The 50,956-nt window shown below is 46.7% G+C and carries 44 protein-coding genes; 16 read left to right on the top strand and 28 right to left on the bottom strand.

From position 1 onward, the window contains the following. The 3 genes from QUA88_RS06080 to QUA88_RS06070 form a co-directional block, all read left to right on the top strand. Positions 1–666 (top strand): hypothetical protein (locus QUA88_RS06080; protein WP_333270803.1); only part of this gene is annotated, 666 nt, incomplete at its 5' end. Between the two features lie 23 nt (positions 667–689). Beyond that, the gene (locus QUA88_RS06075; protein WP_333270799.1) at positions 690–2,153 is read left to right on the top strand and encodes a class I SAM-dependent methyltransferase; all 1,464 of its coding nucleotides are present in this window, start codon (positions 690–692) and stop codon (positions 2,151–2,153) included. A 50-nt stretch (positions 2,154–2,203) separates the two neighbouring features. Further along, entirely contained in the window at positions 2,204–2,824 is a 621-nt protein-coding gene (locus QUA88_RS06070) for a Uma2 family endonuclease (RefSeq protein ID WP_333052100.1), read from the top strand. A 420-nt stretch (positions 2,825–3,244) separates the two neighbouring features. On the opposite strand, the gene QUA88_RS06065 is transcribed toward QUA88_RS06070, so the two are convergent. The 12 genes from QUA88_RS06065 to QUA88_RS06010 all read right to left on the bottom strand — a co-directional run bounded on the left by QUA88_RS06065 (position 3,245) and on the right by QUA88_RS06010 (position 15,881). Then, on the bottom strand, positions 3,245–3,910 hold the full coding sequence (locus tag QUA88_RS06065) for a Na(+)/H(+) antiporter subunit B (protein WP_333052098.1): 666 nt from the start codon (positions 3,908–3,910) through the stop codon (positions 3,245–3,247). Beyond that, positions 3,910–4,497, bottom strand: coding sequence for a DUF4040 domain-containing protein (locus QUA88_RS06060; protein WP_333052097.1), 588 nt, complete (start codon positions 4,495–4,497; stop codon positions 3,910–3,912). Before QUA88_RS06060 ends, QUA88_RS06065 begins: the two co-directional genes overlap by 1 nt. Continuing rightward, positions 4,487–4,774, bottom strand: a complete 288-nt coding sequence (locus QUA88_RS06055) for a monovalent cation/H(+) antiporter subunit G (RefSeq protein WP_333052095.1) — start codon at positions 4,772–4,774, stop codon at positions 4,487–4,489. Before QUA88_RS06055 ends, QUA88_RS06060 begins: the two co-directional genes overlap by 11 nt. After that, positions 4,771–5,001 (bottom strand): hypothetical protein, encoded by a 231-nt coding sequence (locus tag QUA88_RS06050; RefSeq protein WP_333052300.1) that lies wholly within the window; start codon positions 4,999–5,001, stop codon positions 4,771–4,773. Before QUA88_RS06050 ends, QUA88_RS06055 begins: the two co-directional genes overlap by 4 nt. A 458-nt stretch (positions 5,002–5,459) precedes the next feature. After that, positions 5,460–5,843, bottom strand: coding sequence for a Na+/H+ antiporter subunit E (locus QUA88_RS06045; protein ID WP_333052092.1), 384 nt, complete (start codon positions 5,841–5,843; stop codon positions 5,460–5,462). Further along, complete coding sequence (locus tag QUA88_RS06040) at positions 5,840–7,270, bottom strand: cation:proton antiporter (RefSeq protein WP_333052089.1); 1,431 nt, start codon at positions 7,268–7,270, stop codon at positions 5,840–5,842. The genes QUA88_RS06045 and QUA88_RS06040 overlap by 4 nt, the downstream gene beginning before the upstream one ends. Further along, positions 7,267–7,605 (bottom strand): NADH-quinone oxidoreductase subunit K, encoded by a 339-nt coding sequence (locus tag QUA88_RS06035; RefSeq protein WP_333052085.1) that lies wholly within the window; start codon positions 7,603–7,605, stop codon positions 7,267–7,269. The genes QUA88_RS06040 and QUA88_RS06035 overlap by 4 nt, the downstream gene beginning before the upstream one ends. Positions 7,606–8,105: 500 nt before the next feature. After that, a complete protein-coding gene (locus QUA88_RS06030; protein WP_333052082.1) occupies positions 8,106–9,371 on the bottom strand; it encodes an ABC transporter permease in 1,266 nt (421 codons plus the stop codon). Positions 9,372–9,797: 426 nt separating this feature from the next. Then, on the bottom strand, positions 9,798–11,618 hold the full coding sequence (locus tag QUA88_RS06025) for an efflux RND transporter periplasmic adaptor subunit (RefSeq protein WP_333270794.1): 1,821 nt from the start codon (positions 11,616–11,618) through the stop codon (positions 9,798–9,800). Between the two features lie 479 nt (positions 11,619–12,097). Further along, a complete protein-coding gene (locus QUA88_RS06020) occupies positions 12,098–12,724 on the bottom strand; it encodes a Uma2 family endonuclease (RefSeq protein WP_333052076.1) in 627 nt (208 codons plus the stop codon). Between the two features lie 287 nt (positions 12,725–13,011). Then, complete coding sequence (locus QUA88_RS06015; protein WP_333270790.1) at positions 13,012–14,280, bottom strand: pitrilysin family protein; 1,269 nt, start codon at positions 14,278–14,280, stop codon at positions 13,012–13,014. A gap of 335 nt (positions 14,281–14,615) precedes the next feature. Beyond that, positions 14,616–15,881, bottom strand: a complete 1,266-nt coding sequence (locus QUA88_RS06010) for a pitrilysin family protein (RefSeq protein WP_333270788.1) — start codon at positions 15,879–15,881, stop codon at positions 14,616–14,618. Between the two features lie 332 nt (positions 15,882–16,213). Here QUA88_RS06010 and QUA88_RS06005 point away from each other — a divergent pair, with 332 nt between their 5' ends. Then, a complete protein-coding gene (locus QUA88_RS06005; protein ID WP_333052069.1) occupies positions 16,214–17,242 on the top strand; it encodes a hemerythrin domain-containing protein in 1,029 nt (342 codons plus the stop codon). Positions 17,243–17,698: 456 nt separating this feature from the next. Here the strand turns inward: QUA88_RS06005 and QUA88_RS06000 are convergent, their stop codons facing one another. The 4 genes from QUA88_RS06000 to QUA88_RS05985 all read right to left on the bottom strand — a co-directional run bounded on the left by QUA88_RS06000 (position 17,699) and on the right by QUA88_RS05985 (position 25,148). Next, entirely contained in the window at positions 17,699–18,559 is an 861-nt protein-coding gene (locus tag QUA88_RS06000; RefSeq protein ID WP_333052065.1) for an SDR family oxidoreductase, read from the bottom strand. Between the two features lie 398 nt (positions 18,560–18,957). Beyond that, a complete protein-coding gene (locus tag QUA88_RS05995) occupies positions 18,958–21,369 on the bottom strand; it encodes an SdrD B-like domain-containing protein (protein WP_333270785.1) in 2,412 nt (803 codons plus the stop codon). Between the two features lie 545 nt (positions 21,370–21,914). Beyond that, positions 21,915–23,834, bottom strand: coding sequence for an SdrD B-like domain-containing protein (locus QUA88_RS05990; RefSeq protein ID WP_333270782.1), 1,920 nt, complete (start codon positions 23,832–23,834; stop codon positions 21,915–21,917). 102 nt (positions 23,835–23,936) lie between these two features. Continuing rightward, complete coding sequence (locus QUA88_RS05985) at positions 23,937–25,148, bottom strand: transposase (RefSeq protein WP_333052058.1); 1,212 nt, start codon at positions 25,146–25,148, stop codon at positions 23,937–23,939. 545 nt (positions 25,149–25,693) lie between these two features. On the opposite strand from QUA88_RS05985, the gene QUA88_RS05980 reads away from it, so the two are divergent. Beyond that, complete coding sequence (locus QUA88_RS05980) at positions 25,694–26,371, top strand: peptidoglycan-binding protein (RefSeq protein ID WP_333052055.1); 678 nt, start codon at positions 25,694–25,696, stop codon at positions 26,369–26,371. 776 nt (positions 26,372–27,147) lie between these two features. Here QUA88_RS05980 and QUA88_RS05975 read toward each other — a convergent pair. Continuing rightward, positions 27,148–29,022: a DUF1565 domain-containing protein gene (locus tag QUA88_RS05975; RefSeq protein ID WP_333052052.1), complete on the bottom strand. Its 1,875-nt coding sequence runs from the start codon at positions 29,020–29,022 to the stop codon at positions 27,148–27,150. Positions 29,023–29,387: 365 nt separating this feature from the next. Here QUA88_RS05975 and QUA88_RS05970 point away from each other — a divergent pair, with 365 nt between their 5' ends. Continuing rightward, positions 29,388–30,470, top strand: coding sequence for a thiamine phosphate synthase (locus tag QUA88_RS05970; RefSeq protein WP_333052050.1), 1,083 nt, complete (start codon positions 29,388–29,390; stop codon positions 30,468–30,470). A gap of 100 nt (positions 30,471–30,570) precedes the next feature. Further along, complete coding sequence (gene thiS / locus QUA88_RS05965; protein ID WP_015176890.1) at positions 30,571–30,783, top strand: sulfur carrier protein ThiS; 213 nt, start codon at positions 30,571–30,573, stop codon at positions 30,781–30,783. A gap of 202 nt (positions 30,784–30,985) precedes the next feature. Here the strand turns inward: thiS and rpmA are convergent, their stop codons facing one another. The 5 genes from rpmA to QUA88_RS05940 form a co-directional block, all read right to left on the bottom strand. Then, positions 30,986–31,285, bottom strand: a complete 300-nt coding sequence (gene rpmA / locus QUA88_RS05960; RefSeq protein ID WP_190738131.1) for a 50S ribosomal protein L27 — start codon at positions 31,283–31,285, stop codon at positions 30,986–30,988. 27 nt (positions 31,286–31,312) lie between these two features. Beyond that, positions 31,313–31,705 (bottom strand): 50S ribosomal protein L21, encoded by a 393-nt coding sequence (gene rplU / locus QUA88_RS05955; RefSeq protein ID WP_333036112.1) that lies wholly within the window; start codon positions 31,703–31,705, stop codon positions 31,313–31,315. Positions 31,706–31,968: 263 nt separating this feature from the next. Continuing rightward, positions 31,969–32,184, bottom strand: a complete 216-nt coding sequence (locus tag QUA88_RS05950; RefSeq protein ID WP_333145179.1) for a hypothetical protein — start codon at positions 32,182–32,184, stop codon at positions 31,969–31,971. 328 nt (positions 32,185–32,512) lie between these two features. Continuing rightward, entirely contained in the window at positions 32,513–33,022 is a 510-nt protein-coding gene (locus tag QUA88_RS05945) for a DUF3122 domain-containing protein (protein ID WP_333153673.1), read from the bottom strand. Positions 33,023–33,132: 110 nt separating this feature from the next. Continuing rightward, positions 33,133–34,089: a hypothetical protein gene (locus QUA88_RS05940; protein ID WP_333231577.1), complete on the bottom strand. Its 957-nt coding sequence runs from the start codon at positions 34,087–34,089 to the stop codon at positions 33,133–33,135. A 279-nt stretch (positions 34,090–34,368) separates the two neighbouring features. Between QUA88_RS05940 and QUA88_RS05935 the strand changes: the two genes are divergently transcribed. Beyond that, positions 34,369–35,895, top strand: coding sequence for an NB-ARC domain-containing protein (locus QUA88_RS05935; protein ID WP_333153678.1), 1,527 nt, complete (start codon positions 34,369–34,371; stop codon positions 35,893–35,895). Between the two features lie 16 nt (positions 35,896–35,911). Here QUA88_RS05935 and QUA88_RS05930 read toward each other — a convergent pair whose 3' ends face one another. Together QUA88_RS05930 and glpK are read right to left on the bottom strand one after the other, a co-directional pair. After that, positions 35,912–36,283 carry a c-type cytochrome gene (locus QUA88_RS05930; protein ID WP_333270775.1) on the bottom strand — a complete coding sequence of 124 codons (372 nt, stop codon included), beginning with the start codon at positions 36,281–36,283 and terminating at the stop codon, positions 35,912–35,914. A 78-nt stretch (positions 36,284–36,361) separates the two neighbouring features. Then, a complete protein-coding gene (glpK, locus tag QUA88_RS05925) occupies positions 36,362–37,849 on the bottom strand; it encodes a glycerol kinase GlpK (protein ID WP_333270772.1) in 1,488 nt (495 codons plus the stop codon). A 98-nt stretch (positions 37,850–37,947) separates the two neighbouring features. On the opposite strand from glpK, the gene QUA88_RS05920 reads away from it, so the two are divergent. Both QUA88_RS05920 and QUA88_RS05915 read left to right on the top strand, forming a co-directional pair. Beyond that, the gene (locus QUA88_RS05920; RefSeq protein ID WP_333052036.1) at positions 37,948–38,532 is read left to right on the top strand and encodes an endonuclease dU; all 585 of its coding nucleotides are present in this window, start codon (positions 37,948–37,950) and stop codon (positions 38,530–38,532) included. Positions 38,533–38,554: 22 nt separating this feature from the next. Further along, entirely contained in the window at positions 38,555–38,791 is a 237-nt protein-coding gene (locus QUA88_RS05915; protein ID WP_333207750.1) for a hypothetical protein, read from the top strand. Here QUA88_RS05915 and QUA88_RS05910 read toward each other — a convergent pair whose 3' ends face one another. Beyond that, positions 38,792–39,994, bottom strand: a complete 1,203-nt coding sequence (locus tag QUA88_RS05910; protein WP_333259804.1) for an FHA domain-containing protein — start codon at positions 39,992–39,994, stop codon at positions 38,792–38,794. It abuts the gene before it with no gap. Between the two features lie 1,057 nt (positions 39,995–41,051). Here QUA88_RS05910 and apcA point away from each other — a divergent pair. From apcA to QUA88_RS05895, 3 genes are all read left to right on the top strand, one after another. Continuing rightward, positions 41,052–41,537, top strand: coding sequence for an allophycocyanin subunit alpha (apcA, locus tag QUA88_RS05905; RefSeq protein WP_333036136.1), 486 nt, complete (start codon positions 41,052–41,054; stop codon positions 41,535–41,537). Positions 41,538–41,713: 176 nt separating this feature from the next. Beyond that, a complete protein-coding gene (gene apcB / locus QUA88_RS05900; protein WP_006634930.1) occupies positions 41,714–42,199 on the top strand; it encodes an allophycocyanin subunit beta in 486 nt (161 codons plus the stop codon). A 340-nt stretch (positions 42,200–42,539) separates the two neighbouring features. Continuing rightward, on the top strand, positions 42,540–42,743 hold the full coding sequence (locus QUA88_RS05895; protein WP_006634929.1) for a phycobilisome linker polypeptide: 204 nt from the start codon (positions 42,540–42,542) through the stop codon (positions 42,741–42,743). A 236-nt stretch (positions 42,744–42,979) separates the two neighbouring features. Here QUA88_RS05895 and QUA88_RS05890 read toward each other — a convergent pair whose 3' ends face one another. Continuing rightward, positions 42,980–43,402: an EamA family transporter gene (locus QUA88_RS05890; protein WP_333052031.1), complete on the bottom strand. Its 423-nt coding sequence runs from the start codon at positions 43,400–43,402 to the stop codon at positions 42,980–42,982. A 36-nt stretch (positions 43,403–43,438) separates the two neighbouring features. Here QUA88_RS05890 and QUA88_RS05885 point away from each other — a divergent pair, with 36 nt between their 5' ends. After that, positions 43,439–44,659 carry an FtsW/RodA/SpoVE family cell cycle protein gene (locus QUA88_RS05885; RefSeq protein WP_333270767.1) on the top strand — a complete coding sequence of 407 codons (1,221 nt, stop codon included), beginning with the start codon at positions 43,439–43,441 and terminating at the stop codon, positions 44,657–44,659. Between the two features lie 463 nt (positions 44,660–45,122). On the opposite strand, the gene QUA88_RS05880 is transcribed toward QUA88_RS05885, so the two are convergent. Continuing rightward, positions 45,123–45,776 carry a Crp/Fnr family transcriptional regulator gene (locus tag QUA88_RS05880; protein WP_333270764.1) on the bottom strand — a complete coding sequence of 218 codons (654 nt, stop codon included), beginning with the start codon at positions 45,774–45,776 and terminating at the stop codon, positions 45,123–45,125. 705 nt (positions 45,777–46,481) lie between these two features. Here QUA88_RS05880 and hslO point away from each other — a divergent pair. After that, positions 46,482–47,381: an Hsp33 family molecular chaperone HslO gene (hslO, locus tag QUA88_RS05875; RefSeq protein WP_333270762.1), complete on the top strand. Its 900-nt coding sequence runs from the start codon at positions 46,482–46,484 to the stop codon at positions 47,379–47,381. Positions 47,382–47,627: 246 nt separating this feature from the next. Then, a complete protein-coding gene (locus QUA88_RS05870) occupies positions 47,628–49,706 on the top strand; it encodes a hypothetical protein (RefSeq protein WP_333270759.1) in 2,079 nt (692 codons plus the stop codon). 415 nt (positions 49,707–50,121) lie between these two features. Here QUA88_RS05870 and QUA88_RS05865 read toward each other — a convergent pair whose 3' ends face one another. After that, positions 50,122–50,595: a TspO/MBR family protein gene (locus QUA88_RS05865; protein WP_333207746.1), complete on the bottom strand. Its 474-nt coding sequence runs from the start codon at positions 50,593–50,595 to the stop codon at positions 50,122–50,124. Between the last annotated feature and the right edge of the window lie 361 nt (positions 50,596–50,956).

The raw sequence follows: 50,956 nt of genomic DNA, 5'->3' as shown, positions 1-50,956 counted from the left end.
TTAGAAACAAAAGTTAAGCAACTAGAAGAGAATGCCAGAGAGCTAGAAAAAGCCAAAATAAGTTTAGAGCTACAGCTAGAAAGAAAGGTTTATGAGTTAAATTCCTTAAACTCCAATTCACGTCAATTAGAAACAAAAGTTAAGCAACTAGAAGAGAATGCCAGAGAGCTAGAAAAAGCCAAAATAAGTTTAGAGCTACAGCTTAAGGACGAGAGAAATAAAGTTGCACTTCTTGAGGAAAAAATTAAGATTTTGGAAATTGAAAATGGGGATGAGGAAATTAATCTGCTGCTTGCAAAAATAGATCAACTAAAGGAGATAATAAAAAGACTTCGAGATGGTCATCATGATGAAATAAATTTATTAAAATATTATAATAATTTAGTTTATTTCGTTCAAACATCTTTAGGAACTTCAGATATAGAGGAATTAGATGATTGGGGAAAAACAGAAGAGTTTTACATAGAACTTATCAGTAGACTTTGTTTTATCGATACGATACTCGTAACTAAAATTAGATCCTTGGAATATAAATTACATCCCGTTTATAAGGAATATATTGCTGTGGGTTTAGCTGATAGGTTTAGCTATCCCGGTAAATTTTTGTTTTGGAGTAATGGCGAAATGTGGTCGGAACTAAGTTATTTCTTCAATAGTAAGTTGTAATTAAGAGTTTATAAATCTAACCGATGAGTTCCAACGATCGCAAAACCAAACTAGAATATGGGGATTTTCAGACACCGCTGGAATTAGCCGAGATGGTGTGTCGGAAATTGATAGAACTTGATGTTAACCCCAAAGTCATCATTGAGCCAACTTGCGGGATAGGTAATTTCATTAAAGCTGCTGCAAATTCGTTTCCATCTGCCAGCAAGATTATCGGGGTTGAAATCAATCAAAGTTATTTAAGAGAATTAATAGCTAAGCATGAATTGTTAGAGGATGAAAGATGTGAGGTTAAGCACGGAGATTTTTTTGAGTTTGACTGGACATCATTAATCAACCAATTTAATCATAGCGTGCTGGTACTTGGCAACTTTCCTTGGGTAACCAACTCACAACAAGGAACTATTGGCAGTGAAAACTTGCCGAAAAAAAGTAATTTTCAAAAGCACACTGGCTTAGATGCACTCACAGGTAAGAGTAACTTCGATATCTCAGAATGGATGTTGATCCAGACGGTGCAATGGCTGCAAAATCGCAATGCGGATCTGGCAATGCTTTGCAAAACTTCTACTGCTAGAAAGTTATTGAGTTACATTAATTCAAAAAAACTGAATCTCGCTAGCTGTGCAACTTACACAATAGATGCTAAAAAGTATTTTGGTGCAAATGTGGATGCCTGTTTGTTATACTGCAAGTTTGACTTAAGTTCACAAAACTACTTCTGCGATGTATTTAGCAGTTTAGAAAGTTCAGATTCTCACCGAATCGGATATCACAACAATCTCCTGGTTAAAGATATAGATTCTTTCAATAATTTGAGTAATTTATATGCTGTAAATTCAGGAACGAAATGGCGATCGGGCGTCAAGCATGACTGCTCGAATGTGATGGAGTTTCGGAAAATTGATAATTTGTTTGTCAATGGATTTGGGGAATCTGTCGAGCTTGAGGAAACTTATCTATTTCCGCTACTTAAAGGATCGGATGTTGCTCAAAATCGCATTAATGCTACAGATCGATATATCTTAGTTACTCAAAAATTTATCGGTGAATCAACCGAAAATATCAAAACTATAGCCCCTAAAACCGGACGTTATCTAGAGAAGTGCGGGCAATATCTAGATAATCGCAAAAGCAAAATTTACCAAAATAACCCTCGCTTTTCGATTTTTGGAGTAGGCGATTATAGCTTCCAACCTTGGAAAATTGCGATTTGCGGGCTTTATAAAAAATTGGATTTTAGGTTAATCGGTGAAATAGCTAATAAACCTGCAATTTTCGATGATACTGTTTACTTTCTCAGCTTTGACAGCGAGAGAGTTGCACGTCAAACTTTTGAGCTTTTGAATTCACCGACGGCAATTAACTTTTATTCAGCACTCGTATTTTGGGATGAAAAGCGCCCGATTAAATCCAGCATTTTAAATTGTCTGAATCTAGCAAGGCTGGCAGAGTTGGAATTTGTAACCGCTGATGCACGCAGATAAACGCAGATGGATAGAGATATAATTTCTATTATCGGTAATTCTGAAAACCTATGACTCAAGCTTTACCCAAACTCGTAAACTTCGAGGAATTTGTGGAGTGGCTGCCTGAAAACTCGGCGGTACGCTACGAACTGCATAATGGAGATATTGTTGAGATGGCACAACCAGTAGGCGAACATGAGGAAGTTAAAGGCTTTCTTACAATCAAAGTTTCCGTTGCAATCGATCGTCTGGGATTGCCCTACAGTATCCCCAACCAAGTGATAGTTAGACCTCCTGAAAAAGATTCTGGTTATTTCCCCGATGTGTTGGTGCTGAATCGCGCAAATTTGGCACAAGAAACTTTGTGGCAAAAACAATCTATCCTCAGTTTTGGTGCATCGATACCGTTGGTAATTGAGGTTGTGTCAAGTAATTGGCGCGATGATTACTATTTGAAATATGCTGATTATGAGGAGATGGGTATCCCTGAATATTGGATTGTGGATTATGCTGCGTTGGGTGGACGCAATTTTATTGGCAATCCCAAACAACCGACAATTTCTGTGTGTAACTTGGTTGATGGTGAATATCAAGTCCTCAAGTTTCGAGAGAACGATCGCATTGTGTCGCAAACTTTTCCTGATTTGAACCTCACAGCAAATCAGATTTTTCAAGCTGGTTTAGTGTAAGCGGATCTCTCGTAAATTTGGATTTTTTAACCGCTGATGCACGCAGATAAACGCAGATGAGTACACAGGAATTACTTATCAAAAGCAAAGAAACCGGGTTTTTGATTTCGCAAAGAACCCGGTTTCTGACTACTCGTGCCTCAGCCTTATAAACGTAAAATATCGTTTATAAGGCTGAATGATTAAACGGCAGAGAAGACGGAGGACACAGAGTCAATCGATTTTAGATTTTAGATTTTAGATTTTAGATTTTCGATTGACTTGCGCGAGATAAATGCGGGGGCTTGAGGATTTTCGATTTTCGATTGTGGATTGATTCCACGGATAAATCCGGGGGCTTGTACCCTCAAGAAATTCGTAGTCAGAGATTGAGAGAGATGAATAATTTCGATGCCAATGGATTTGAGATCGGAACATTTTTCATAGCAATCCGCGATAGCGAATAAACACCAAAAGCACCGCCCACGATCCTAATGCGACTTTGACTGCAACCAGGATATTAAGCAAGGGGAGAATGCCACCGCTGAAAAGTGTGCCTAACTCTCCGTGGGGTAACTCATATCCTGACAGAGTGATAACGGACAATACAATGAAAACAAGTACCGAAACCTTCTCCAAAGTCGCGGCGTGCCACTGCTTGTAGATTTCTTGCATCCACTGCGGTGATGAGGTAATCGCCACCAAGCCGATCGCAGTTCCCCCCGCTACACCCGCTGCAAAACCACCGCCTGGACTTAAATGGCCGCGAATTGCTAGTTCGACACCCACCAACGCGGCAATCGTCGCTCCCAATCGCGCCAAAATAATCGATGGTTGATCGGTAAACTGATATATGGCGCAGGACGGCTGTTCATTGGCTAGCATAAAACTTGCACCCAAGATGGCGATCGTAAATACTACGACTTCAAAGATCGTGTCGTACAGCCGATTTCGCAAAATGATACCGGAAACCGCATTGGATACTCCACTATCTTGAACAACCAATTCGACGATCGAACTTTGCTGCGATAACTCCATTGTGGGATTGGCGATTAGCAGCATTTTGATAAACAGCGCTATCCCGGATAAAAAGTAAACCCACTTCATCAATGCTTGTCCTCTGCGTCAGGTGTATTTACATAGGTTAGGGTTGTCCCCGGTGATGAAAGTTCGGTTTGCATGATGTCGTAGACACGCCGAACTCTGGTTGCGGTGTTATAAAGTTGCGCTTCGCCGCTGTGTTCCAATTGGCTTTGTGGCGCACAAGCTGCATGAACTTCTTTTTCCCTCAGCGCCCGCTGCAATGCCTGTGCACTCGCATAGGGAACGAGTTCCAGGCGCATATGGCGTTTCTCAAAAACTGTGCGGATGTCATCTATCAGTTGCTTAAAATCACCTGCGGTTTTGTCGTTTGGTATAGCCTCGCCCTCTGTCCCCTCTTCGATTACACCCAGACGCAGCACGAAGGATGAACGCACCGTCACTGCATAAAGTGTAATCGCGAGTAGAGTACCCATCAAGGCTTCGGTCAAGCCCACATCTCCCGCCCCTAGAATTGTATACACCAAGGCGGCGATCGCTCCCAATACCCCCCGCAGCAGCAATGCGTGGTATGGATTGACCTGAAATACCACCATACCAGCAGCTAAGGGTAGCAGAGCGACGAGGACATAAATGTAGCTATTATCGTTCATAGTTAGTCCCTGTTTTGGAACAATAGGCCAACACATATCCCAGCATTGTGTTCCAGGTTGCTAAGCAAATGATCGCCAGAATCAGCAGGGGCCATTTACTGGGTATTTGCAGCAGCAATCCGACGACTATCGCGATCGAACCCAGCGTATCTGCTACCGAAAGACTGTGCAGTTTATATAAAACCGATCGCTTCCCAAGTAGGTAAGAAGTACCCCAAAACCAGAAAAAAATCCCTATACCGATGCAGGTATAGCTCAATACATCTATTACGATCATGCTTCACTGATACGTTTGATTATTTGTGCCAACAACATCAAGCCAGCATTACCCACACTGAGGATAATCGCCGCCACCACACCGATCATCCAATCATCGCGCCAGACGGATATGACGAGAGCGATGATTGCCGCCTTGGTCGAAATACTGGCAAACGCCAACATTGTCTGCCAGATATCATGATCTTTCCATACCTCATACATGGGTATGAGCAGAGCCAAAATCATCGCAATTAGAATCAAGTTGTTCAAGTTGTTCAATTGTGTGTACTCCTGATTTTTCTTACTTAATATTGGGGCGGGCTCGCGTCCCCAACCCCTTACACCCCACAAGAAACTCTTGAGAATAGTGCAACTTAATAGACCTCTGCCATCATTGTGGAACAGGGTTCCTGCCTGTTCTTGACGGGCTGTTTCGCGGGTCGGGGCGGGTTTATTTAACCTGTCTGCAATCTTTAAAGCTATTGGTGAACCCGCCCCTACAGATTCTTGAGAATTATCCAATATCGAGCGTGTAAATAAACTCGGATATGTCAGAAAATGTAAAGTATCGTAACCCCTGCGATAGAGCACTTTTACTAACTGCGGACATACTTACCTATTTTATCGCCGTTCTACTTATTTATTTCTCCCTTCTCTGCCTTCTCTGAGTTCTCTGCGGTTAAATAATTCCGAAAAAACTTCAGCTAATTACTCGAAGTCCGCCGCACTCGGTGTACTTCGTAAAAACCCTCTTCGTGATATTTCACAACAATCGTCTTGGGAGTAAAAGTGATCACGAAGACATCTAGGAATATCAGCAAGGGCGATCGATGGTTTGGCACTTTTTCCATGATCACATCTTCGTGTCTGTGGGGACGGAAGATGAGTTCAAAAGCTTCTATATAAGCTATCGGAATCGCCATGAAGATTTTACCAAACACCCCCAACCATTCCCTCAAAGGTTCCGGGGGTGTGTAGCTGCGCGGCAACAGGAAAGCAATGATGATGCCGATCGCAATATTTGCCAAACTAAAATCGGCAGTAAGTAGAAACCAGATCGTCAGTCTTAATATTAGCTGTCCAATCATTGTGGTAATGCCATCCAGAATAGTAGGAGCGAAATCAAGCTCATAAAACCGACCAAATGATCGAATTGTTCAAGCATACGTGGCAGTTTGATTGCCGTGCGTTGAAAAATTAGAAAATAGGCTAACCAACCAACACCGATGATGGCTATCGCCTTAAGCATATTTTCCAGCGTATAAGCCTGAACATCAAAAGCATTGGCTGCAATCAGCCCACCTAGCAACAGCAACACTGCAGGCCAAAAACCGGGTTTTGATTTTGCTTCTCCACCACGGGGCAGAAAGATGAATTTAGCAAATAGGATAGCAGTTCCTACTGCTGCCACATTCATGGCGATCGCATAAGGGGGTGTCAAATTCTTCAAAGTCAACATCTTTGCCCCAAAGCCAACCAAAAAAGGAAAGCCTGAGATCGAAAGGCTACCCACGACTAAGGCAATCCAGAGCTTAGTATTAATCTGCTTTTGTCGCAATACCTTAAAGTCGCGGCTGGGTAAAGAGCCCGCAATCAGGAATAGCGCCGATTTGACCAAGCCGTGGGCGAGGGCATAAAAGCCTGCCGCTTCCGGGGCTACGAGAATCCAACCTAACTGCGAAACCGTGCTGAACGCCAGCAGCCGCTTGGTATCCTTTTCAAAGAGGCCATAGAAGACGCCCATCAACGCCGCCCCCACTCCGAAAATTTGGACGATGGGTGCCACCTCCTCCACCATCAGCGCGCACCGCACGAGGGGATATACCCCCGCTTTAACCACAATCCCTGACAGCAAAGCCGACACTGGCGTTTCTGATTCCGAGTGAGTTAGCGGTAGCCATAGCCCCGATACAAACACACCTCCCTTAACCAAGAGTGCCATAAAGATCAGAGCTGTCGCCTCTGGGGGCGCTGCACCCAAGCCGGCAAAACTAAACGAATTACTTGCCTTATAAACCAGCACGGCACCGACTAGATAAAACAGCATTGCCGTGTTGCTAATAAATAGATAGCGCAAAGCTACCCAAATCGAGCGATCGGTGCGAGGATAGGCAATCAAGAGAAACGCCGCAATCCCGCTGACCTCTAACCCCACATATAAACTGATAAAGTCACTAGAGGCAAAGGCCGCATTCAGGCTGCCGTGTACCATCAGAATTTGTGCATAAAAAAATGCCGTCTTCTCTGTGGGCCAACAGTAGATAATCACCGCTGCCGTGACTAAGGCATTGGTTAAGATGAAATAGCCGCTCAAGCGATCGACTAACAACGTGACACTGAAATTATCCAGTAACTGCAGCGTCACCGCTGACGGCATAGCAAAAAGCTGGAACGCATAGGCAGCGGACGCGAGCGCTCCGAATATTGCCAGATACTTGGCAAACTTCGGAATCAAATAAATACTAAACCCGACAAAAAACGGGAGTCCAATCCAGGCTAGCGTCAGGGTATTCATGGGGTATTATTCATCTCGATTTCGTTACTTTCTAATGTCGGATTATCTCGTGCCAGCTTCATCACACTTACCAGCATTAAAGCCTGAATCGAAAAGCCGATCACGATCGCCGTTAAGATCACCGCCTGGGGAACCGGATCGGCGTAAGCGACAACATTTTTCCCCTTTGAAATAATTGGTGTCAGCAAGCCTTCTCGCGATGCCACCACCACGTAATAGGCGATAACCCCTGTACTCATGACATCCATACAGACGATTTTCATGAGCAGGTTCTTTTTAAAGATGATACCAAAAAATCCGCAAAATACTGTTGCCAATACCAATGCTTCTAACATGGAAATTGCGTGTTGGATAAGGGGTTTTTGTTATTATATTTGAATTGGCGTATATTATTTCTAATGGGACTTAGAAATTTTCTATCCCCTAAACTAGCTGAAACGCACTCTAGGTAAGGGAAAGAGTTTTCGGCTCCGTCAATCGATTTTAGATTTTAGATTTTAGATTTTAGATTTACTTGCGCGAGATAAATGCGGGGGCAATAAGTGATTTTCGATTTTCGATTTGGGATTGATTTGCGCGAGATAAATCACGTGGCGGGTACCACATGAAGAAATTTTTGGTCAGATCCCAAACCCTTGCCAGTTCTGGACTGTACCCAATTCAACCTCAAACCCTTTACCTGTCGCTGTTTGCAGCCATTTTGGACGTGACTTTTGTCTAAGTCTCGTTAGCGAATCTGTGGCCGACAACGAAGTCCGATCGTCCATCAAACCCGGTTTCAGAGCACTCGTGCGTCCAAGAGTGTTCAATTTCACTGGAGCGAACCTCACTAAGTTCAATCATTCCGCAAAGCTGCGATCGGATCTAAGCGAGCCGCATTCCGAGCCGGTAACACTCCAGCCAATAAGCCTACAGTAAAGGATAGCCCAAAACCAGCCGCGATCGACCATACAGAAACCACAAACGGAAATTTGAATGCTGTCGAGGCCCCAAAGGCGATCGCAACTCCCAACCCAATACCCGCCGTTCCCCCCACCGTGGAAACTAAAATAGATTCCGCCATAAATTGAATGAGAATTGCTGCATTAGTAGCGCCTACGGCTTTGCGAATCCCGATTTCCTTAGTCCGTTCCACAACAGACACCAACATAATATTAGCAATACCGATGCCGCCAACCACCAAAGAAATTCCGGCGATCGAACCCACCATCACCGTAAATAAACCTATCACATTGCTGAAAGTATTAACTATCTCAGCTTGATTTACAACTCTAAAATCATCCGGTTGTGGCGGATAAATATTGTGGCGCAAGCGCATGATATTTTCCACTTGAAATTGAGCATCCGCCAAATCCGCTTCGTCGGCAGTTTCCAACCAAAAACCCGATATTGCAATCCCCGCTAAAGAATTTCTCCCCACAATCCGCGAAGACATATTTTTGAGGGGAATATACACTCGATCGTCCTGATCGGTTCCCCCTACAGACCCCTTGCTTTCCATCACTCCAATGACCTTGTAGCGGTTTCCCTGAATGCGAATATCAGAGGATAGCGCATTAACTCCGGCTCCAAAAAGTTCGTCCCGCACCTTAGAACCGAGGACAACTACTGGCTCAGCAGCATTCAATTCATCCTCGTTAAAAAACCGTCCTTCTTGGGGTTGAATGTTCTTCACATCTGGATAGTTTAAATCCGTTCCCAAAATCGAAGTAAATGAATTTTGTCCGCCATAAACGACTTGCACTTGGCGCTGCAAATAAGCCGAAATCGCCTTAACAGCAGGAGCTTGTTTGCCGATCGCCCTAGCGTCATCCCAAGTCAGGGTAGTAGCAGAACCGCTTCCCTGACTGACACCGCCCGATCGCGAAGCGCCGGATAAAACCAACAGCACATTTGTACCCAAAGCCTTTAACTGTTCTTCAGTTGATTTTTGTACTCCCTGTCCCACCGAAGTAATAGCAATTACCGAAGATATCCCAATAATTACCCCCAGCATAGTTAAACTGGTACGCAACTTATTATTCCACAGCGCCTCTGTCGCCATCAACGCGATTTGAACATTAGAGATTTTGTTGGTGCGGGGGCGAGTCTGTAATTTCATGTTATTAGTTATTAGTTATTTGTTATTTGGTGGCAACTTCTAAGGATTCTGCCTAAATTGGCCCCTAATTTATCACCTGACGATGCAACCGGAAACCATATGATTTATGGCACAAACCGCCGGGGATTGAAACCCCCGTCTCATAGTTAAAGTCGGTTGAAACCGACTGAAAATTCGTCTGATGATGCAGCCGGAAACGATATGATTTGTGGCACGATCCGCCGGGGGTTGAAACCCCCGTCTCATAGCTAAAGTCGGTTGAAACCGACTGAAAATTCGTCTAAAACCGATCTACATCAACTAACTCTTCAGTCCTCTTTCAGAGGACTTTCGCTATGAGACAGGGATTTCAATCCCTGGCGGACTCTGCGACGAACTAGCGGACTCTGCGACGAACCAACTAGCCCCTACTGCGCGGACTGACTACTAACGCAAGCGCCTTCCCCCACCCGGTTGCAAACCTGGAATTCCACCCGACGATGGATTTTGGGATCGAGGCCGCAATCCGGGGGGTAAACTAAGCAGCACTTTTTCATTTCCTTTCAAACCCGATCGCACTTCCGTCTTGTCATCCACCGTCATACCAGTCTTAATCGGCATAAAAGCAGGTTTACCATCTTCTCCACCGGGAACATAAACCCCCGTTTCCCTTTGTTGGCGGACAATTGCCGCAGTCGGAACTACCAAAACATTTTTGAGTTCACCAGCCTTAAACTCAACATTCACATTCATGCCCGATCGCAGCATTTGTTTATCATCATTAATAATTGCCGCTTTTACCTCAAAACTTGTCACATTTTGCTGCACGATCGACTGAGGCGAAATTTGAGTGATTTTACCTGCAAAAGTCTTTCCCGCAAAAGCATCGGCTTGAATAGACGCAGCCTGGCCGATCTGAATCTGAGCAATATTAGTTTCTGCTACGTTTGCTACTAATTGATTTTTTGAAGCTAAGGACAAAATCGAAGAAGAAGTCGCCGAAGAAACCGCACTACCTGCCGTCGTGGGAGTCACAAAAGCGCCCGGATCTGCGTACTTGCGGGTGACAGTGCCGGTGAAAGGAGCCCGTAGCACAGTGTCGTCGATCAGCGCTTGAACGCTTTGCAGGCTGCCTCTAGCGGCGAGAACTTGGGCGCGGGCTTGGGCGATGTCTTCGGGGCGGGAACCAGCTTCTAGCAGGGCCAAAGCTTGCTGTTTTTGCTCGACGGCGGCTTGCCCCGCAGCGATGTCTTCCGGGCGTGCGCCCGATCGCGCTAGGGCCCAAGCTTGCCGTTTTTGCTCCACAGCGGCCCGCCCCGCAGCGATGTCTTCCGGGCGTGAGCCCGATCGGGCTAGGGTCAAAGCTTGCCGTTTTTGCTCGACAGCAGCCCGCGCTGAAGCGATTTCTTCGGGGCGAGCACCCGCTTGCAGCAAAGCTACAGCTTGTTCGGCTTGTCTGACTTGCGTTTGAGCTCGATCGCGCGCGGTGCGGGAGTTGTTGACAATTTGCAAAGCAATGGCTCCGGCATTGTAGAGTTCCTGATTTCTCTGAAAGTCTTCCTCTGCTTGGTTTTTGGCGTATTCGGCATCTCTGAGTTGGGCGACTGCTTGGGCGATGTCTTCAGGGCGATTGCCCTTAAGCAATTTTTGTAAATTTGCCTGTTGTTCAGCTAACGCTGCCTCAGCTACGGCAATATCCTGGCTTCGATTGCCGTTGAGCAATTTTTCCAGACTTGCTTGTTGTTCAGCTAACGCTGCCTCAGCTACGGCAATATCCTGGCTTCGATTGCCGTTGAGCAATTTTTCCAGACTTGCTTGTTGTTCTGCTAACACTGCCTTAGCCACGGCAATGTCCTGGGTTCGAGTGCCGTTGACCAATTTTTCCAGGTTTGCTTCTGCGGCTGCGAGTTGTCCGCGAGTTTGGGTAAGTTGCCCCTGAAGGTTGGAGTCGTCCATGTAGGCGAGAATCTGCCCTTGTTCAACCCTATCTCCTTCCTTGACAAGCAAACTTTTGAGCATTCCTGAAGTTTTGGGGCTGACGTTAACGGAACGTTCGGGTACAATTGTGCCGTTTGCCGAAATTGTAATCGGCAGGTTCACCCTTTCGACAGCAACGGTTTTTTCCTGGCGTCTGGTTTCGCTGCTGGATTTGACTGTGAGTTGGCTGTAAGCTGTGTAGCCGACTCCTGCCAGCAGGGAAGCGGCGAGGAGTCCGCTAAGCCAGGGAGTCAGCTCTTTTTTTATCTGAAAGTGCTTTACTAAGTACATATAAATTAGACCTGATGGGTCTGTCTTGAATTTAGACCGATCGGGAACACAAAAGGTTCAATTGAAGTCTCACTAGGTTTTTTCGGTTGTAGCGCAGGTATCTTCGGATAATAAGGAATGAGAATTAAATAACTTCCACTCTTGAAAGTGGGATGGGCTCTTATAGCCCGTCTTTTTTGGACGGGCTATAAGAGCCCATCCCACAATAACAATTAAAATTGTAAGTTATTTAATTCGCGATCCTTAGTTCCGCTCGATCCAGATGTGAAGCAGTGGTGTGAGGCTCAAGACTCACAGTATAAAACTTTAATTAATAACGTTTTACGCCAATATATAGAGAATAATAAAACTCAGCACTCAGCATAACCCTACGTTGCAAAGGAATTAGATTGATCGCGAACGGTCTACTGAAACCTTGTGGCTAAACCTATTTTTATCTGAAGAATATATCCTAATATATCCTACGTGTTGTAGTGATTTTACCTGCCAGCCATCAACACCTGTTCAGCAGTCAGTTTTAAATCTGGGAAAGTTAGAGAGACGATGGTCTGATTGCCCCGAATCTGCTGAATTTGATATTCCCCATTCACTAAAGTGCAGATAGAGAGGGTGGGTTGTTTGGGCTTCCCAATGTGTTGAGTACCACCTAATCCTGCGTAGTCTGCAATCCAATATTCAGGAATACCTAAAACTGCGTAGTCTTCGACCTTACGGGAATAATCATTTTGCCAGTTGCTACTAACAACTTCTGCCACAAATTTAATCGAACTACCCAGTGTCAGGATCGACTCGTCAGACCAAAACAGTTCTTTGGTAAGTTCATCTCGATCGACAACTGCAACATCAGGTCGAAATGCTGTCATACCAATATTTGAAGGGCGCAATAGTCCCCGCTGAAGGACAAACCAAGGTAAGCCTGTTCCATCGATCTGGACACAGATTTTTGTGGTAATGAAGGCTGCAACCTCCTCATGAGGGCCTGTTGCTTCCAAGTCGAATACTTCTCCATCGATCAGTTCATAGCGGTTATCGCCACCATAACGGGCGATAAACTCGTCAAAGCTGAGTGGCTTCTGTTGTATTGGTTGGTCGATCGCAATGGTCATAGCTCAACTTAGCCCAATCAATTCTTTTAGTATATCAGACATCTCCTAAAAAGCCTGTTTTGAACAGGCATCCTGCCTGTTCCACAAGAATTATGGGAGATGTCTATCAGATTGAATACGCGATGTGTGACGGATCAAACCGTTACCGATGCCCCATTACCCTATGCCCTATGCCCTATGCCCCATTTTCATCTCTTACGCCCCAACGCGAAACATTCATTTTACATTCCTAGAAATAGCGATCGCATCGATCGAACTTTTGAAAAGTTCGATCGCCAATTTCCTACTTAACAAACAGCCACTACACCCAACTCTGTAATCGCCGCCTCCGGGCCCACCAAAGAAATATACGGTTCTACAAAATATTTCTTAGCAGCATCCCGCGCTTGTGAAGCTGTCACCTGTGCAATTTCTTCTTGAAACTGCTGGTCAAATTTAATTCCCAATCCCAAAATTTCGTACCAACCTAAAACTTGGGCAATTTGCGAATTAGTTTGTTTTCCTAAAGCATATTGACCGAGCATTTTATTCTTGCAAGCTTGCAATTCTTCCTCGCTTAGTTCGATGTTGGCGAGTCGATCGACTTCTGCGCGCAATCCTTCAAAAGCCGTAGTTGTATTTTCCGGCGCCGTACCCATGTACACGACAAACTGAGCCGTGTCCAAGCGCGTCGCGTACAGCGCAGAAACGTCGTAAGCCAAGCCCCGCTTTTCCCGCAATTCCACAAACAATCGGCTCGACAAACCGTTACCCAAATAAGTATTCAGCAATTTAATCGCTGCGTAGTCGGGATTTTTGACAGAGGGTGCGAGGTAGCCCAGCATAATCACTGATTGCTGCGTATCTTGCGCGGTAACGACCGATTGAGGGGAGGGTGACAGGGGGGGGACGCTTAAAGTTGGCAGGGGTGTTAAAGGCGCTTTCCAGTCCCCAAAAGTTCGATCGATCAGGGCGATCGCATCTTCTGTCGAGATTCGGCCGGCTACAGAAATCACTACATTATCGGGACGGAAATAGGTTTTGTGGAACTGTTCGAGCTCGTTTCTGGTGAGCTTTGACATAGTAGCTTCCGTGCCCAAGGGAGAGAAAGCATAGGGGTGTTCTTGGTACATCGCGTGCCGCAATTGCTCGAAGGCGATCGCAAATGGCTGTTCTTGTTGCGATCGAATTGCTGATATGGCAATGCGGCGTTCGAGTTCGACTTCAGCTTCCGGGAAAGTGGGCGATCTCGTCAATTGCGCCGCCAACTCCAAAATCTCCTCAAAATCTGCAGAAACCGTCTTCAAACTCACTAAAAAATAGTCTGTAGTAGAGTCGGCACTCAACCTCGCTCCCACCGATTCTACACGCTCGGCAATTTCCAGCGAAGACAGTCGATCGGTTCCCTTAGTCATTACCGCCGACAGCAAGTGACACAATCCTGCTTGTTCCGGCTGCACGTAGCGACTGCCGGCCCGCAGGAATATCCTAGCTGCAATAATATCTGCTGCTGGATTTTCTGCTGCTAAGACAACAATACCGTTGTCTAAAACCGTGCGCTGGATTTCATTTTTCATGGTTAATTTAGTTGGGAACTTGTACTGAGAGTAGCTGAAGTATTGGTAATTGAAAATGGGTAAGGGGTAATTGGTAATGGGTAATTGGTAATTACTTGATTGCCATTTTTCTATTTTCCATTTGCATCTTGTATGATGTCATACCGGGCAGGGCCTGACGCACAACATCTAAATGTAACAACATCTATCCTGTAAGGTGTGCCACAAGCACAAAGAACCCTGGACAAACGCCGAACCTCTATCCCCTAGGGTGCGCCACAAGCACAAAGAACCCCGGACAAATGCCGAACATCTCTCCGGTACTAAAAATATATGTATTTTTACCCGTTTACCAATTAGATTGGTTTTAGCACCACAGCCGTGTAGCGGCGGGGAGAAAGATATTGTTGAGCTAGGCGCTGAAGGTCTAAGGGCCCAAATGCTTTAATCCTCGTGGGATAGCTAAGCGCTAATTCCGCAGTGGCGATCGTATTGTAATATCCGTAAAGACCTGCTAACTGTCCCGGCGTTTCGAGCGAGAAAGCAAAATCGTTGCACAGCAAACGCTTACAGCGAAGCAATTCTACCTCGGAAACCGGCTCAGACTGCAATTCCCAAAGCCGATCGCAAATCCGAGATTCCACCTGTTCGATATCCTTCGCCTCCAAGACTGCACTGATAGTAAATAAACTCGATTCCCGTTGCAACGAGAAAGTGCTGTCGATCGCCTCTACCAATTGTAATTCTTCCCGCAGTTCCCTGACTAAACGCGAAGTCCGCCCGTCTGCGAGCAACACCGACAGCAAATCCAAGCCGCAAGCACTTTGCAACTGTTCAACTCCCGGCCCCGTCCAGGCCATCATCAGCCGCGCTTGTTCCAATCGGGGGAGACAGAGTTCCTGACGGCGAATTTCTATCAGTGGCGGTTCCGCTTCTGCGGTTAATTTGGGACAATCCCACCGCTCGGAAAACTGCTCGAATGCTTTCCCCGTGACATCCCTAGCCTGTTCTTCATCAATTCCCCCGACTACCACCACAGTCATATTTTCCGGCTGATAGTGCGATCGATGGAAACAGCGCATTTCGTGGGGAGTTCGCGACATCAGCAACTCTTCCGTGCCCAATACCGATCGCCTGTAGGGATGACGCTGGTAAACTGTTTCCATCATGGCTTGGAAACCCAGCCAATCGGGATTGTCTTGAGCTTGACGGATTTCTTCTAGCACCACATCTCGCTCGCGATCGAATTCCCGATCGGGAATCGAAGCCCGCAGCAGCAATTCTGCCAGCGGCTGCGCTGTTTCTGCTAAATAATCGGCCGCAGCGTTGACGAAAAAATGGGCGTAGTCGTGACTTGTAGCTGCATTGGCGACACCGCCGCGATTTTCGATTACCTGGTCAAATTCTCCCGGGGCGATCGAATCCGTCCCTTTAAATATCATGTGTTCTAAAAAATGAGCCATTCCCGACCAAGAATCCGGCTCCAGCGTAGCGCCAGCCCTCACCCATACGTCTAGCGCGACCACCGGTGTGGCCGAAATCCGCTGGTGAATGACCGTTAACCCGTTGTTGAGCTTCCAGACATTGGCTGGGAACTCTAAAGCAGTGAGCAGTTGAGACAAGCTAGTTATTCTTAAACTTTAGTTAACTTCGGCTGCAACTATCGTAGCGCTTTACAGCTATGCGATCGGGATTAATTGATACAAAAGTCAGTTGTCACTGGGCCCTTGTCAGTTGGCCCTTGTCAGTTGGCCCTTGTCAGTTGTTATTAAGGGTAATTTTAGATTTTTTTTAAAACGACCTTAGCCTTAATTAATTACCATTTTTTTGCTCAAAAGTCAATAGGTTGCGCGGGATATTAATGAATCAGTCGGGAGAAAGAGGATGTTATCAGAATATTTCAATAAATTAAGAGATGTAAGAACACTAAAGACATTGAGAGGAGAAACGACAGATGGTAGCTACCTTAGAAGATACCAAGCGCCAAGCGATCGCAACTAAATTAGCAGACATGAAAGCGCTGCAAAACCTGTTGATCGCCAACGAGCAATTATTCATCAATTCCTGTAACGACTCCGAACTAGCCCAGCGCTTCCGGGATATGCTCGAAGACGATCGCAAAAACTTGGGTGTATTAGAAACCGTAATCGTTCAATACGGAATTCAAGCCGAGCCCAAAGAAACCAGCACAAAAATGATTGAAGAAGTTCAGAAACTCATGAAAGGTTCTGAACTGACCATGTTTGAAAAAGTCGCTCAGCACGAACTGCTCAAACACAAACAAACCATGGCTGGCTTATTAATTCACAAAGCCGCTCAAGTAGTCGGCGCCGACATCGAAGCTGCCATTACCCCGCTCAATACAGTTAACTTTGAGAACCGCGCTCACCAAGAACAACTCAAAGGAGTTCTCGAAATTTTAGGCGTGCGCGAACTGACCGGCAAAGACCCCGACCAAGGCGTTTGGGCTCGCGTGCAAGATGCAATGGCCGCCATGACCGGCATCATCGGCGGTGCAGTTACCCGCAGCAAAGATGAGATGAACATCACCGAAATCCTCACCATGGATCACCGGAAAGCCGATACCCTCTTTATGGAAATCGCAAGCACCGACGATCCGAAAAAACTGCAAGAATTCTTCGGTCAGTTGTACAAAGATTTAAGCGTCCACGCAGAAGCAGAAGAACAAATTGTTTACCCAGCAATTCGCAGCTACTACAGCAACACTCAAGAACTGTACAACGAGCAAGCAGAAATGAAGCAAATGCTCGCCAAGATTAAGTCAATGAACCCCAGTTCTTCTGATTTCAAAGCCCAAATCAAACAGCTCCAAACAGCAGTTCAGGAGCACGTTAAAGAAGAAGAAAGCGATATGTTCGCTCAAATTCGCCGCAACTTGAGCGAAGCGCAAATGGAACAAATGGCTACTCAATTCAAAGCAGCCAAAAGCACAATGCAGCAAGAAATGGCTAACCTGAAATAATTTAGCAGCGAGCTAATTGTAGCTCTAGCTGAGCTAAAAACTAGCTAAACTGCAACCTATCAATCCCGCTACGTGGGTAGCGGGATTACTGTTTTTTGAAAGACAAGTTAAAAAAATAAATATATTATTTATTTGTAGGGGCGGGTTTCACGAAAGATACAGCATATTCCATGTATATGCGGTAAACACAATCTTGTCGTAAGCATCGGTGCGTCGCCACCAGTCAATCTGCAAGTTTCATTAAACATGAGCAGATCCGCACCCTACATAACAATGTACCAACAATTAAGGCGGATACTGTACTTCATGAACCACCGAATATGCTGTATTTTGGGAAATTCATAATCTAAATAAACCCGCTCCCCTAGTTTTGGAGGGCGGGTTTATTTAGATTATGAATTACATCAAAGATTTTCGGTGAAACCCGCCCCTACGAGGATTGGGAGCAAGAAGATTTTAGCCATTAATCACAGAACCGCCGTTGGGATGCAAAATTTGACCAGTCATGTAAGACGAATCTTTTGAAGCTAAAAACACGTAGCTGGGGGCAACTTCATCGGGTTGACCGGCGCGTCCCAAGGCCGTATCTGCACCAAATTTTTCCACTTTTTCTTCAGGGAAAGTTGCAGGAATTAGAGGCGTCCAAATCGGGCCGGGGGCGACTCCGTTGACGCGAATTCCTTTCTCAGCTAAACTTTGAGACAAGGAGCGAGTAAAGGCAACAATTGCTCCTTTGGTGGAGGAGTAATCTAACAATTGTTGATTGCCTTTGTAAGCGGTGACAGAGGTAGTGTTGATAATTGCACTTCCTTCTTTGAGGTGTTTGAGAGCGGCTTTGGTGAGATAAAACATCGAGAAAATGTTGGTGCGGAAGGTGCGCTCTAATTGTTCGGCGGTGATGTTTTCGATGCTTTCTTGGGGATGCTGTTCGGCGGCGTTGTTGACGAGGATGTCGAGATGGCCAAATTCTTTAACTGTTTGTTCTACAAGGTTTTGGCAGACGCTTTCATCGCCGATGTCGCCGGCGATCGCCATACAGCGCTGGCCTTGTTGTTCGATCGCCTCTTTGGTCTTTTTAGCATCATCATCTTCGTTAAGATAGCTGATGACCACGTTAGCGCCTTCCTTGGCAAAGGCGATCGCCACGGCGCGCCCGATCCCACTGTCTCCGCCGGTAATTAAGGCTACTTTGTCGCGCAATTTGTCGCTACCACGATATCCCTCCGCGAAGGATTGAGGTTGTGGAGTCATCTCGGATTCAATACCGGGTTGTTGTTCTTGATGTTGAGCCGGATTAATCTTCTGTTCGGTTGGCATAAAAAATTCCTCTAAGTTCTACCTCTATAAATAAAGGTTTTCTGTCACTAGGGAATCGCTCTTTTTGCCGATCGCGCTCTACGACTAAAGACAGTAATTAAAGAGATAAATAAACCCGTCAGCCGATCCCATGATTGTGGCGGGCTGGTTTATATAAATTGTGAGTTTTCCTCAAAGATTGTCGGTAAAACGCGCCCCTACGAGCATCGGGATATATTTGTTGTAGAGGCGGGTTTCACGAAAAATATTTCCGGTAATTAAAGAAATCGATAAACCCGCCCCGCGAGCCTCTAATTATTGTCAAAACAGCAAAAAGCACGTCAAAACATCATTTGACGTGCTTTTTAAAGAAGCTAGTTGCTAATTGCTGAGTCTCGAACTAGAAACCTAACTTAAGATTAAAACAGCAAATTCGTAGGCTCAGGAGCACCGACGAACAATGATTCATCACGCTGAGCTGCTAAAAACGGTAGGATCGCAGCCTGTGCCCCCTCTTCCAACTTCTTGCCAATAATATTAGCCGCACCAGCATTCTCAAGTACGATCGAGTTGTCAAAGCTGACTTGTGGAGCGACTGAGCCACTGACGTTAGTCAGACTATCTGGAGTATCAATCACACCCGTGTCGCCAGTCAGCGGATCGATGCTCCGAATAGCTATTCCTTGTTCCGTCGGTACTGGCGCCGGCACGATCGGCGTTACAAAAGTATTTGGCCCCGGCACAGAGAACGTAACAGGGTTAGGCCCTGTCGGAATCGGGAACTGGTTGGGAACATTCGGATCGTTGAAAACTTCCAATACCGAGTAGTTGCCCGGAGCTAAATTGGTGAACAGGGCAGTACCAGTCGCATCACTCCTTACCAGAGGCTCGGTAGCAGCATCGTAGCGGCCGTTCCGGTTCAAATCCAAAGTGAATGGGATGCCCTCCAAAGGAGGCTCACCCTGATCTTGCACGCCGTTGCGGTTGTCGTCCCGGAATTTGGGAACTATCAAGTTAAAGAACTGGCCGTTGCCCACCAAAGCACAAGTAAACGTTTGGTTGGCCCCCAGAACGATGTCCAGTGGTTGAGTAGTTTGGAAAGAATTGGAAGGAACCACTTCCCGGACTCGGTAAATACCGGGGGTCAAATTGCCAAACTCCCAGCGACCGAACTGATCGCTGACGGTACTTGCTTCTCCGTCATCAAGGGCGTCGTTACCGTTGGTGTCGAGGAAGATTGTGACTCCTGCGATCGGCGTTTCAAAGCCGTCTCGGTAGCCGTTGCCGTTCAAGTCTTGGAATTTGCACCCAGTGATGCGGCTGTTGGGGGTGTTGCCAAAGACGACGTTGGCATCTTGAGTGCTGAGGTTGAACTGCACCCGATCCGGAGTAGTTGGACTAAAACCAGCTTGCGGCACTTCCCGAACCACATAATTGCCCGGTTCCAGGTTGGTGAAAGCACCGCGCCCGTTGGCATCAGTTACTAGCGACTGTTCCCCTGTGTCGAGGGCGCCGTTGTCGTTGGCGTCAAGGTACACCGTGATGCCGGGAATGCCCACTTCCTGTAGAGTGTTGGCCGGTTCGTAACGACCATTAGCGTTCTGATCGTTGTATTTGAAGACCGTGATGTTAGGGCGCGTATTCCCGACAGCACCGCTACCTGGATTTACCAAAATCGGGGTGAAGAAGACTGCGGGTTCGGGGTTGACCGGCGGGAAGGGGGGCGGGAAGTTCGCCGCAACGATCCGCTGGCCGCCTGGAACACTATCATCTGCGACTATGAAAGGCAGTGTTCCCTGCTGCCGCGATAGGGCGCCTGGGGCTGTAACTTCTACCGGGTTCTGGGTAGTGTTAATTGGCGGCTGGTTGGGTATGAATGTTTCAAAGGTTTCCAATACCGAGTAACTGCCAGCTTTCAAATCTCTGAAGGTAGCCCTACCATCAGGGCCAGTGAACACCTGCGGTTCGCCCGCGTCTGTCCTGCCGTTCCGGTTCAAATCGAGGATGAACGGGATGCCTGAGAGGGGAACTTCGCCTCCATCTTGTATGCCGTTGGCATTGTCGTCCCGGAATTTGAAGATCGGGATTTCGTACAGGGGAGTGTTGCCTACTTGAGCGCAGGCCCAGATTTCGCCAGGGCCGAGGTTCACGTCAAGCAGGGGGGTGCTACCGGGGGGGGTGCTTTGGGGAAAATCTCTTTCTAACGGTTCAGTGCCCGGCCCGTTGGCGCGCTCTTCCCGAATCCGGTACTGCCCAGCCGGCAAATCAGTGAATCGGAACTCGCCGTTTCTATCGGTTAAGGTAGTGCGTTCCCCTGCATCTAGCTGACCGTTGTTGTTGGCATCGATATAGATTCTGACGTTTTCCATCGGGGGTTCACTCCCGTCTCGAAAGCCGTCGTTGTCTACGTCGAGGTATTTGCAGCCAATAATCTGACCGCCCTCGATGGGAGCATTGCCGAACAACACTGTGGCATTAGTTCCCGCGAGGGTGACGACGACTGGGTTGGGAGTTGTCGGGGTGAATCTGGGTGGCGAGATTTCCCGGACTGTATAGGTGCCTGGAAGCAAGCCTGGAAATACGAAGTTTCCGCTGGCGTTTGTCAGCGTCGAGGGTTCACCTGGATCGACAGTGGTGTTGTTATTGGTGTCAATAAAGATTTGGACATCGCGCAGTCCCGGTTCGCCCGGTTCTCGAACGCCGTTGCCGTTGAGGTCATTGAACTTGGTACCCTGGATACCCGCAGGAGCGTTGCCAAAATTGATGGTTGGCGGTAGCACTATTGGGGGTAATACAGGAAGTACCTGACTAGCTATTCTTTCTTCTGCCATGATTTTCTTTTCCTTCACACCTAAATCTACGTAAGCTACAGGCTACTGTATCACTTTGTCAATCAGCAGTTAGCTGCTGCTAGCGACTGACGATCGCTACTCAATCATACATACGTCTACGTTGCTCAAAGGTTCCTCATCTAACCTCCGGCTTACTCCAGCTTTGTCGCACGAGATTATATCAGGTTTTGAATAGCTGTGGCAATTTGAGCGCAATATCTTCAAGATTTGCGCCCTGAGTTCTTCTGCCCGTGGACACTTGCTGTTTAGAGCTGGAACAACGTTAAGATTCACTGAACCTCTGTGAATTGAGCGACCTGGCCACGAGGGCGATCGCACTTGGGGAATTGTCTGATTATTCCTAAAAACAGGTATGATACTACCTCTGAATCTTGCTCCTCATATACAAGCCAGCTTTGGGCTTCCCGGAACTCTGGCTATGCGTTGGAGGTTGCCAACAATAGGGTATCACGCGATCGCCCTTTAACCTCTTCCTAATTTTTATCTGCGGTTTGGGATGTGGGGCGATCGACTTTTGTGTCACCCTACATAACCGAGAAATCTCTCGCGCCCATCTGCACAAACGAGTGAGCGATCGCCCCATTAATTAATTCATTTCTATTGACAAATTTACCGATTTGTGCATTATGATTCAAACCTAAATTCTGTTGCCCAAAGTTAGGAATATTGCCTAAATTTGCAAAAAATCCATCACTCAAAAATTTACTAATTCGATCGCTATCATGACCCTGGCTCAAAAGCAAGCTATCGGCCCTCATATTACCTGCAGGTTCGGGTCCGGTATAGCTGTTGGCATCCGTCAGCGGGTCGCCCTTCCAGGATTTAGCCGCCCTACCCTCAGCCTCTCCCGTTACCAAATCGATGCTGCTGGCCCGAATCTCTGCCGAGACAACAACCACCGCAGGCGGAGTAGTTTGAATAAAACCGGGGGGCGGAACTTCCCTGACAACATAACTACCTACCGGAACGTTACGGAAACTGTAATTGCCCTCAAGGTCGCTTAAGGTACTCGCTTCACCCGGATCTAAACTGCTGTTGTTGTTGAGGTCGATGTAAATTTGAGTATTGGCGATCGGCGGTTCCCCAGGATCTAGGCGGCCGTTGGCGTTAAAATCGTTAAATTTCACACCGCTGATCGTGCCAGTCACCAATACATTGCCAAAGCTGAGATTAGTGGCATTTGTGCCGTTGCCCACGCTAATCGGAGTCGGATTTGGCGTGGTTTGTTGAAAACCGGGCTGCGGGACTTCCCTCACGACATAGGTTCCTGGAGGCAAATTGATAAAAGAGAAATTACCTTCGGGGTTGGTTAAAGTCGAAGGTTCGCCCGGATCTAAACTGCCGTTGTTGTTGAAATCAACGTAAATCGGCCAGTTGGCAACTCTCGGTTCCGTCGGTTCGTTGATACCGTTAGCGTTGAGGTCGTTGAACTTGAAGCCGCTGATGCTGCCGGTGGGAAAATTGTTGCCGAAATTGACGCCGACTGCGTTGGTATTGCCGGTGATGTCGATCGGGCCTGGATTTGGCGTAGTCTGTACCCATCCTGGTTGCTGGATTTCCCTGACCAAATATCTGCCGGGAGAAACATTGGCAAAAGTGTAGTTCCCTTGCGGGTTGGTGATGGTGTTGGGTTCGCCCGGATCAAAGCTGCCGTTGCCGTTGAGGTCGAGGTAAATTTGCCAGTTGGTCAGAGGCGGGTCTGTCGCATCTCGGACGCTGTTGGCATTGAGGTCGTTGAACTTGACACCGCTGATGCTGCCGACAAAAAAGACATTGCCAAAATTGATGTTGTTGACAGTGGCGTTGGAAGTAACGTTAACCGGGCCGGGGTCAGGCGTGGTTTGAAGAAAACCCGGTTGCTGGACTTCTCTCACCAAATATGTATCTGCGGGAATATTGACAAAAGCGTAATTGCCTTCAACGTTTGTAAAGGTAAAAGGTTCGTCGCCGTCTAGCCTGTTGTTGCGGTTGAGGTCGAGGTAAATTTGCCAGTTAGCTAGCCCTTGTTCCCCAGGATCTCGGCTGCTGTTGTTGTTGATGTCGTTGAATTTTGTGCCTGCGATCGTCCCTGCGTTGAAGTTGTTGCCAAAATTGATATTGCCAGCGTTTGTGCCACTGGTAATTGTGATGGGTGCGGGATTTGGGGTAGTTTGGCGAAAGTTCGGCTGCTGGACTTCCCTAACTTGGTAAGTGCCCGGTGGCAGGTTGGCGAAGATGTAGTTGCCTTGCGGGTTTGTGAGGGTGGAAGGTTCGTTAAACTCAAGCTGGCCGTTGTTGTTGAGGTCGAGGTAGATTTGCCAGTTGGGAATGGGGACTTCTCCGGGATCTGGGAGGCCGTTGGCGTTAAAATCGTTGTATTTAGTGCCGCTGATGCTGCCGACTTGGAAGTTCCCGATGTTGACGTTGCCGATGTCTATTTGGCTGGCGGTTCTGAATTCGGACATGGTGTTGCTGGGGCCCAATGAACGCGGTTCAATGTTTTCTGTAGGGCAATCTAGCAGTTTTTTTGCCAATTGCAGCTATTTCAGGGGTTGACACTCCCCTGGCTAAAGCCGAGGGGATTCTTGATTCGCAGAATCAACTTGCCGATGCAGAATTACTTCAACATCGGTAGCGGTCAATTCTCCACAAGCGTTCGGATCTAAGATCCTAGTTCCGACGTGCCCCGTCGTACTTAATCCCCGACTTAGGATGTTTTTAGCTGCGTTCCAGTCACGATCTAATACGCATCCACACCGACAAGCGTGGGTTCGTGTTGATAGACTTTTCTTAACAATTGTTCCGCAGCTAGAGCATTCTTGACTTGTTCCGTTAGCTGGTACGGCAATCGTAATTCTTCCGAATACTTTGCCGAAATACTCCAACCAAATTCGGAACATATACCAAGATGCGTCGTTAATCGATTTTGCTAAAGAGTGATTCTTCACCATATTTTTGATCCTCAAGTCTTCGTAGGCTACACAGTCGTTAGACTGGATGACGCATCTTGCTAACTTCACGGCAAAATCTTTACGCTGTCTACTTATTTTGAGGTGGCGCTTCCCTAGAATCGCTCTAGCTTTTTTTCTGTTTTGTGAACCCTTGACTCGCTTTGAGACTCGTCTTTGGGATTTTTTCAACCTGCGTTCTCCCTTGCGGAGGAAACGCGGGTTCTCAATTGCAACCCCATTTGAGTCTGTGTAGAACTCTTTAATTCCTACGTCTAACCCGATGGCGTTACCTGTGACTTCAGTCTTTTCAGAACGGTTAACTTGAATGCAAAACTGGACATAATATCCGTCTGCCCGTCTCACCAAACGTACTCGCTTAATTTGACTACGCTGATAGAAATGTAAGTCGCGTGTTCCTTTTAATTTGAGCTTCCCGATTCCTTGCTTGTCGGTAAAAGTGATGGATTTTCGGTCGTCTGCCAAGCGCCATCCCGTAGTCTTGTACTCGACGGATCGGTTGTCTTTCTGGAATTGCGGGAATCCTTTTTTTCCTGGGACTTTCTTTTTACAGTTGTCGTAGAATCGGGAGATCGCCGACCACGCTCTTTCTGAGCTAGATTGTCGAGCCATGCTATTCAAGTCATCGCAAAACGTCCATTCCTTAGCTAAAACAGCGCTATACTTGTTCAATGCGTATTTATCGACATTTTCGTTTTCCATCCAAAACCGCAATGCTTTGTTTCGGATGAACTGCACCGTTCTAATTGCTTCGTTTACAGCGTCAAATTGCTGCTTTTTACCGTATGCTTTGAACTCGAAAACTAACATGACTTCGACCTGATCACGATAGTCTTATGCTAGCAGCATTGGCTTAACCTTACTCTGAGGGTTCACAAAGATTTACATAGCTTTACTCTACAGCGCCATCCTGAAATCTAAGAAAATAGACTGGGAGGCTAAAGCCTCCTTGCCCCTTTCATCCCCGGACTAAAGTCGCGGGGTTTTCAGGATATTATTTATAAATTTTTTTTAGGAAAGGGAAGGGGAGAGGGGGAGAGGGGGAGAGGGGGAGAGGGGGAGATTGGGAGAGGGGGAGATTGGGAGAGGGGAAGATGGGGAGAGGGGGAGATGGGGAGAGGGGGAGATTGGGAGAGGGGGAGAGGGGGAGATTGGGAAAAATCTTCACGCTTGACTTGTTGGCTTAACATCCATCCGTTAAATTCTCCCTTGCCAATGCGTTGCCGAACTTCACGCTTGACTTATTGGCTTAACATCCATCGGTTACATCCCGTAGATTGCTCGTTGCCGAAATTCCCAATTTTTTCCAGATTTGATGTACGATCGCTACCAGTTTTGCAGAGGTCGAATTCCCAATGTCCCAAAACTTGACAGCAAGCTGGAATGACGCCCGCGAGGTTCCGAGTTTGCTCTTTGGCTGGAGTTTGTGCGGTTTATTGGCAATAGGCTCGATCGCCCCTACTCCTGCTGTCGCACAGCTACCTACCTCCGAACAAGTTAACAGCAACAGCCGGATCGCTCAAACAGGTGCGATCGTCCGCCCCGCAATCAAATTGGGCAGCCGCGGCTCGGAAGTGATCGAACTCCAAGCTGCTCTTCAATTGTTGGGCTTTTATACTGGCTCTGTAGACGGGATTTTCTCACAAAGCACCGCTAGAGCTGTGTCTCAGTTTCAGGAAGCAGCAGGCTTGCCTCCCGACGCCATAGTCGGTCAAGATACTTGGAATCGGCTGTTTCCTGCGACTCCGAGCGCGATCGAAAACCCGATCGCCAACGATCCTGTAACTGGCGACAACTCAGAGATTAGCCCCGAAGCGCAGCCAACCAATTTTCCAGTTTTGAGAAGACGAATGCGGGGGCCGGCAGTCAGAGATTTGCAAGAGCGGCTGCGGGCCAAGGGATTTTTGCGGGTGAGTGCTGACGGCGTGTTTGGCCCGGAAACTCAAGCTGCTGTCAAGGCGGCTCAGCGACAATACCAATTGCCAGCAGACGGCATTGTCGGTCGCGCAACTTGGGAAGCTCTGCTGCGTTGACAGCAAGGTGTAGAGTCTTGGACGCAGCAAGACTCAAGAAACCGGGTTTTTTACCTATAACTCTGGATGTAACGCCGTATTTTTGTAAAAAAACCCGGTTTCTGATATCCCCAAAGTCGAGATTTTATTAGCAAACTGCACATTGTGCGACCTACTAATTTTACAAATTGTTAATAATCGATTTGGGAAGTATTTCATCACATCAAAAAGTGTCAAGTTTGGTAAACAAAGTGTTTTTATGGGCGGAGTTGGTGTTAACTTAAAAACATGAGGGGCAAAACCAAGAAGCACAAAAAACTTGGATAAAAAATTTGGAATTAGAGTATTTGTCCCGATCGGCTCTAGTCCGCAGGCAACGCCTGAACCGTGTAGCTTATTAGCAAAGAAAGGTTGATATTGCGATTCGTATTGGTTAGATAGCTTGAGGCTATTGCATGAATCAAAAGTTGCGATCGCACAGTCAAACACAGAAGTCTGAATAGACTCCGCTGATAGCTAGCTCGTCTCCAGAGTAGTTGCAAAAAAGTCCACCTTAGTTGTAGTTTGCTGAAACTCAGTAGAGCTAAAATCCCACTTGAATCAACTTAATTTACAAAGTTTTTAGGGTCTGGCATCCGATATGCTAGGCCCTAAAATTTTGTTGTTGGTTATTGGTTATTGGTTATTGGTTAACCTCCTTTAAATGCCGAACAGCTTAGCCGGAAAGGATATTCCCAATGCCCAATTCCCAATGCCCAATGCCCAATTCCCAATGCCCAATTCCCAATGCCCAATAACTATTTAATTTCTTCAATTTGAGCATTCAAACCGTTAGCGCTGAGCATTTCTAGCAATTCCTCAGCTTTTTCGCGTTCCCGAAAAGCACCGGCTTGGATCACCGGTCGTCCGCTGGAAAAAGAGCGAAAAGCACCGGGAACGAGGGATTGCATTTTTTGTCGATCGCCCCAACTGTTGGCATCCACCACAACTCGATACCGGAAACCCAAAGCTCTGGCTCGATCGAATGACGGCGAATTATCCGCGGCATCAGGCCAAGAATTCCCCCCTAAAGCAGCAGGTACATAGCCGCCCCTTCCGATCGGAATGTTGCGGCCCGGAACCGGCAATCTCCCCTCGGAAGAAACCGAACTCGAACTATCAAAATTGGGAGGAATCATTGATTGCTGTACCGAAATTTCTGAAACAGATCGATAATTCGGATCGGGCACAGGAATTGCGATTGTCCCTGGGACTACCGATGAAGCACCGACATTCCTCCCAGAAAGCTCTTGGCGCTGGGCGCTTCGCGGTGCGGGTCGATTTTGCACCGGTCGCCTGGAAACGGGCGCAGGCGGGGGAAGTGGCGCTCTTTCAACTCTGGGACTTAGTCGCCCAGGAGTGTAAACAGGGAGAGAAGTGTCGGGGCCACCGATGCTGGGAGGTCGATCGGCTATACGCTGCAAAGCACTTCCCCCCATTGGCCCTGGGGTAAAAGTTCCCGCCACATCAACCGATCCCGTCGTCCGGCTGCTCGACAATTGATTGCCGTAAGCTGGGATTACTTGACCTTTGGCCGCATTGTTCACATCGTACTGGCCGTTGTTGCGAATGACATTGCCCCCTGGTTCGGCTGCTGTTCCCAAATCCGGCAGAGAACTCGATATCGCCACAATTCCGTCCCGCCGATTACTCTCGATATAATTGTTACGCAGCACCGGTCTAGCATTAGCTTGCACCACTACGCCGTCCTTATTGCGAGTAATTTTGTTCCCAATCAGCAGAGGCGAAGCGTTCTGCGCTACATTTACCCCAAATCCCGTGTTTTCAAACACATTATCTCGAACTTCCGGCTGGGAACTGCCAAAAATCGTGATGCCGTTAGCTCCATTTTTCGAGAAAACATTCCCGCCAATCGTCGGCCTGGAAGTACCCACTACCGAAATTCCGTCGTGAGTGCTGCCAGAAAAAGTATTGTTAACAACTGTCGGAGAACTCGATTCGATCCACAAAGCGTAACCGCGAGAGTTGGTATTCGTCACCGTCACCCCGCTGAGTCCCGCCCCGTCTGCGCCTAAAATCGCAATATTTTGACCCGCCGAAGTCGGACTGATAAAGTATCCTCCGCCTTTGATGAGAATATTCTGACCGCGAGTGTTGGGATTTCCCTGAACTGTTACGCTGGGCCTGAGCATTAATGGAAATTTTTCGCCGGTTTGCTCGCTGTAAGTACCGGGCGCTAGCAAAATAGCTGTTTTGGGCGGGGCCACGCTTAAGGCGTAGGTAAGGGTTTTAAACGGAGCTCGATCGCTGCCGTTGCCTCCTGTGTCGCTGCCCCCGATCGAGCTGACGTACAGTATGTTAATCTCGCTCTGCAGCGTCTGAGAAAGTAGCTGCACTCCGGGTATCCCGGCAGCGATAACTGACGGTTGATGGTTGCCAAGGGCGGTCATCGCAAAGACGAGTAGAAGGCAAGAACTCAAACAAGATTTTTGCGATCGCTTTTCTTTGCACCAGGTCTGTTGTAAGTAAATCAGCATAAACAAACGCAACTTATCTGTGATCCGAGTTTCGCCTCCGGTGTTTCGTGTCGGGTTTTCGCGATCGAAATTTAAAGACGCCCGCCTGCTTGGGTTGTTCTCCCTTAATCTTTTGTGTTGTTCTGCTAACCTCACGGCTCTCCTCCCAAGTGTGGTATGCAGCTTAACGATTTCACTCTCATCAAGTTTGATCTATTATGCTTCGTTTTTCTCAAATTCAATAAAACTTAAAAATTTGTCTAAATTAAATCGGTTGAGGTAAAAATTAGGCCGATCGCTTTGCTACGATCTTGACCAAGAATTTCAAAGGTGGTACAAGCCCCCCCTCTCGATCCGTGGAATCAATCGAAAGCATCTCAAATCTAAAATCCTTGCGTCCCCCGAATTTATCTCGCGCAAGTCAATCCAAAATCCAAAATCTAAAATCTAAAATCGAATGACGGCGTGGGAGAATATAGCGGTTTGACTGGTAGGATTAATTATAATTAGGGTGGTTGTGAATGACCGACAAACAAAACAGAACTTTACCGGCACAGCCAGCCCTCTGCCGGATTTTAGATGCAAATTTAGATCGATCGCGCGAAGGGTTGAGAATTATTGAAGAATGGTGCAGGTTTGGTCTCAACAGCTCGGATTTAGCTGGCGAGTGCAAGCAACTGCGTCAAGAATTGGCTGCTTGGCACGTCGCAGAATTGCGAAGTGCTAGGGATACGCCGGCCGATCCGGGTACGGAGTTGACTCACCCGCAGGAAGAGCAGCGTTCGAGCATTCAGCAGCTACTGGAGGCGAATTTCTGTCGGGTGGAAGAAGCTTTGCGGGTACTCGAAGAGTATGGCAAAATTTACGATCGGAATATGGGCGCGGCTTTTAAGCAGATGCGCTATCGGGTTTATACTCTCGAAAGCGATTTGCTGGCTTACCGGCGCTACCAGCAGTTACTTCGATCGCAGTTATACCTTGTAACTTCGCCGAGAGACAACTTGATGGGAGTCGTGGAAGCTGCTTTGCAAGGGGGACTGACTTTGGTGCAGTACCGCGACAAAACCTCAGACGACGGCGCAAAGCTGGCCAACGCGCGTAAGCTTTGCGAACTTTGTCACCGCTACGATGCTTTGCTGATTGTGAACGATCGCGTGGATTTTGCGATCGCAGCGGATGCCGACGGCGTACACTTAGGACAGCAAGATTTGCCTGTGGCGGAAGCGCGCAAGTTGCTCGGCCCGGGACGGATCATCGGTTGTTCGACTACGAATGGCGAGGAAATGCAGCGAGCGGTTGATGCGGGAGCAGATTATATTGGAGTTGGGCCGGTCTACTCCACTCCTACTAAACCTGATAAACAGGCCGCAGGTTTGGACTATGTGCGGTATGCTGCTACTAAGTCACCGATTCCGTGGTTTGCGATCGGCGGAATTGATATCAACAACCTCGATGAAGTATTGAATGCCGGAGCTCAAAGGGTTGCCATAGTACGCGCGATTATGGAAGCAGAACAGCCTACTTTAGTGACGCAGTTTTTCATCTCGCAGTTGATTCGGATGCAGAATCTGAAAGCTCAGAAAGCTTTGCACGGGAAAAGCTAGGTTGATTGGGGATTTGTAGGGCGGGTTTAGCACAGGAAATCTGTGCATAAAATATAATTTTGTTACCAAACCCGCCCTGAAAACTGATATTTTTTTACTTATGATAAATCAAATTGCGCTGCAAGTTAACGGAGAAACCCGCAATTGTGCGATCGACACACCGTTACCAAAATTACTAGAACAATTGGGATTAAACCCGCGCTTAGTCGCTGTGGAGTACAACGGGGAAATTCTGCACAAACAATTTTGGGAAACTACACAGATGCAAGAAGGCGACATCTTAGAAGTTGTCACAATTGTCGGAGGAGGCTAGCCACAAATTGGTGACAAATTAAGCCTCTAGTCCGCCAGGGAATGAATTCCCTGGCTAATAGCGAAAGTCCTCTCAAGAGGACTAATGAGTTCTTCAGTCCTCATAGCGAGGACTTTAGCTTTGAGGCAGGGGTTTCAACCCCTGTCGGACTATGGGTTCTACGTTAAGTTGTCAGGAAGCAGCCGAACCTAGGAACGAGGAACTAAACTGCGACAGCTTCAGCCACGGGTTCAGCCACAGGTGCTGCTACAACAGGATAAATGCTGACTTTCTTGCGAGTTTTGCCTTTTCTTTCAAAAGTCACCACACCGTCAATCATGGCAAACAGAGTATCATCTCTGCCGATACCAACATTATTACCAGGGTGAACTTTTGTGCCGCGTTGACGGATCAAAATGTTGCCAGCTTTGACAACTTGACCGCCGTACTTTTTGACACCCAGACGCTGAGAATTAGAGTCGCGTCCGTTACGTGTACTGCCTGTACCTTTCTTGTGGGCCATAATATCCTCAACTGTATTTACTATGTTTTATTCTGAATCAGTTTCGGCAGTTTGGGGAGTTTCAACAACTGCTTGAGTTAAGTCTCTGGCTGCTAAGACTGTACCGTTGACGCTAATCGAGTCAATCATAAAGCGAGTTGTTTCTTGACGGTGCCCTTTTTTCTTCCGAGTTTTCTTTTTCGGCTTCATCTTGTAGACGAGGACTTTGCGGCCCCGGAAATGCCGGAGAACCGTTCCCTCTACAGTGGCATTTTCTAGTAGAGGCTGGCCGATATGAACCTCGCCTTCGTGCTGGATCAGAAATACTTTGTCTATGGTGACTTTGGATTCAGCTTCAACGTGAAGCAGTTCGATGTCGTAGAAGCGGCCTGGTTCTACCCGAAATTGTTTGCCGCCGGTTTCAATGATTGCGTAAGTCATGGGATGGTTGTTGAGATTGCCGTACAGGTAGCTGATGAGTCATTGGTCATTGGTCGTTGTGGACTTTTGACTGCTGACTGCTCTCCAGCTTTTGGAATGTCTTAACCTGATCCGAGCCGGATTTAGACAGACAATCTACTATTATTGCGGATTATTGGAGTTTTGTCAAGTTTTATGGCACCGGAAATTTCTAATTAGGGATAAAAATAGTAGATGCTGTAACTTTTTTATCCCATTGATCCAAAAGGTCGATCGAACTCGATTCAAGCAGTCGCAGAACATTTGCGCGATCGTAACAATTCCAAAGCTTGTTGTTTCACCCTACCTTCCATCACCTCTTTCTGCAAATTAATAAAAGCGTCAAAATCTTCTAAACCATACTTGGTCATCTGCAACTGCTGTCGCAACTGTTCTTCGGCCTCAACCGTTAAGTAACCTGTTGCCAAAGCTTTGCGGACAATTTTACTGATTAAAGTCATAGTAGCTTCACCCTGAATACACCTACGTTAAAACACTGAAGTTTTGTCAACCGACTAACTCAGCTTTTAGTTTGTTTCATAATTACCCTTAAAATAGGTTAAATCTACCTTAAGGTCTATGTAAATAAAGTTATTTTTAATACATCCAGGAAACTTGAGCGATTTTAAATGTACAGTGCGATTAAGTTAATCTATTTAGTTTTTGCCATAAAATATTATTCTTCGCTTGCGTTAAATCTACCTTAAGGCATAATTTAAACATAACGATTTGTGACATGGGAAATTGTATCGATTTTAAATAATGTAGAGTGCGCTTAAATAGGTATATTTAGTTTCTGTCTAACAACAGCCTCCATTCTCTGACAGCAAAAGGAGGAACCAGCAATTGTGTCTCATTGTGATTTTTCACAGGCAAATTCAACAGCAAAGGTCGATTACTTTCCAATTGTGTAATTATTGATTTTAAATCGTATTCTCCGACATTAATTGGCAAACCAGACTCGTTCCAAATATCATTAGCCTTGCCAATTTCCAGCTTTCCCGCCGCAACTTTCAGTGGAACAGGATGCTGCAATTCTGTTCCGGGAAATCCTACTAATCTCAGATTTAAAGACTTTACTACTCCCGACTTGACTCGCTTGTACAAAACAACTTGCCATGCTTTGTCATCAGTATCACGCAGGCTTTGTACGGATCGGAACATTACTGTCTCGGCAGTTTCGGGATATTTGTGAATCGAAGCCAAAGCGGGCGGGCTGACAGCTAAGATTAGATACAAACACAAGATAATTACAGTTAAAGCTTTGAAGAAGGAAGGTTTTGTACTGAGATTGTTCATAGGATGACCAAAATATCGCTTGTTACCCAAAAGTTTAATAGATAAAAAAGTAGGGTGCGTTGCACGCACCCTACTCCTCATTTTAAACCTAGATGAATCCAACTGCCTGCTTAGGCGGGAAGAGCATAAAAAGCAACCCCCTCATCCCGGAAATCTGACCTCCCCTGTACCGCCCGCCGCTGCTCTTCGCTTCTTGTGAAAAAGTGTGTAATATTTAGCGGATTTTCCCGTTCCCTCGACAGGTTGGTAAAACGATAGACGGGTATTGCACCCGGAACAGCCGTGCTATATGAATTGAAAACCTCCCCCTGATCGCGGAACTGGGGTAAGGTGCGAACAAACTGTATCTCACCAGGTTTATTAGTAAAGAAATAGGTTCCTGATGCCGTATTTAAGAAGCGTTGAACCTTTGCGTTACCGTCGCCTGGAGCAACAAATTCATCGCCTTCACTCTGGAAACGAGAAGGGTTGGTTAGTCGGTCACTTTTCTCTATTGGGTCTGTAGTATAAAAATGCCCTCCTGCCGTCTTGTCAAAGAAACGCGCGACGGGAATGCCAGTACTGCCTCCTTGATTTACAGGCGCACCTGTTATAGGGTCTTTCAAGGTGACAGTGCCACTGGGAGTTGAAACCCCTAATGTGAAAGGCTGAGGAAATTCTGTTGACCTATTATAGCTAGTCACGCGGACTACATAGTTCACACCAGGCAGACTTGTAAGCGGGAAAGAAGCACCATTGAAGTATTCGTTAGTATTAAAATTCGGTATTTTTGAGTTTGCGTTGGGGAAGTTGCCGCCGCCATCATCATCCTGAGCAACCAGAAGAGCCCCAGCCCCATCAGCTAGATTCGCACCAATCCTGTCTTTGGGTACCTGAAAGACTTGCACGTAAGGGTCGTAGGTAGCGCTCAGATCTTTAAAGAGATCAATTGATATAGGCTGATTAACTAACTCTACCTCTAAGAGGTAATCTTTAGCGCGAGTTCTTGCAGAACCATCGTTAGGATTAGGAGTGGGGATATCCTTGTCAGTTGTAGTTAACTGATTTGTCACTTGAACTGATGCCATTTAAACTGTCCTCCTAACTTTTCTGAGAGCAGGTGTTATAAAATACTGCCTACTACATTTATAAAACACTCAAGACCGATAAGTTACCTAACAGCTATTAGTATTTTTATTAGGTGTTTTTGTGAGAAGTACACCCACATAGGGATAGGCTTTATTTACAATAAATTTTATAACGTATCTAAAATATCCTCAGAAGCCAGTAAAAATACTTAATAAGTTAGATACTTAAGCTGGTAAAATCATCAATAATTATGAGTGTGCTTCTGCTTGTTAGTATACATGACATACCAAAATAAAGCTTTACAAATACCAGCACAAAAGTTTATAGAGGCTGCGGCTTGCTGGAATCTCGAACAGTTATATGCAGACTTGACAGCGGCCAAGCAAGATTACACTTGCAGTAGAAAGCAGCGACTCACTCCTTTAGAAAAAACTTACCTGCGAGGATTGCTTTGCAATTACAGTCCGGTGGAAATCGCCGCCGCACTCCACCGCGAATGTGCCGGTATTAGAGTAGACTTATCGAGAGGGCTGTATCGCTACATTCAAGTTTTGACGCTGCAACAACCGAAAGACTGGAAAGAAATCCCAAGTATGCTAGAAATGCGTGGTTATCAACAAAAGGGTAGTGGAGAAACATTCCTACCTACCTTGAGAAATTATACTCAAACTCCCCAAACTCCCATCGAAAATCGAACTGAATGGGGGCTGGCGGTGGATACGTCTATTTTCTACGGGCGCACAACAGAACTTGCTAACTTAGAACAATGGATTTTACAAGAAGACTGCCGCTTAGTTGCTGTATTGGGTATGGGTGGCATTGGCAAAACTGCTTTAGCATCTAAGCTAACAAATCTGATTAAACACCAGTTTGAGTGCTTAATTTGGGTCAACCTCAGTCATGCACCTGTGTTGGCCGATACTCTGGTAAATTTAATCGAATTTTTATCTGATCAACCGCAAAGAGATTTAGATAAATTGCAGTTAATTACTCAGGATAAAAAATTGTTTCAAGCGGGGATCTCGCAGCTTGAGTTTTCCCTGGACAGTCTAATTGCTTCCACAAATGCAATAGAACCGACAATCATCGCTGATGGTATCCAGCGCCTGATTCAGTGTTTACAAAAGCGTCGATGTTTGATAATCTTAGATGAGTGGGAAGCTGTTTTCTGCACTGAGCAGTTAACAGGAAATTATCGAGAAGGATATCAAGTGTATGGGGAATTTCTGAAACAAGTAGGAAAATCGCAGCATCAAAGTTGCTTGCTGCTGACTAGCTGCGAAAAACCTAAAGAAATTGCGGCGTTAGAAGGTCAAAATCAATCTGTACGGTCATTGAAATTGGGTAGTTTGGGAGAAGCGTCTGTGGAAATCCTTAAAAACAAGGGTTTGTCTGAAGAAGGTGAATACTCACAATTGATAGAGGCATACAGTGGCAATCCTTTAGCGTTAAAAATAGTAACGACAACTATTCATGATATGTTTGGCGACAGCATTGCTAAATTTTTAAGAAATGGGCTGTTTCTGGGAGATTATAGCGATACGTTATCTCGGCAGTTTAATCGCTTATCAGGATTAGAAATCCAGATATTACACTGCATGGCGAAAGAAGTCAAGCCTGTTGGTTGTGAAAATTTGTACTCCGATATTCAGCAAGATCGGGATTCAGAATTGCTGAAGGCGCTGGAATCGCTTTTAAGACGATCGCTAATTGAAACAGTCCAAGCCGAAAGTGAAACTCTGTTCGCGCTTCAACCTGCGGTAAAGAAATATGTGATGTCTGTGGCAAGATTGCCTAAGCTATAAATAATCAACCGATGTTCTATTTCCAATCGGTTTCAGCTTGCGATAGCACGTAAGCTGAAACATCGATAATTTGTTGTTGCGACAAACGATCTTTGTAAGCTGGCATAATACCTTTGCCGTTGGTTACTAAGTTGGAAATGTTGGCGATGGAATCCATGCCGTATTTTTTTAATGCTTTTTGTTTCAAGTTTTTGCCGCGCCTGATAATGTTGCCGCCGTTGATGTGACAACCTGCACAGTTGGCGCTGAAGACTTCGGCTGCGGTTGTGGGATTTGTAGCTGTATCTGCGAGGGCGATTTGGGAATTAGTGGCGATGTCTACAAATCCCAGTGTCAGTATCAATAGACAGGCGGTGAAGATTTTTTTTAACTTATTTAGCGAAATCATTTATTTGCAACTTGAAAAAAAAATAGTGCTGGATTTAAGGATATCACTAAATACGGATTTTGGGGTTAACTCAGCGATTTATTCTTCCCAATCGAATGTGCGGGAAACTGCTTTTTTCCAAAAGCGATATTTTTGCTCGCGAAGTGCGATCGGCATTTTCGGCTCCCAAGTACAATCCACCGCCCAATTGTCCCGCAATTCGGCTAGCTGACTCCAAAAACCTACGGCCAAACCGGCCGCATAAGCGGCACCGAGTGCAGTAGTTTCTGCTACCACAGGCCGCACCACAGGCACTCCCAAAACATCACTCTGAAACTGCATCAGCGTGTGATTTCCCACCATACCTCCGTCTACTTTTAAAGACAAAAGCTGCACAGCAGAATCCTGATTCATCGCATCCAATACTTCCCGCGTTTGCCACGCTGTAGCTTCCAATACTGCGCGGGCAATGTGTGCCTTAGTCACGTAGCGAGTTAAACCTGCAATTACTCCCCGCGCGCTGTCTTTCCAATAGGGGGCGTAGAGTCCAGAAAATGCCGGGACAACGTAAACTCCCCCACTATCTTCGACTGTATTTGCTAATGTTTCTACTTCCGCAGATGTGTTGATGATGCCCAAATTGTCCCGCAGCCACTGCACTAGAGCTCCGGCGATCGCAATACTGCCTTCCAAAGCATACACAGCGGGCGATTCCCCCATCTTGTAGGCGACTGTTGTTAGTAATCCTTGCTTTGAAGGGACGATCGTCTCACCAGTATTCAGCAACATAAAACAGCCCGTACCGTAAGTATTTTTCGCCTCCCCCAGACTGAAACAAGTTTGCCCGACGAGGGCGGCTTGCTGATCTCCCAAAGCAGCAGCAATCGGAACACCTGCAAGCAATCCTTTTGCAATTCCAAAAACTTGACTCGAAGGGCGAATTTCTGGCAGCATCTGGCGGGGAATTGCCATTATTTCCAAAGTTTCGGCATCCCAATCGAGGGTTTGCAAATCCATCAGCATCGTGCGGCTGGCGTTGGTAACATCGGTAATGTGCGCGCCGCCAGTCAGGTGCCAAATCAGAAAAGTATCGACATTCCCAAAAATCGCATCCCCTCGATCTGCTGCTTCCCGCAATCCTGCAATATTGTCCAGCATCCACTTAATTTTCGGCCCGCTGAAATAAGTAGCCAGCGGCAAACCGCATCGTTTTTGAAATCGATCTTTGCCCTCAACTTCAGCTAACTTTTCGCAAATTTGGTGAGTGCGGGTATCTTGCCAAACAATGGCATTGCCGTAAGATTTGCCAGTTTTTCTGTCCCAAATAATTGTAGTCTCGCGCTGGTTGGTAATACCGAGTGCAGCAATATCTGTGGGTTCGATATTGCCGATTTCGAAGGCATTTTTAATCACGCTTTGGGTGCGCTGCCAAATTTCATCGGGATTGTGTTCAACCCATCCTGGTTGCGGATAGATTTGCTGATGTTCTTGTTGGTTGCTGCAAATTATCTGTCCCAGGCGATCGAATATGATAAATCGGGTGCTGGTAGTTCCTTGGTCGATCGCTGCTACGTATTTTTTTACCAATTGTCTAAAACCTTTTTAGTAATGAGCTATTTAACGTATATGATACTATGTAAAACACAAGCTAATCTCAAAAACTTTAGTTTAGGGAACTCCACAAGTTGAAACTGGCAGATTTGCTGAGGCTCGATCGCACAATTAAGGTTATTGGCTTTGACGACGCTCCGTTTTCTCGTAGAAGCGGCAGCCTGGTGTCGATCGCGGGCATAGTCTGCGGGGTAACTCGATTTGAAGGAATGGTGTGGGGACAAGTCCTCCCAGACGGATTAGATGCCACGGATGCTATTTCTGGGCTACTCCTCGGAGGCAAATTTCTGCCGCAATTGCATCTCGTTTTGCTTGACGGAATTGCTTTCGGAGGCTTCAATATTATTGACCTTCCTGAGTTAGCATCGCGGCTGCAAATTCCTTGTGTTGCTGTCATGCGCCGCCAACCAGATTTAGCTGCTGTTGAAAAAGCCCTCCGCCATTTACCAGACTCGGAATACCGTTTAGAATTGTTGCGCCGCGCCGGGAAAATTCACGCTTTTGAACCTTTCTTTTTTCAAGTTTGTGGCGAACAACCGGAAGTAATAGCGAGGGTGCTTCAGCGTTTGACAGACACTGGTAAAGTTCCTGAAGCTTTGCGTTTGGCTCATTTGATTGGTGCGGCTGTAATTAATGGAGTTAGCAGCAGTTCTGCTTGAATTATGATTAAGAACAGGCAAGATGCCTGTTCCACAAAGAGGAAATTTTATTGTGGGTGGATCGGATATCCTGTTAAGAACGGGCAAGATGCCCGTTCCACAAAGAGGAAATTTTATTGTGGGCTGGGCCGGATATCCTGTTAAGAACGGGCAAGATGCCCGTTCCACAAAGAGGAAATTTTATTGTGGGCTGGGCATCCTGCCCGGCCATGAAAAGTTTATTGACAATGGTGCAATATCTCAGTTTCTACTCGCTTAATTACACAATTTCGCCCTCTAATTCACCGAATTCGATTTGAGTTCCCAACGCCAAAGTCAGAGTAGTTTCAGGTTCTACCATTTTTATATCGCCTTGAATGTCTGTAGCCCACCAAGCGCGATCGCACAAATTGGTCAATCCTAACGAAAGCTCGTTTCTCGATCGAGAAGTGACTATAGCTACAAGCCCGTTAGATGCTGCGGCTGTTAAACTCGGTATGTCAGAGGTGAATAGTTGAGTTCCCGCACTCAGAGGAATAACTCGACTTCCTAATTTCAGAGAAAATTGACCGCTGGTAAAAGAATTTACTGCGGGCTGATCTGATATAAAGGTAGGCGGAATATTTGTCGGTGTTGGGGCTGGCAAGTCAGAGTTTCCTACTGTAATTGTACAGTTGCCGATTCTCTTTTGGTCGCCCGATCGCAAATAACTCACCGCCCCGCTATCAAGATTCTCGCAAACAATTTGACCTGCTTCCAATTGAAACCGCATTGCTAGGGGCGAAACATTAGGAATGCAGATAATGGACAAATTTTCATCACTGCCAAAAGTCACTGGTTCCGCACCCAGAGTGAGAGTGCGATTTGCTCCCGTATCGTAACTAATTACTAGCCAAGCTTTGTTGAACAAAGTTTCAGCTACAACTAGCATAATTCCAATCCAAAAACCGATCGCAGCACAGCCAGCTAAACGGCCCGCCGTACCGGAGAGATTGTAAGCAAATAGAATAAACAAACAGCCGCCCAACACACCCCCAACACCGCCGCCTCCCAGGCCGCGAAGCGCCCCCAAATTAGGAATCCGCTGTGCCAGTCCCAGTCCTAACAAACTGCCAGCTATTCCCCAGCAAATTACTCGCAATAATTCGTTGTTTCCGTCGCCAATTCCGCTGTAAATACCTTCGGCGATCGCCCCAGAAATGGCTCCTGCAATTAAACCAAACAATCCGCCATTTTTTAAAGCCTGTTTAATTTGAGGCTTGCCTTTGATATAGTAATAATAGCCGAACATGATAGCCGTAGCAATACCACCGCCTACCAATCCAAACCACCGAGCTGTGGACAATACACTGTCAAAAACAGATTCCGAACCAGTGATCCCCTGCATGAAAGGTTCGGTGATGAGATTGCCGACGAAACCGCCGACAGCACCGCTAATGCCAAACTGTAAAGCTTTTTTAAGGGCTGATAGATTTCTTTTCACGGCGCACCAGATTTAAAGTGAGAGTCAAATCTAGCTACAAGCTCGAAAGTTAGGATTTCCGATTATCTTATATCTGGCACTATTATCGAGAACAGGCTTTCCGGCCTGTTCCACAAACACAAAGAGTGAGTGTTCTTGTGGGTAGTAGGGGTTGGGTAGGAAACATTGGTGTCAACTTAAGCTTTTAGTCCGCCAGTCCTCCCGCTCACCCGGCAGCCCGCCAGGGAATGAATTCCCTGTCTAATAGCGAAAGTCCTCTAAAAGAGGACTGAATCATTCATTAGTCCTCTTTTAGAGGACTTTCGCTTTGAGGCAGGGGTTTCAACCCCTGACGGACTATCGGTTTTACCTTAAGTTGACACGCCTTGGGCAAGAGAGCCCGCCCGTCCAAGACTGATTGAGAATGGTGCAAGATGTGAGACGATCGCACATCTGGCCCCTGTCTCCGCGCTGTCTGCCCCCATCTCCCGCTTCCCTCCATCTCAGGGCCAAGCCTTTGAACCTCGCGCCCTCGCCCGTCACAATTCCCGCTCAATGCTCTATCGCCTGTAACCCTTGCTGCCAGATAATTTTAGCAATTTTTTAACTATGAAATTTTAACTCCTCAGACCCCAGCGAGGGCCCAAATATGAAAAGGAATGTTACAAACTATTACAGTAACACTCAGAATGTGAACATAATGCCTCAAAATACTTGCGAGAGGTAGTTGTGTCAGAGAAGCAATATCCTTACTAACTGCCCGACAGTCACTCGATCGCCACTAAGTGGCCTGCTGCAATCTCGATCATAAATTAAAGATCGCATCAGTCATTTATGGTATTGTAAGCGACAGGCTTAGTGCGAGCACTCACAAGCGCACCGGCGTGAAGAACCAGCGCCGTTAAGCACCGAAGGCAGTCACCCGCCAACAACTTCAACAGTTGCTGAGTGTGGAAAGTCCAGCCTTCCCCGTCAAAGCTCCTGCCTGAGCAGGAAAGATACGGGACACAAGCGCCCGCCTTCGCTAGCTCAGCGCAGAGCAGTTCATATAGCAAAATATCCAGCGGGTACACACAAGATGAGTATCGTCACCAAATCAATCGTCAACGCAGACGCCGAAGCTCGCTACTTGAGCCCAGGTGAATTAGATCGGATCAAAAGCTTCGTCACCTCTGGTGAACGCCGCGTCCGCATCGCCCAAATTTTGAGCGAATCCCGCGAACGCATCGTCAAGCAAGCAGGCGACCAACTTTTCCAAAAGCGCCCTGATATTGTTTCTCCCGGCGGCAACGCTTACGGCGAAGAAATGACCGCAACTTGCTTGCGCGACATGGACTACTACCTGCGTTTGATTACCTACGGAATCGTAGCTGGCGACATTACTCCGATCGAAGAAATCGGTATTGTCGGCGTCCGCGAAATGTACAAATCTCTCGGCACCCCGATTGAAGCCGTCGCCGAAGGCGTTCGCGCTATGAAAAATGCAGCAAGCTCGCTGCTGTCTGGAGAAGATGCTTCCGAAGCTTCCTCCTACTTCGACTACGTTATCGGTGCGATGCAGTAAGGAATTTTGATTTTAGGTTTTCGATTTTAGATTGAAAAATTGGGGGTTGCCGGCAACAAGTTAAAAGCTATTGCAAATAACCAGCCACTTAAAAATCTTAAATCCCAAATCCCAAATTCCAAATTCTAGCTCCAAAATTGGACTGACTCAGCCACTTTCTAGGAAACAAGACAACCATGCAAGACGCAATTACCGCCGTTATCAATTCCTCTGACGTTCAAGGTAAGTACCTCGACATCAGCGCTCTAGACAAGCTCAAGAACTACTTTGCTTCTGGCGAACTGCGCGTCCGCGCCGCTACCGCCATCAGCGCTAATGCAGCCACAATCGTCAAAGAAGCAGTTGCTAAGTCTCTGTTGTACTCTGATGTAACTCGTCCCGGCGGCAATATGTACACCACTCGTCGTTATGCAGCTTGCATCCGCGACTTGGACTACTACCTGCGCTATGCCACCTACGCTATGCTAGCTGGCGACCCTTCCATCCTCGATGAGCGCGTGCTCAACGGTTTGAAAGAAACCTACAACTCCTTGGGCGTGCCCATCGGTTCTACCGTACAAGCAATCCAAGCAATGAAAGAAGTCACCGCCGGTTTGGTTGGTTCTGACGCTGGTAAAGAAATGGGCGTCTATTTCGACTACATCTGCTCTGGCTTGAGCTAAGACTCAGGAAGAAGGAAGAAGGAAGAAGGAAGTTCGGCAACGGATTCTGTAACGGATGTAACGGATGTAACGGATGTAACGGATTTCAGTCCGATGGAAGTCGGAAGAAGGAAGAAGATTTATTTCTTGCCTCTTTTAACTTTTTACTTTTTACTTTGGACTTTTTACCTTTGACTTTGAAAAGAGGTCAGGGAAGTTGAGAGTGATTGCTAGACCGTCAAAGGCTTGTCGAGAAAGCCCGACGAGTTTTAACGAGCTAGTTTTGACTCCTAACTCCCTGCCTTCAATCTTTAAAAAATCCATCTAATAATCTGTAAACCTACTCAGGAGTTAGTTTCCCATGAGAATGTTTAAGGTGACTGCTTGCGTCCCAAGTCAAACTCGCATCCGCACTCAGCGCGAATTGCAAAATACCTATTTTACTAAGCTCGTTCCTTACGACAACTGGTTCCGGGAACAGCAAAGAATTATGAAAATGGGCGGCAGAATTATTAAAGTGCAACTGGCTACCGGTAAGCCCGGAGCTAATACAGGTTTACTTTAAGAGCCGAAGCTGGATTAGTAGAGGGGTAAGAGGTCGCGATGACCTCTTTTTTGTTGTTATATAGCAATCCTCGCATCATTTGCATAATTATTGTAGGGGCAATCCCCCGTGGTTGCCCGATAGATAGGGGGTAGGCACTCTTAGCACTACCCCTACAAATTTATCTGAATCATTTAGGATTCCTCTAGTAGAAGGAAGAATGTCCAGCGTTGTTAATCTCATCATTGACAAATATTTCAATAAGAAGACAGTATAACTGCGATTATCGCTAACAAAACAGCAAGCATTTGTGGTAATGTAATAGCCTCTTTCAAGAATAAAGACGATAATAATATAGTAATCAGCGGGTAGATAGACGTAACACTCACTACATTGGCAACTTCACCTTTGCCAAGGGCTATAAAAAATACTAATGATGCCACAGTGCCAGCAACGCCAACTAACATGGCAAACAAAATTCCCCTAACATCTCCCTCAAAACTAAAATTATTAGTTTTGATAATAATAAATAAAGTAGTTAAAATAGCGCCAATTGCTTCATAAACAAAAGCAGTTTTATAGTCAATATATTTAGTCGCTAAATTGCCAAAAAATCCCCACAAACCATATAATAGCGAACAGATTAATGCGTAAATTAACCAATCTGGTACTTTAGCCATCTTTGTTAGAGTTTATTGAGAGCATTCTAAAATCCTATGGCTAATGACATTCGACGCTTGATTCCTTTTTTTGACCCCAGCGCCTCTGAATGGGCCGCTGAGGCGCGGTGGCTGAGGTGGCTGACTTTTCTGTGGCTGTTTGTCGGGCTGACAGCATTGTTTTCGGCTTCCTATCCCATTGCAAATTATGAACTTGGAGACGGCCTTTATTATTTTAAACGACAGCTAATCGCAGTGGCGATCGGGCTGGCCGGCTTTAACTTGATAGTGTACTCCCCACTGCGCTACATCATGAAAACATCTCAGTTAGGCGTTTTATTGCTGCTGGGATTGCTCTGGTTGACCTTAGTTCCGGGAGTGGGAACCACCATCAACGGGGCGACTCGCTGGATATCTCTGGGCCCAGTTCCGATTATTCAACCTTCTGAGTTAATCAAGCCGTTTTTTGTTCTCCAAAGCGCCCGCATTTTCGGTAACTGGCCCCGGTTGACAAATAAAGTTCGCTTAACTTGGCTGTTAATTTTCGGTGCAATGCTTTTGGGAATTTTGTTGCAGCCAAATTTAAGTACCACGGCTTTGTGCGGGATGACTTTGTGGTTGGTGGCTTTGGCTGCGGGCTTACCTTACTTGCAGTTGGGCGCAACGGCTATGGGGGGAATGCTTTTAGCGGTTTTAAGTATTAGTTTGAGGGAATATCAGCGCCGCCGGATTATGTCTTTTCTCAATCCTTGGGCTGATCCGATGCAAGACGGCTATCAGTTGATTCAAAGTCTCCTGGCTGTGGGTTCTGGGGGCATTTGGGGTGTGGGTTTGGGGATGTCGCAGCAAAAGTTATTTTATTTGCCGATTCAGTACAGCGATTTTATTTTTGCTGTGTTTGCTGAGGAGTTTGGTTTGGTGGGAGGTTTCTCGCTGTTGCTGATGTTGGCGGCTTACTCTACTGTGGCTTTGAGGGTAGCGATGAAGGCTCGAAATATTGAGTCTCAGTTGGTGGCGATTGGGGTGATGGTGGTGATGGTGGGACAGTCGCTGCTGAATATTGGGGTGGCGACGGGGGTTTTGCCTACTACGGGTTTGCCACTGCCGTTTTTTAGTTACGGGGGTTCTTCGATGTTGGCGAGTTTGTTGTTGTCGGGGTTGCTGATTCGGGTGGCTAGGGAGAGTTCTGAGGCTGATGTGGTTTCTTTGGACGGCCTCCGTGGAAAGCCGGGAAAGCCGAAGTTGCGATCGAACAACGGCACTGCACAAACCGAATAATTTGTCAATAGTAAACACACTCGATTAACTTCCAGGATCTACCTGGGAGCCAATAGCCAGAGGAAGAGCCTCGATTCTTACTGGGGCAAATTGGAGGCTCTTCCTCTGGATCTGCGTTACCAGGCAGATCCTGGTAACGAGTAATTGTAAATAAAAACTAACGATCGACTATTTCCGCCCGTCACCTTTATTGGGCGGTTCTTCTTGTTGTTCTTGAGGTTTAGCTGTGATCTCAGTTAATTCTTTTTTGTCTGGTTGCGGTGTTTCTTGAGTTGAGTTAGCCATTGAGTTTAGTCCTAAATAGATGCACCGCTTAATTATATCTTTTCCAACTGCAAACGTATGGCTGTAGATAGGGAGAGGAGGAGCCAGATAAACAATTCTGATGCACTGAGATTTGATAGCTAATACTGGAAGACTTTATGTAGATGCAAAAAAGTGGAAAGGCAAATTGGTGTCGGTTCTACACAGATTGAGGGTTGCAGCCAAACAAATCCGACGTGGACGCAAAAACATCTTTGTTAAGAATTAAATGCCGATCGCCATCTCGACTAATTAACCCTTGCTGCTGCAATTTTCCCAGCATTCGAGTTACTGTTACCCGCGTCGTGCAAATCGCATTAGCAATATCTTGATGTGTCAAGCGGATATTCAAACGAGTTCCCTCAACCACAGGCTGACCGAATTCCTGTTGCAATAATAGCAGTAGCTGATACAAACGGTCATCTACTCGCCGCTGTCCGGCGATCGCTAAAATTGCTTCCATTTGCCGCAGCCGCCGTACCATTTGAGGTAGCAACTCGTGAGCCAATTGAGGAGAAGCTTCGATTTCCACCATTGAATACCAGATCAAATAAATATCTGATGTCGCCGTAGCTCGGTAAGTCTGCAAGCTTGTCAACCACAAACCGAAGCACATCGAAGGCCCAACCCAACCCAAAAGTCCTTCTTCCCCGCTTGGATAAAGCGTACTCAGTTGTGCTAGACCTTGACACACTCGCCAAAGGCCTTGCGACATCATAGGAATGGTTTCCCCCTTGGCATAAAAATGCAAGTTTCGACTCGCTCCTGTGTTATGCTGGATTTCCGCTAAAAGTGCTTTGGATGTTGGTGGCATATCCTTTATTTCCAGCTAAAAAACATTGGTCTGAGACCTACGCCTCTGACTCTAACCGACCAAGGTAAAGGTTTGGTAATCGTCAGGTTAGCGGCAAGATAAGCTTTAGTCATTAGTCATTAGTCATTAGTCATTAGTTGTTAGTCATTAGTCATTAGTTTAAGACTTATGCACCGGTAGCCAGAAACCGGGTTGTTGAGATTAAGTACATCGGCTTAAAAGCCTCTAGATAGGTTAAAAAGCCAGGTTTATTTGTTCGTAGTGCGTCCTGGACTATAGTTATTAGTTATTAGTGGTTAAGCTGTGGAGCATTTAAAATAGTATTGTAGGGTGCGTCAGTCCGCAGCGTTTCCCTTGCCGAGGGAAGCGATCGATCTGACGCACCCTACTGGCCTCGTTAGTGGTTTAAATGCTCCAAAGATTGTTTGTTAGTTGTTATAAAATGACTTAGAATAAGGTGGCTTTGTAAAAATAAAGGCACTCGTTATTTGGGGCTTTTTAAATAAATATTGATCGTGAATAATCCCTTCGAGTATTTGTTAAGAAATAGTCGGTTAATCAAGGTAAAAAAGAAAACAGAGGCGAGTTCTGAAGCTCGATCGCACATCCAGGCCGGCCGAGTCAACTGCTGCTCTGTGCTGCCACAACCTTCAAGAACTTCTAAAATAGTTCGAGAAGGTATCAAAAGACAAAGTAAGGTTTTTCATGGCCGATCAATTAATTCGCGCTACAGCCGCAGAGGGCGGAATTCGCGCTGTAGCCGTCATTTCCACCCGCCTCACCGAAGAAGCAAGACGGCGGCACAAGCTCTCCTACGTCGCTACAGCCGCCCTCGGCCGCACGATGTCAGCAGGGCTGTTACTCGCCTCCAGCATGAAGCGGCCCGAATCGAGGGTCAACATTCGCATCAAAGGAGATGGGCCACTGGGCGGGCTTCTGGTTGATGCAGGACTTGATGGAACAGTTCGAGGTTATGTGGATAATCCCGAAGTGGAACTGCCGCCCAATGCTAAAGGCAAACTAGATGTCGGCGGGGCAATAGGTGACGGGTATTTGTACGTGGTGCGGGACGTTGGATACGGCTTCCCTTATTCAAGTACGGTGGAATTGGTTTCCGGCGAAATTGGCGACGATCTGACTCACTATTTGGCAACCTCCGAGCAAACGCCTTCGGCTCTGGTTTTGGGGGTGTTTGTGGGGGCGGGCGGGGTAGAAGCGTCTGGGGGTGTGCTGTTGCAGGTTCTGCCGAAGGCGGCAACGGACGAAAAATTGGTGCAAACTTTAGAATCTAGAGTTGCTGAATTGTCGGGCTTTACGCCACTGCTGCGATCGGGCAAAACGCTGCACCAGATTCTCGAAGAGTTACTGGGAGATATGGGCCTGGAAATTTTCCCGGAAACTCAGATGGTGCGCTTTGACTGTGGCTGTTCGTTCGATCGAGTTTTGGGAGCTTTGAAAATGTTGGGCGAAGCGGAACTCCAAGACATGATTGAAAAAGATGGGGGGGCTGAGGCTACGTGCCATTTCTGCAACGAGGTTTACCAAGCTAATAGCGACCAACTTGCGGAACTCATCGGCGATTTGCGCTCAAACTCCGGTTCTTGAGACGATAATGTGTAATTGGCTCTATTGAGTGCGAGTTAGGGATGATGGCCTTGACCAATTGCCAATTACGCATTATCAATTACCTAATCACAAAATTTTGATTGTGGCGGTTTGGCGATCGGCTCTTGCAGTCTGGGGCCGACGGGAGTATGTAAAAGTGATGAATACATTTTATAGAGCAGTTGATAGCAGCGCTCGCAGTTTTTAAATAACTAACGCTGGCTGGTTGCTGTTTGTGGTGAGGATATGAGTCAAGATCGCAAAATACCAGGCCGTTGGTCTGCATCAGAATCCTTGGAGTCAACAAAGGATACTTCGTCGCTGGTGCGCTTACCAGCAAGGAAAAACCGGGCCCAACGACTTAAAGAGCTCCGAGAGTTGGTTACTTCGGGAAAACTGCCGGGAGGGCATCTGGAACTACCGCCGAATTTGTCTGGGGAAAACTCGCAGCCGCCGGAGGAACAAAATCCGTTTTGGCGGAACTGGTCGAATAAGTGGCAGTTTTGGCTGGCGCTGAGTTTGATGCTATCGGTGGGTATGGGGTTTGTGGCAATTGCGTCTTTGCTCAACCTGACATCGCAGTCAAATTGCTCAAAGATTTTTTGGCCGACGGCTTCTGCTAACGATCGCTTTTTTTGTGCTCAAGAAGCAGCAAGCAAGCGGACGGCGGATGATTTGCTCAGGGCGATCGAATTAGTTAATGCTTTGCCACAAAACCATCCGCTGCGGCCGAGAATTAACACTCAAATCGATCGGTGGTCGGAGGATATTATTAGGCTGGGAAATGCTAGTTTCCAAGAAGGAAAGCTGGATGAGGCGATTGCCCTCGCTCGTAAGGTTCCTAAAAACGTTCCGGCTTACCCGAAGATGGAAAAGCAGATTGAAAAGTGGCAGTCGATATGGAGCGATGCAGAGAAAATTTACCGCACGGCGGAAGACCACTTGCGTCAGGAAGAGTGGCCGCTGGCTTTCAGCCAAGCTACTCTGCTTTTGGATTTGGGAAATACTTTCTGGGAATCGGCTAAGTACGAGGAATTGACTAAGCTAATTCAGACGACTAAGGCGGAGGGCAATAAGTTGCTAAAAGCCCGAAATACAGCCTCCGAGGGAGGTCTCGACAATCTGGTGACGGGGATTAAGCTGGCTCAGGGAATTGATCAAAACAGTTATTTGTATCAAGCTGCCAATAAGGCGATCGCGGAATTTAGCAAGAAAATTCTGGAGATCGCCCAAAAACGATTGCAAGCAGGGGATTGGCAGGAGGCGATGGCGATCGCTAACAAGATTCCAGAGTCGGCAAATTTAAGGGAACAAGTACAGGATTTTAATGAGTTGGCGAATGCTACTTCTCAGGCTTTGACTGGCTCTGTTGAGGGTTTCTCCAAGGCGATCGAGATTGCTCAAAAGTTGAACTCCGGCCGCCCTTTATACAAACAAGCTCAAGATTTAGTCGGCCGCTGGCAACAAGAAATGGCTGATGTCAAAGTTTTGGATATGGCAAGCAGGCTGGCGGCGCCTGGTGGGGTAAATGATTTGAGGGCTGCGATCGCCCAATTGCAAACAGTCCCGGAATCAAATCCCCGCGCTTCGGAAGCTCGCCGTCAAATTAGCACCTTGAGCCGTCAAATCGAGCTGCTCGAAGACAGTCCGTATTTGCAAAGAGCGAACGATTTGGCGAGTATGGGCGATCCGAATGCTCTGGAAGCCGCCGTTGCTCAAGCTTCTCGGATCGGTAGAGGTAGGGCGCTTTACGTGGAAGCTCAAGCCAAAATTCAAGCTTGGATCGAGAGGAGACAGCGGCTTGTTGACCAGCCGTTTTTGGATAGAGCTCAGCAGCTAGCGGCGGCCGGCAATTTGGCGGGGGCAATTGAGATGGCGCGCCGGATTCGATCGGGACGGGTGCTTTATCAGGAAGCTCGATCGAACATTCGGACTTGGGAGGCTCAATTTCAGGGCGAGCAAAATTTGCAGAACGCCCGTCAGACGGCCAGAGCCGGGACTGCTGACGCTTTGCAAACGGCTATTGCGCTAGCAAGTCAGGTGCCGGAGTCGAGTTCGCTCCGGTGGCAGGCGAGTGAGGCGATTGATGAGTGGAGTCAGCGGATTTTGGCGCTTGGTGTCGAAGAGTCGTCGTCGGATCTGGCTGGGGCGATCGCGACTTTGAAGAAAATTCCTTCGGGTACTCGGGCTTTTGAGCAAGCTCGATCGCAAATCCAAGTTTGGGAGGAGTCGCTGAACCCTCCTGAGCCTGAATCTCCCGATGCTGAATATCCCCCTCCCGAACCGCCGGAAATTGAGCCTCCCACCAGCTCTGGCAATCGCTAGGTTAACTGGTTTGCCCGACATTGGGCGGGGGTTTAAAGTCTGAGAATTAGTGCTTGATTTGAGTTTTAACTCAAATCAACCATCATTCTCAATCAACTTCTAGGGGTGGGTTTACGAATCATACTCACATTGTCAACAAATTAAATAAAGCCACCCCCACCACGCGATAAAACTCAGAGAATCTCTATTTAACGAACCGCGAAGACGCAAAGGGCGCGTTCGGCGAAGCCGTTCCCGTTCCCCGCAGGGGTTCCCGAAGGGTAGGGTAGGAAGAAAAGGAAGAGAAGAGAGACAAGAGAAAGACTTCACAATTGATACGAGGCTTGCTATAGCAGTTTTCTATTGGGTGAGGTACATCTTAGCAATTACCTTTTTCCCAATGATCAATTACCAATTACCTGTAATTTTAGATCAATTAAACATCCGCCGGATTTAGGTGCATCATTGCCCAAGTGGTGTAAGTGCCGATCGGACTCCAAAGTATGTAAGGCAGCAATAACAGGGCGGCTGGCTCGGAAACTGGCAACACTGTTAAAGCTAGGATTACGCTTAAAATAGCGCCCGTTCCGCCGATTATTGTGCCGACTTTTAGGCTCCTAACTTTGCACATAACCGAGGTGTAAGACATAGTTACTATTTCTAAAAGCAGGTACAAACCCATTCTCAGCCAAGTCTCCTGAGTTCCTGGTTGTTTTTCCCACACTATCACTGCTGACCAAGCTGCACAAATAAAAATTACTGTCCAAATTAGGGGAATTGCTTTTTCAAATACTAGCCATCTCGGACGCTGCAAGCGGTTGAACCATTGGATGTCGCTGGGCGGGATGAAGTTAGCTGCTAGTGCTACTACAAAGGCGACGCCTCCAATTACCATCCAGGATTTAATCATTTTTTTACCTTGGGCAAGTTTGACAGGTTCAATTCTGGAAATATTATCTCTAATTTTGGCGATCGCGCCATCTGTCCTCAGTTATATTAGGTTGGGCTGATTCGCGAAACCAACATCAGTTCAAAAGTTATTTAGGCTTCAGGAAAACCTCTATTTATTCTCTTCAATTCCCCTTAATAATATAAAAAATGTGACCGAAAGCATCCAGGATAAAACCCCCCGGATTCATTCCGAAAGCAGACTCAGGACCCAGAAACAAAAAACCTGTATCCGATAAAGGAGCCGCCGAATTTATCCGTGGGGTCAATGCCTCAATTCTAAAATCTAAAATCTAAAATCTAAAATCTAAAATCTAAAATCT

The organism is Microcoleus sp. D3_18_C2, from assembly GCF_036702395.1.
Lineage (GTDB): Bacteria > Cyanobacteriota > Cyanobacteriia > Cyanobacteriales > Microcoleaceae > Microcoleus.
This window is presented reverse-complemented; position numbering and strand designations above follow the sequence as displayed.

Coding starts and splice junctions, on each gene's coding strand:
- QUA88_RS06075 (WP_333270799.1), top strand. CDS start 690: ATGAGTTCCAACGATCGCAAAACCAAACTAGAATATGGGGATTTTCAG.
- QUA88_RS06070 (WP_333052100.1), top strand. CDS start 2,204: ATGACTCAAGCTTTACCCAAACTCGTAAACTTCGAGGAATTTGTGGAG.
- QUA88_RS06065 (WP_333052098.1), bottom strand. CDS start 3,910: ATGAAGTGGGTTTACTTTTTATCCGGGATAGCGCTGTTTATCAAAATG.
- QUA88_RS06060 (WP_333052097.1), bottom strand. CDS start 4,497: ATGAACGATAATAGCTACATTTATGTCCTCGTCGCTCTGCTACCCTTA.
- QUA88_RS06055 (WP_333052095.1), bottom strand. CDS start 4,774: ATGATCGTAATAGATGTATTGAGCTATACCTGCATCGGTATAGGGATT.
- QUA88_RS06050 (WP_333052300.1), bottom strand. CDS start 5,001: ATGATTTTGGCTCTGCTCATACCCATGTATGAGGTATGGAAAGATCAT.
- QUA88_RS06045 (WP_333052092.1), bottom strand. CDS start 5,843: ATGATTGGACAGCTAATATTAAGACTGACGATCTGGTTTCTACTTACT.
- QUA88_RS06040 (WP_333052089.1), bottom strand. CDS start 7,270: ATGAATACCCTGACGCTAGCCTGGATTGGACTCCCGTTTTTTGTCGGG.
- QUA88_RS06035 (WP_333052085.1), bottom strand. CDS start 7,605: ATGTTAGAAGCATTGGTATTGGCAACAGTATTTTGCGGATTTTTTGGT.
- QUA88_RS06030 (WP_333052082.1), bottom strand. CDS start 9,371: ATGAAATTACAGACTCGCCCCCGCACCAACAAAATCTCTAATGTTCAA.
- QUA88_RS06025 (WP_333270794.1), bottom strand. CDS start 11,618: ATGTACTTAGTAAAGCACTTTCAGATAAAAAAAGAGCTGACTCCCTGG.
- QUA88_RS06020 (WP_333052076.1), bottom strand. CDS start 12,724: ATGACCATTGCGATCGACCAACCAATACAACAGAAGCCACTCAGCTTT.
- QUA88_RS06015 (WP_333270790.1), bottom strand. CDS start 14,280: ATGAAAAATGAAATCCAGCGCACGGTTTTAGACAACGGTATTGTTGTC.
- QUA88_RS06005 (WP_333052069.1), top strand. CDS start 16,214: ATGGTAGCTACCTTAGAAGATACCAAGCGCCAAGCGATCGCAACTAAA.
- QUA88_RS06000 (WP_333052065.1), bottom strand. CDS start 18,559: ATGCCAACCGAACAGAAGATTAATCCGGCTCAACATCAAGAACAACAA.
- QUA88_RS05995 (WP_333270785.1), bottom strand. CDS start 21,369: ATGGCAGAAGAAAGAATAGCTAGTCAGGTACTTCCTGTATTACCCCCA.
- QUA88_RS05990 (WP_333270782.1), bottom strand. CDS start 23,834: ATGTCCGAATTCAGAACCGCCAGCCAAATAGACATCGGCAACGTCAAC.
- QUA88_RS05985 (WP_333052058.1), bottom strand. CDS start 25,148: ATGTTAGTTTTCGAGTTCAAAGCATACGGTAAAAAGCAGCAATTTGAC.
- QUA88_RS05980 (WP_333052055.1), top strand. CDS start 25,694: ATGTCCCAAAACTTGACAGCAAGCTGGAATGACGCCCGCGAGGTTCCG.
- QUA88_RS05970 (WP_333052050.1), top strand. CDS start 29,388: ATGACCGACAAACAAAACAGAACTTTACCGGCACAGCCAGCCCTCTGC.
- thiS (WP_015176890.1), top strand. CDS start 30,571: ATGATAAATCAAATTGCGCTGCAAGTTAACGGAGAAACCCGCAATTGT.
- rpmA (WP_190738131.1), bottom strand. CDS start 31,285: ATGGCCCACAAGAAAGGTACAGGCAGTACACGTAACGGACGCGACTCT.
- rplU (WP_333036112.1), bottom strand. CDS start 31,705: ATGACTTACGCAATCATTGAAACCGGCGGCAAACAATTTCGGGTAGAA.
- QUA88_RS05950 (WP_333145179.1), bottom strand. CDS start 32,184: ATGACTTTAATCAGTAAAATTGTCCGCAAAGCTTTGGCAACAGGTTAC.
- QUA88_RS05945 (WP_333153673.1), bottom strand. CDS start 33,022: ATGAACAATCTCAGTACAAAACCTTCCTTCTTCAAAGCTTTAACTGTA.
- QUA88_RS05940 (WP_333231577.1), bottom strand. CDS start 34,089: ATGGCATCAGTTCAAGTGACAAATCAGTTAACTACAACTGACAAGGAT.
- QUA88_RS05935 (WP_333153678.1), top strand. CDS start 34,369: ATGACATACCAAAATAAAGCTTTACAAATACCAGCACAAAAGTTTATA.
- QUA88_RS05930 (WP_333270775.1), bottom strand. CDS start 36,283: ATGATTTCGCTAAATAAGTTAAAAAAAATCTTCACCGCCTGTCTATTG.
- QUA88_RS05915 (WP_333207750.1), top strand. CDS start 38,555: ATGCCTGTTCCACAAAGAGGAAATTTTATTGTGGGTGGATCGGATATC.
- apcA (WP_333036136.1), top strand. CDS start 41,052: ATGAGTATCGTCACCAAATCAATCGTCAACGCAGACGCCGAAGCTCGC.
- apcB (WP_006634930.1), top strand. CDS start 41,714: ATGCAAGACGCAATTACCGCCGTTATCAATTCCTCTGACGTTCAAGGT.
- QUA88_RS05895 (WP_006634929.1), top strand. CDS start 42,540: ATGAGAATGTTTAAGGTGACTGCTTGCGTCCCAAGTCAAACTCGCATC.
- QUA88_RS05890 (WP_333052031.1), bottom strand. CDS start 43,402: ATGGCTAAAGTACCAGATTGGTTAATTTACGCATTAATCTGTTCGCTA.
- QUA88_RS05885 (WP_333270767.1), top strand. CDS start 43,439: ATGGCTAATGACATTCGACGCTTGATTCCTTTTTTTGACCCCAGCGCC.
- QUA88_RS05880 (WP_333270764.1), bottom strand. CDS start 45,776: ATGCCACCAACATCCAAAGCACTTTTAGCGGAAATCCAGCATAACACA.
- hslO (WP_333270762.1), top strand. CDS start 46,482: ATGGCCGATCAATTAATTCGCGCTACAGCCGCAGAGGGCGGAATTCGC.
- QUA88_RS05870 (WP_333270759.1), top strand. CDS start 47,628: ATGAGTCAAGATCGCAAAATACCAGGCCGTTGGTCTGCATCAGAATCC.
- QUA88_RS05865 (WP_333207746.1), bottom strand. CDS start 50,595: ATGATTAAATCCTGGATGGTAATTGGAGGCGTCGCCTTTGTAGTAGCA.